General features: G+C 65.7%; 48 protein-coding genes and 4 tRNA genes (1 of these 52 cut by a window edge). 22 read left to right on the forward strand and 30 right to left on the reverse strand.

The annotated features are described in order from the left end of the window. The first annotated feature begins 161 nt into the window (after positions 1-161). A complete protein-coding gene (locus GRZ55_RS11960) occupies positions 162-1448 on the forward strand; it encodes a M23 family metallopeptidase (protein WP_169287161.1) in 1287 nt (428 codons plus the stop codon). A gap of 85 nt (positions 1449-1533) precedes the next feature. On the opposite strand, the gene GRZ55_RS11965 is transcribed toward GRZ55_RS11960, so the two are convergent. Then, positions 1534-4311: a ribonuclease E/G gene (locus GRZ55_RS11965; protein WP_169287162.1), complete on the reverse strand. Its 2778-nt coding sequence runs from the start codon at positions 4309-4311 to the stop codon at positions 1534-1536. 605 nt (positions 4312-4916) lie between these two features. Here GRZ55_RS11965 and GRZ55_RS11970 point away from each other — a divergent pair. The 3 genes from GRZ55_RS11970 to prfB all read left to right on the forward strand — a co-directional run bounded on the left by GRZ55_RS11970 (position 4917) and on the right by prfB (position 10070). Continuing rightward, entirely contained in the window at positions 4917-6185 is a 1269-nt protein-coding gene (locus tag GRZ55_RS11970; protein ID WP_169287163.1) for an N-acetylmuramoyl-L-alanine amidase, read from the forward strand. Between the two features lie 218 nt (positions 6186-6403). After that, the gene (locus GRZ55_RS11975; RefSeq protein ID WP_169287164.1) at positions 6404-8860 is read left to right on the forward strand and encodes a penicillin-binding protein 1A; all 2457 of its coding nucleotides are present in this window, start codon (positions 6404-6406) and stop codon (positions 8858-8860) included. Between the two features lie 81 nt (positions 8861-8941). Continuing rightward, positions 8942-10070, forward strand: a protein-coding gene (gene prfB / locus GRZ55_RS11980) for a peptide chain release factor 2 (protein WP_169287165.1) whose coding sequence is annotated in 2 segments (ribosomal slippage) — positions 8942-9007 and positions 9009-10070 — 1128 coding nt in all. Because the reading frame shifts where the segments join, the coding sequence is not laid out codon by codon here. Positions 10071-10119: 49 nt separating this feature from the next. Here prfB and GRZ55_RS11985 read toward each other — a convergent pair. After that, on the reverse strand, positions 10120-11271 hold the full coding sequence (locus tag GRZ55_RS11985; protein ID WP_169287166.1) for a pyridoxal phosphate-dependent aminotransferase: 1152 nt from the start codon (positions 11269-11271) through the stop codon (positions 10120-10122). Between the two features lie 134 nt (positions 11272-11405). Between GRZ55_RS11985 and GRZ55_RS11990 the strand changes: the two genes are divergently transcribed. The 7 genes from GRZ55_RS11990 to GRZ55_RS12020 all read left to right on the forward strand — a co-directional run bounded on the left by GRZ55_RS11990 (position 11406) and on the right by GRZ55_RS12020 (position 17208). After that, complete coding sequence (locus GRZ55_RS11990; RefSeq protein WP_246734700.1) at positions 11406-12803, forward strand: M48 family metalloprotease; 1398 nt, start codon at positions 11406-11408, stop codon at positions 12801-12803. Between the two features lie 32 nt (positions 12804-12835). Beyond that, a complete protein-coding gene (locus GRZ55_RS11995) occupies positions 12836-13636 on the forward strand; it encodes a DsbA family protein (RefSeq protein ID WP_169287167.1) in 801 nt (266 codons plus the stop codon). Between the two features lie 132 nt (positions 13637-13768). Beyond that, on the forward strand, positions 13769-14221 hold the full coding sequence (aroQ, locus tag GRZ55_RS12000) for a type II 3-dehydroquinate dehydratase (protein ID WP_169287168.1): 453 nt from the start codon (positions 13769-13771) through the stop codon (positions 14219-14221). A 14-nt stretch (positions 14222-14235) separates the two neighbouring features. Then, entirely contained in the window at positions 14236-14703 is a 468-nt protein-coding gene (accB, locus tag GRZ55_RS12005) for an acetyl-CoA carboxylase biotin carboxyl carrier protein (RefSeq protein ID WP_169287169.1), read from the forward strand. A 15-nt stretch (positions 14704-14718) separates the two neighbouring features. After that, positions 14719-16062: an acetyl-CoA carboxylase biotin carboxylase subunit gene (gene accC / locus GRZ55_RS12010; protein ID WP_169287170.1), complete on the forward strand. Its 1344-nt coding sequence runs from the start codon at positions 14719-14721 to the stop codon at positions 16060-16062. A gap of 19 nt (positions 16063-16081) precedes the next feature. Continuing rightward, positions 16082-16693: a leucyl/phenylalanyl-tRNA--protein transferase gene (aat, locus tag GRZ55_RS12015; protein ID WP_169287171.1), complete on the forward strand. Its 612-nt coding sequence runs from the start codon at positions 16082-16084 to the stop codon at positions 16691-16693. Between the two features lie 2 nt (positions 16694-16695). Beyond that, positions 16696-17208, forward strand: coding sequence for a histidine phosphatase family protein (locus GRZ55_RS12020; protein ID WP_169287172.1), 513 nt, complete (start codon positions 16696-16698; stop codon positions 17206-17208). A 70-nt stretch (positions 17209-17278) separates the two neighbouring features. Here the strand turns inward: GRZ55_RS12020 and GRZ55_RS12025 are convergent, their stop codons facing one another. Beyond that, positions 17279-18469 carry a PQQ-dependent sugar dehydrogenase gene (locus GRZ55_RS12025; RefSeq protein WP_169287173.1) on the reverse strand — a complete coding sequence of 397 codons (1191 nt, stop codon included), beginning with the start codon at positions 18467-18469 and terminating at the stop codon, positions 17279-17281. A gap of 165 nt (positions 18470-18634) precedes the next feature. Between GRZ55_RS12025 and GRZ55_RS23700 the strand changes: the two genes are divergently transcribed. Next, positions 18635-19213 carry a thermonuclease family protein gene (locus GRZ55_RS23700; RefSeq protein WP_169287174.1) on the forward strand — a complete coding sequence of 193 codons (579 nt, stop codon included), beginning with the start codon at positions 18635-18637 and terminating at the stop codon, positions 19211-19213. 24 nt (positions 19214-19237) lie between these two features. On the opposite strand, the gene GRZ55_RS12035 is transcribed toward GRZ55_RS23700, so the two are convergent. The 3 genes from GRZ55_RS12035 to GRZ55_RS12045 form a co-directional block, all read right to left on the reverse strand. After that, positions 19238-20551: a homoserine dehydrogenase gene (locus tag GRZ55_RS12035; protein WP_169287175.1), complete on the reverse strand. Its 1314-nt coding sequence runs from the start codon at positions 20549-20551 to the stop codon at positions 19238-19240. 35 nt (positions 20552-20586) lie between these two features. Next, a complete protein-coding gene (locus tag GRZ55_RS12040) occupies positions 20587-21804 on the reverse strand; it encodes an LL-diaminopimelate aminotransferase (RefSeq protein ID WP_169287176.1) in 1218 nt (405 codons plus the stop codon). 82 nt (positions 21805-21886) lie between these two features. After that, positions 21887-22348, reverse strand: coding sequence for a hypothetical protein (locus tag GRZ55_RS12045; protein WP_169287177.1), 462 nt, complete (start codon positions 22346-22348; stop codon positions 21887-21889). A gap of 101 nt (positions 22349-22449) precedes the next feature. Here GRZ55_RS12045 and GRZ55_RS12050 point away from each other — a divergent pair, with 101 nt between their 5' ends. From GRZ55_RS12050 to GRZ55_RS12060, 3 genes are all read left to right on the forward strand, one after another. Further along, positions 22450-24300 (forward strand): alpha/beta hydrolase, encoded by a 1851-nt coding sequence (locus GRZ55_RS12050; protein ID WP_169287178.1) that lies wholly within the window; start codon positions 22450-22452, stop codon positions 24298-24300. A 245-nt stretch (positions 24301-24545) separates the two neighbouring features. Continuing rightward, entirely contained in the window at positions 24546-25607 is a 1062-nt protein-coding gene (locus tag GRZ55_RS12055) for a YcbK family protein (protein WP_368856611.1), read from the forward strand. 77 nt (positions 25608-25684) lie between these two features. Continuing rightward, positions 25685-25760 (forward strand) — tRNA-Glu (locus GRZ55_RS12060). Positions 25761-26460: 700 nt separating this feature from the next. Here the strand turns inward: GRZ55_RS12060 and GRZ55_RS12070 are convergent. From GRZ55_RS12070 to GRZ55_RS12080, 3 genes are read right to left on the reverse strand one after another with little or no spacing between them, the layout of a single operon-like run. Then, positions 26461-27477: a DUF3618 domain-containing protein gene (locus tag GRZ55_RS12070; RefSeq protein WP_169287180.1), complete on the reverse strand. Its 1017-nt coding sequence runs from the start codon at positions 27475-27477 to the stop codon at positions 26461-26463. Then, positions 27474-27869: a phage holin family protein gene (locus GRZ55_RS12075; protein ID WP_169287181.1), complete on the reverse strand. Its 396-nt coding sequence runs from the start codon at positions 27867-27869 to the stop codon at positions 27474-27476. The genes GRZ55_RS12070 and GRZ55_RS12075 overlap by 4 nt, the downstream gene beginning before the upstream one ends. Beyond that, positions 27866-28462: a hypothetical protein gene (locus GRZ55_RS12080; RefSeq protein WP_169287182.1), complete on the reverse strand. Its 597-nt coding sequence runs from the start codon at positions 28460-28462 to the stop codon at positions 27866-27868. The genes GRZ55_RS12075 and GRZ55_RS12080 overlap by 4 nt, the downstream gene beginning before the upstream one ends. A gap of 400 nt (positions 28463-28862) precedes the next feature. On the opposite strand from GRZ55_RS12080, the gene GRZ55_RS12085 reads away from it, so the two are divergent. Next, positions 28863-30434 (forward strand): sensor histidine kinase, encoded by a 1572-nt coding sequence (locus GRZ55_RS12085; protein WP_169287183.1) that lies wholly within the window; start codon positions 28863-28865, stop codon positions 30432-30434. A gap of 27 nt (positions 30435-30461) precedes the next feature. Here the strand turns inward: GRZ55_RS12085 and GRZ55_RS12090 are convergent, their stop codons facing one another. From GRZ55_RS12090 to GRZ55_RS12100, 3 genes are all read right to left on the reverse strand, one after another. Beyond that, positions 30462-32597, reverse strand: coding sequence for a histidine kinase dimerization/phosphoacceptor domain -containing protein (locus tag GRZ55_RS12090; RefSeq protein WP_246734703.1), 2136 nt, complete (start codon positions 32595-32597; stop codon positions 30462-30464). Further along, the gene (locus GRZ55_RS12095) at positions 32594-33130 is read right to left on the reverse strand and encodes a biliverdin-producing heme oxygenase (RefSeq protein ID WP_169287185.1); all 537 of its coding nucleotides are present in this window, start codon (positions 33128-33130) and stop codon (positions 32594-32596) included. Before GRZ55_RS12095 ends, GRZ55_RS12090 begins: the two co-directional genes overlap by 4 nt. A 110-nt stretch (positions 33131-33240) precedes the next feature. Next, positions 33241-33396: a hypothetical protein gene (locus GRZ55_RS12100; RefSeq protein ID WP_169287186.1), complete on the reverse strand. Its 156-nt coding sequence runs from the start codon at positions 33394-33396 to the stop codon at positions 33241-33243. A gap of 92 nt (positions 33397-33488) precedes the next feature. On the opposite strand from GRZ55_RS12100, the gene GRZ55_RS12105 reads away from it, so the two are divergent. Further along, positions 33489-34271 (forward strand): phosphodiester glycosidase family protein, encoded by a 783-nt coding sequence (locus GRZ55_RS12105; RefSeq protein ID WP_169287187.1) that lies wholly within the window; start codon positions 33489-33491, stop codon positions 34269-34271. A gap of 15 nt (positions 34272-34286) precedes the next feature. On the opposite strand, the gene GRZ55_RS12110 is transcribed toward GRZ55_RS12105, so the two are convergent. The 11 genes from GRZ55_RS12110 to GRZ55_RS12160 form a co-directional block, all read right to left on the reverse strand. Continuing rightward, a complete protein-coding gene (locus GRZ55_RS12110) occupies positions 34287-35003 on the reverse strand; it encodes a hypothetical protein (protein WP_210257331.1) in 717 nt (238 codons plus the stop codon). Between the two features lie 95 nt (positions 35004-35098). Continuing rightward, entirely contained in the window at positions 35099-35884 is a 786-nt protein-coding gene (locus GRZ55_RS12115) for an ATP12 family chaperone protein (protein ID WP_169287188.1), read from the reverse strand. Positions 35885-35896: 12 nt separating this feature from the next. Continuing rightward, positions 35897-36817: a DMT family transporter gene (locus GRZ55_RS12120; protein WP_306785602.1), complete on the reverse strand. Its 921-nt coding sequence runs from the start codon at positions 36815-36817 to the stop codon at positions 35897-35899. Further along, complete coding sequence (locus tag GRZ55_RS12125; protein ID WP_169287189.1) at positions 36814-37800, reverse strand: RluA family pseudouridine synthase; 987 nt, start codon at positions 37798-37800, stop codon at positions 36814-36816. Before GRZ55_RS12125 ends, GRZ55_RS12120 begins: the two co-directional genes overlap by 4 nt. 76 nt (positions 37801-37876) lie before the next feature. Beyond that, positions 37877-38716 carry a protein-L-isoaspartate O-methyltransferase gene (locus tag GRZ55_RS12130; protein ID WP_169287190.1) on the reverse strand — a complete coding sequence of 280 codons (840 nt, stop codon included), beginning with the start codon at positions 38714-38716 and terminating at the stop codon, positions 37877-37879. A gap of 36 nt (positions 38717-38752) precedes the next feature. Further along, complete coding sequence (locus tag GRZ55_RS12135; RefSeq protein ID WP_169287191.1) at positions 38753-40069, reverse strand: replication-associated recombination protein A; 1317 nt, start codon at positions 40067-40069, stop codon at positions 38753-38755. Between the two features lie 7 nt (positions 40070-40076). Then, positions 40077-41537: a DegQ family serine endoprotease gene (locus tag GRZ55_RS12140; protein ID WP_169287192.1), complete on the reverse strand. Its 1461-nt coding sequence runs from the start codon at positions 41535-41537 to the stop codon at positions 40077-40079. A 135-nt stretch (positions 41538-41672) separates the two neighbouring features. Beyond that, entirely contained in the window at positions 41673-43127 is a 1455-nt protein-coding gene (tig, locus tag GRZ55_RS12145) for a trigger factor (RefSeq protein ID WP_169287193.1), read from the reverse strand. Between the two features lie 79 nt (positions 43128-43206). Then, positions 43207-43291 (reverse strand) — tRNA-Leu (locus tag GRZ55_RS12150). A gap of 117 nt (positions 43292-43408) precedes the next feature. Further along, positions 43409-43984 (reverse strand): GDYXXLXY domain-containing protein, encoded by a 576-nt coding sequence (locus GRZ55_RS12155; RefSeq protein ID WP_169287194.1) that lies wholly within the window; start codon positions 43982-43984, stop codon positions 43409-43411. Then, on the reverse strand, positions 43981-45087 hold the full coding sequence (locus tag GRZ55_RS12160) for a DUF2157 domain-containing protein (RefSeq protein ID WP_169287195.1): 1107 nt from the start codon (positions 45085-45087) through the stop codon (positions 43981-43983). The genes GRZ55_RS12155 and GRZ55_RS12160 overlap by 4 nt, the downstream gene beginning before the upstream one ends. 184 nt (positions 45088-45271) lie before the next feature. Between GRZ55_RS12160 and GRZ55_RS12165 the strand changes: the two genes are divergently transcribed. After that, positions 45272-45412 carry a DUF1127 domain-containing protein gene (locus tag GRZ55_RS12165; RefSeq protein ID WP_169287196.1) on the forward strand — a complete coding sequence of 47 codons (141 nt, stop codon included), beginning with the start codon at positions 45272-45274 and terminating at the stop codon, positions 45410-45412. A 145-nt stretch (positions 45413-45557) separates the two neighbouring features. Here GRZ55_RS12165 and GRZ55_RS12170 read toward each other — a convergent pair whose 3' ends face one another. Beyond that, positions 45558-46166, reverse strand: a complete 609-nt coding sequence (locus tag GRZ55_RS12170; RefSeq protein ID WP_169287197.1) for a hypothetical protein — start codon at positions 46164-46166, stop codon at positions 45558-45560. A gap of 84 nt (positions 46167-46250) precedes the next feature. On the opposite strand from GRZ55_RS12170, the gene trmFO reads away from it, so the two are divergent. Together trmFO and GRZ55_RS12180 are read left to right on the forward strand one after the other, a co-directional pair. Beyond that, complete coding sequence (gene trmFO / locus GRZ55_RS12175; RefSeq protein WP_169287198.1) at positions 46251-47675, forward strand: methylenetetrahydrofolate--tRNA-(uracil(54)-C(5))-methyltransferase (FADH(2)-oxidizing) TrmFO; 1425 nt, start codon at positions 46251-46253, stop codon at positions 47673-47675. Positions 47676-47739: 64 nt separating this feature from the next. Continuing rightward, complete coding sequence (locus GRZ55_RS12180) at positions 47740-48327, forward strand: hypothetical protein (protein WP_169287199.1); 588 nt, start codon at positions 47740-47742, stop codon at positions 48325-48327. A gap of 16 nt (positions 48328-48343) precedes the next feature. On the opposite strand, the gene GRZ55_RS12185 is transcribed toward GRZ55_RS12180, so the two are convergent. The 3 genes from GRZ55_RS12185 to GRZ55_RS12195 all read right to left on the reverse strand — a co-directional run bounded on the left by GRZ55_RS12185 (position 48344) and on the right by GRZ55_RS12195 (position 54838). After that, positions 48344-49258 carry a lysophospholipid acyltransferase family protein gene (locus GRZ55_RS12185; RefSeq protein ID WP_169287200.1) on the reverse strand — a complete coding sequence of 305 codons (915 nt, stop codon included), beginning with the start codon at positions 49256-49258 and terminating at the stop codon, positions 48344-48346. Between the two features lie 70 nt (positions 49259-49328). Continuing rightward, positions 49329-51311 carry a threonine--tRNA ligase gene (gene thrS, locus GRZ55_RS12190; RefSeq protein WP_169287323.1) on the reverse strand — a complete coding sequence of 661 codons (1983 nt, stop codon included), beginning with the start codon at positions 51309-51311 and terminating at the stop codon, positions 49329-49331. A 95-nt stretch (positions 51312-51406) separates the two neighbouring features. After that, positions 51407-54838 (reverse strand): indolepyruvate ferredoxin oxidoreductase family protein, encoded by a 3432-nt coding sequence (locus GRZ55_RS12195; protein ID WP_169287201.1) that lies wholly within the window; start codon positions 54836-54838, stop codon positions 51407-51409. Between the two features lie 149 nt (positions 54839-54987). Between GRZ55_RS12195 and GRZ55_RS12200 the strand changes: the two genes are divergently transcribed. After that, on the forward strand, positions 54988-55443 hold the full coding sequence (locus GRZ55_RS12200; RefSeq protein WP_169287202.1) for an Lrp/AsnC family transcriptional regulator: 456 nt from the start codon (positions 54988-54990) through the stop codon (positions 55441-55443). Between the two features lie 3 nt (positions 55444-55446). Here GRZ55_RS12200 and GRZ55_RS12205 read toward each other — a convergent pair whose 3' ends face one another. Beyond that, entirely contained in the window at positions 55447-55683 is a 237-nt protein-coding gene (locus tag GRZ55_RS12205) for a LapA family protein (protein WP_169287203.1), read from the reverse strand. 142 nt (positions 55684-55825) lie between these two features. Continuing rightward, positions 55826-55902, reverse strand: a tRNA-Asp gene (locus GRZ55_RS12210). Positions 55903-56108: 206 nt separating this feature from the next. Between GRZ55_RS12210 and GRZ55_RS12215 the strand changes: the two genes are divergently transcribed. Continuing rightward, positions 56109-56184, forward strand: a tRNA-Val gene (locus GRZ55_RS12215). A gap of 68 nt (positions 56185-56252) precedes the next feature. Here GRZ55_RS12215 and GRZ55_RS12220 read toward each other — a convergent pair. Next, positions 56253-57301: the 3' portion of a cytochrome P450 gene (locus GRZ55_RS12220; protein WP_169287204.1), read on the reverse strand. The gene runs 268 nt beyond the window's last position; only the last 1049 of its 1317 coding nucleotides appear in the window; its start codon lies beyond the right edge, outside the window — the gene reads right to left on this strand; its stop codon occupies positions 56253-56255.

Genomic DNA, 57301 nt, shown 5'->3' on the forward strand with positions numbered 1-57301 from the left:
GATTCCGATCATCATCCTGCTGCTGCTCCTGTTCCAGGACGCCGGCTCGGTACCGACTCGCAGGCCCGCGCCGCGATACCGCGAGGCCCCTCAAAAGGCTTTATTAACCCTAACCATGTGTAATCAACCCTGCCTCAGCGACGGCCGGCAGGGAGTGGGAATTGGTCACGAATACCCCGCGGAAAGGCGTTTTCGGAAAGCGCACCGAACCGCACACCATCATCATCGCGCGCGGCGACGAAATCCGCCATTTCACCATCAGGCCATGGATCGCCGCGCTCGCGGGATCGGTGATCGCCGCCATGGCGATCGGCTATCTGTCGGCCACCACCTATCTCGTCCTGCGCGACGACCTCATCGGGGCGAACGATGCGCGCCAGGCCCGCATGCAGCAGGCCTACGAGGACCGCATTTCCATGCTGCGCGCGCAGGTCGACCGCATTACCAGCCGCCAGTTGCTCGACCAGCATCTCATGGAGACAAAGCTCTCCGAACTCATCGAGCGCCAGAGCCAGCTCACGCGCCGCCAGGGTCGTCTGGGGCCGATCATCGACCGACTGGCCGGCGAGGAGCCGGACATGCCGGAAACCATGCCCGCACCGGCCGAGCGTCCGGACCAGCGAGCCGAACTGCGGTCAGGTGGCGAGCGTTTCGAGATTCGCATCCCGGGCGCCGCCCCGTTAATGACGGCCGGCAACGCCTACTGGCCAACCGCTCGCGCCAACCCGTTTGCCCTTCCGGCCGATGCGCATGAATCGGACCGGCTGTTCGTCGAGATCACCGAGTCGCTGGAAGAAATCGAAACCGAGCAGTTTCAGGGCATCGGGGCTCTGGCCACCAATGTCTGGCAGACGGTCGAGCAGGTCGCCGATGCGCTGGAGAGCATCGGCCTGAAGTCGGCGACCGGCCCCGAAAGCAACGCAACCGGTGGGCCCCTCATCCCCATCAGCGGCTCCTCGGTCTTCGACGAAAGGGTCCGCGACCTCGACCAGGCGCTCGAAAACCTCGAAGCGATCAAGCGGCTCGCGCGCACCGCGCCGATCGCCAATCCAGCGCCCGGCCATTCCATCTCCAGCAATTTCGGGCCGCGTCGCGACCCGTTCATCGGCCGGCTGGCGCATCATTCCGGCATCGATTTCCGGGCCCCGCCCGGCGCCCCGATTCTGAGCGCGGGAGCCGGCACCGTCATCAGCGCGGGCTGGAACGGCGGTTATGGCCGCATGGTCGAGATCGACCACGGAAACGGGCTCACCACAAGATATGCGCATATGAGCCGGATTTCCGTCCACGAAGGTGACAGGATCGAGCCCGGCGCGATCATCGGGAAAGTCGGTTCAACCGGCCGTTCGACGGGCCCCCACCTGCATTTCGAGGTTCGACGTGGCGGCAGTGCGGTCGACCCCCGCCCTTTCCTGCGCGCCGGGCGCAAGGTCGCCGAACTGCTCTGACTTTTTCGGTCCGGTATCTCCCCGCATGAAAAAACCCGGCGCCTGGGCGCCGGGTTTTTTGTCGTTCAGCCTACAGGTCCGGCGATCAGAAGAGGCTGCGCCGCTGCCACCAGCCGCTGCGCCGTTTCTCGGGCTCGACGGGCTCCTCCGTATCGCCTGAAACGACCACCGGCTCGGGCGGGGCCTTTTGGGCCGGCTCAGGAGCGGCTTCGGGCTCGGGCTCGGGCGCAGGCTGGACGGCGGGTTCCGGTGTCTGGTCGGCTTCCGGCGCAGGCTCGGATACGGCTTCCGCGGGTGCACCTGCATCCTGCTCGGCCTCCGGTTCGACCTTCTTGCGCCGCGGTGCGCGCTTGCGCTTGGGCTTCTCCTCGGCCTCCGGCGCGGCCTGAACCACCTCCGTGTTCGCCTCGGCAGTGACGGCTTCGGCCGGTGCGGCCTCGTCATCCGTCTTCTTGCGGCGCGAGGTGCGCTTGCGCTTGGGCTTCTCCTCGGCCTCGGGCTCGGCAAGCGCCCCTTCCGCGGCGGGAGTGGGATCGGGCAAGGCGGTTTCTTCGACGGCCCGCTGGGCGGAGAAGTCCTGCGCGGTGTCGGCCTCGCCGGTCACCTCGTGAACCGCATCCTCCCCGCTGACACCGTCATCGTCGCCCGAGGGCGAATCCTGGCCCTCGACGGCGGCCTGCGCGTCCTGATCGCGGCGGTTGCGACGCCCGCCACGACGACCCCGGCGCCGCTTGCGCGGCTTGTCGCCATCGTCCTGACCATCGGCGGAGGCCTGTTCGGCCTGCTCGGCATCGTCGCCATCATCATCGTCTTCGTCGGCCAGCGTCCCGTTGTCGAGATCGCCCGCGGCGTCAGCGACCTGCCTGGCCTCGGAAGGCTGGTCGTCGCGGTCGCGCCCGCCCCGACGGCGGCGGCGGCGACGGCGCTTGCGCGACTGGCCGTCCTCGCGATCGGCTTCGGGCTGGCTTTCGTCAGCGGCCTGAACCTCGCTCTCGACGTCGTCGTCCTCCGGCTCTTCTTCCGCGACGAATGGCTCTTCCTCGATCTCGTCCACCCAGCTCGGCGTGTCGACCACGACGCGCGTGGAGATCTCGCCCTTGTGGATCACGTAATGCTGGCCACCCACGCCGTCATCGGCCTCGATGGTGATGCTGGGGCCGAAACGGGCTTCCAGCTCGACCAGGGTGGAGCGCTTGTGGTTGAGGATGTAGAGCGCGGTCGAAGCCGGCGTGTGCACGATGATGTCGTTGCGCGCATCCTTCAGCAGATATTCCTCGATGGCGCGGATGACGAGCAGCGCGACGGAGGATTCGGAGCGGATGTGGCCGGTGCCGCCGCAATGCGGGCACGGCTGCATGGTGCTTTCCAGAACGCTGGCGCGGATGCGCTGGCGCGACATCTCCAGCAATCCGAAATGCGAGATACGGCCGACCTGGATGCGGGCGCGGTCGTTCTTCAGGCAATCCTTGAGCTTCTTCTCGACCGCGCGGTTGTTGCGGTTCTCCTCCATGTCGATGAAATCGATCACGATGAGACCGGCAAGGTCGCGCAGGCGGAGCTGGCGAGCGACCTCCTCGGCCGCCTCCAGGTTGGTCTGAAGCGCCGTGTCCTCGATCGAATGCTCCTTGGTGGAGCGTCCGGAGTTGACGTCGATGGCGACGAGCGCCTCGGTCTGGTTGATGATGATGTAGCCGCCGGATTTCAGCGTCACCTGAGGATGCAGCATCTTGTCGAGCTGGGCCTCGATGCCGTTGCGCGCGAAGATCGGCACCTTGTCGCGATAGGGCTGGACCATCTTGGCATGGCTCGGCATCAGGAGGCGCATGAAGTCCTTGGCCTCGCGATAGCCCTCCTCGCCGGCGACCATGATCGCCTCGATGTCCTTGTTGTAGAGATCGCGCACGGAACGCTTGATGAGGCTGCCTTCCTCATAAACCAGCGCCGGGGCCGAGGATTCGAGCGTCAGATTGCGCACCGTCTCCCACATGCGCATCAGATATTCGTAGTCGCGCTTGATTTCGGCCTTGGTGCGGGTCTGGCCTGCGGTGCGCAGGATGACGCCCATGCCCTGCGGCACTTCGAGATCCTTGACGATATCCTTGAGGCGCTTGCGGTCCTGGATCGCGGTGATCTTGCGCGAAATGCCGCCACCGCGCGCCGTGTTGGGCATCAGCACGGAATAGCGGCCGGCCAGCGACAGATAGGTGGTCAGCGCGGCACCCTTGTTGCCGCGCTCTTCCTTGACGACCTGCACGAGCAGGATCTGGCGGCGCTTGATGACCTCCTGGATCTTGTAGTGCTTGCGCTGCGGCTTGCGGCGCGTCTGGGCTTCTTCCAGCGCGTCCTCCGCCCCAACATTCTCGACCTCGTCGTCGTCGGAGCCGTTGCCATTGTCGTGGCCGTCGTCGTGACCATTATCGGTCTCGCCGTCATCGTCGGCGTCTTCGGAGACGGTGTCGTCACCTTCCGCCGAAGCTGCCTTTTCCGACTGATCGCGCGAGCCGCGTCCCTTGCCGCGACGGCGCTTGCGGCCGCGGCCGTTCTCGTCGTCGCCGTCATCGTCGTCGGCGGCAGCCGCTTCGGCTTCCGCGCGAAGCAGTTCCTGCCGATCGGCGACGGGGATCTGGTAGTAGTCGGGGTGGATTTCGGAAAAGGCCAGGAAGCCGTGGCGATTGCCGCCATATTCGACGAAGGCCGCCTGGAGCGACGGCTCCACCCGCGTTACGCGGGCGAGATATATATTGCCGCGAAGCTGCTTCTTGTCCTGTGATTCGAAATCGAATTCTTCAATCCGGTTGCCGCGAACGACGACGACCCGTGTTTCCTCCTGGTGGGAGGCGTCTATGAGCATTTTGTTGGGCATTATGCGTTGTCTCCCCGGCGCGGACAGACCAGGACAGGGACGCGGATACGCGTCGAGGACCTGGCGCACTGCGGGCGCCGGACAATGAAATGTCCGCAAGGGAGCGATACGTCATGGCCCGAGGGACCGCAGCCAATGTGGCGCGGAGCGGTTGGGGCTTTCGACTGACCACATGGAGATCCATGAATGCCCTTGCGAAACCAATTGAACCTGGCCCGGCCATGCCGGACCGACTGATTGCTCGGTAACCGAGCCGGCGCGAGATGCCACTCCCCGCCTCTTTCCTCATACGAAGGGTTCCGCGTCACCGGAAACGCCTTGAAGAAACTCCTGGGGATCGCTGCCCATCTAGGCCCGATCGTCATGACATCCTGGAGCTTAAGCGACTTGCGCGAAGGGTTTCCGGGTACGATCGGACCTTGCCTGCATTGCAGCGGTCCTGCCTCGCTTTTATGATTTGACGCAATGCATGGCAACCCTGAATAAGGTCACCACCGAAGTGCGCGCTTGCAAGGGGTGGCGCGGAAAGGTTCGGTTAACCAAAGCCGGGCTACCTGTTCCAGCCGGGCGGCAAGAATAAACGCATCGACGGGGTGAATGCCGGCATGTCCATGACGGGCCACAGATCCAGCACACCGACCGTGAGCGGCGCCCCGCGCGACGTTTTGCGCCGTCTTGTGCTGGTGGTCGCGGCCATGCTGACGCTTGCCGCGGTTCCTGCCGCTTCCGCCGAGGGTGGTTCGCAGCTTGTCGCACAGGAACTGAGGATTGCCGGCGACGCGACCCGAGCGCGTCTTCTGCTGCGATTCGATTCCGAGCCGACACCGCGCTGGTTCCTCCTCAGGAATCCCCATCGCCTCGTCATCGACCTGCCGGAGACCGAATTCGATATCGAATCGGATCAGGTTCAGCCGCGCGGCCTCGTCTCGCGTTTCCAGCACGGCCGACTTGGTCCGGGCACGTCGCGGATCATCATCTCGTCCGAGGGGCCCTTCACGGTCGACCATATCGAGGTGATGGAGAACAGCGATTCGCCGGGCCACCGGCTCGTGGTGGACCTGCTCGCCTCGTCCGACCGCGAATTCGAGGAAGCGCTCGCCGAGCAGATCGCCACCACCGGATCCACCCAGTCGACCCCCAAGACCGACCGGCTTGGCGGCGGCGCCGTCGACCGGGAGGGCCGTCCCTTCGTCATCGTGCTCGATCCCGGCCATGGCGGCATCGACAGCGGCGCGGCGGGCACGAAGGGCACTCAGGAAAAGATGATCACGCTGGCTTTCGCGCTCGAACTGCGCGCCGCCCTGCAGCAGCTTGACGGGTACCAGATCTTCCTGACGCGGGACCGCGACCTATTCCTCACGCTGGACGAGCGGGTGCGAATCGCGCGCCAGCACGAGGCGGATCTCTTCATCTCCATTCATGCCGATTCCTACCGGCAGAGCGGCGTGCGCGGCGCCACCGTCTACACCATCTCCGACCGCCCCTCGGATGCCGAATCGGCGGCTACCGCCATCCGCGAGAACCTTTCCGATGCCATTGCCGGGATCGAGGTGGCCGAAAGCAAGGACGACGTCGCCGACATTCTGGTCGACCTGGTGCGGCGCGAGACACAGCGCTTCTCGATGCGATTCGCCCGCACGCTCGTCGGCAAGCTGTCGCAGCAGATCGATCTCATCAACAACCCGCACCGTTTCGCGGGCTTCAAGGTGCTGCGGGCGCCCGACGTGCCCTCGGTGCTGCTGGAGCTGGGCTATCTCTCCAATCCGCAGGATGAGGAGCAGCTTCGCGACGCCGAATGGCGGGCCGGCGCGATCGACAGCGTGTTGACCGCCATCAAGGCTTTCTCACAGGGTCGCAACGGCTCCGATGGCTGATCCGGACCGCCGGTGGCGGCCGGGGCGCGTTGCAAGCCGACAACAGTTCATGGTTTAATTCGGCGTCGGAATCGGCAAAGGGTCTCGCCGCCGCAATTTGTCCATAACAGCGTTTCACGAGGTGCGTGTGAACAGCAAGCGCGGGCGGGTACCGGCGATTGCGCCTTATCCGCGAGCGGCTTATATGCCCCGACACTCGCGCATGAACTGGAGCGGGAATGCTACGTCTCATCGGATATTTCTTCGGGATCGGTACCGTGCTGGCGCTCGTCGCAGCGGCAGGCGTCGTCCTCTACATAAACGAGGTCTCGAAGGATCTGCCTGATTACGAGGTGCTCGCGAACTACGAGCCGCCCGTGACGACCCGCGTGCATGCTGCCGATGGCGCGCTGATGGCAGAGTTCGCGCGCGAAAGGCGCCTCTATCTTCCCGTGCAGGCCATTCCCGACCGCGTGAAGGCGGCGTTCCTTTCGGCCGAGGACAAGAACTTCTATACCCATCCCGGCATCGACGTGCTGAGCAACGTTCGCGCGATCGTCACCAACGTGCAGAATTTCGGTTCGGGCCGCAGGCCGGTCGGCGCCTCGACCATCACGCAGCAGGTCGCCAAGAACTTCCTGCTCGATTCGAGCGTGACCTACGACCGCAAGGTTCGGGAGATGATCCTCTCGTTCCGCATCGAGAACGCCTATTCCAAGGACCGCATCCTCGAGCTCTATCTCAACGAGATCTTCTTCGGACTTGGCGCCTACGGAATCGCCGGCGCGGCGCTCACCTATTTCGACAAATCGGTGAACGAGCTGACCCTGGCCGAGGCCGCCTATCTGGCCGCCCTTCCCCGTGGTCCGTCCAACTACCATCCCTTCCGCCACACCGACCGCGCCATCGAGCGCCGCAACTGGGTCATCGACCAGATGGTGGCAAACGGTTATGTGGAGCCCGACGAGGCGGCCAAGGCACAGGCCCTGCCGCTCGAGGTCTCCCCGCGTCGCACGGGCACCTATCTCTTCGCGGGCGAGTATTTCACCGAAGACGTCCGCCGCGAACTCATCGCCCGCTATGGCGAGGACGCGCTCTATGGCGGTGGCCTGTCCGTGCGCACCACGCTCGACCCCGACATGCAGCTCAAGGCGCGCAGCGCGCTCCATAACGGCTTCCTGCGGTACGACACGCTGCGCGGCTTCCGCGGGCCGGTGGAGACGATCGACGCCTCGGGCGACTGGGGCGTGCCGCTGGGCGAGATCCGCGGTCTCTCCGACGTCCCCGAATGGCGCCTGGCGGTGGTACTGGAAGCTTCCTCCAGCGGCCTGACGCTCGGCCTCCAGCCGGAACGCCAGGCCTCCGGCGAACTGGTCGAGGCGCGCGAGACCGTCACGGTCGCCACCGACGACATGGAATGGGCGCTGCGCCACACCGTCAACGGACAGCGCGTACGCGCCAATTCGCCGGCCGAAGTGCTTGAACCGGGCGACGTCGTCTTTGTCGAAGCCAAGGACGATGGCGAAGGCTACCAGCTGCGCCAGATTCCGCAGGTCTCGGGCGGCATGGTAGCGATGGATCCCCATACCGGTCGCGTTCTGGCCATGGTGGGCGGCTTCTCCTTCGCGCAGTCGCAGTTCAACCGCGCCACGCAGGCCTTCCGCCAGCCCGGTTCCTCCTTCAAGCCGATCCTCTATGCCGCGGCACTCGACAATGGCTACACGCCGGCCTCCGTGGTCGACGATGCGCCCATCACCATCCGCATCGGAAACCAGGTATGGGAGCCGCGCAACTATGGCGGTGGCTTCGCCGGCCCCTCGACGCTGCGCGCCGGCATCGAACGCTCGCGCAACCTGATGACGGTGCGGCTTGCAAACGACATGGGCATGAATCTCGTGGCCGAATATGCCGAGCGTTTCGGCGTCTACGACCGCATGCTGCCGGCGCTGGCCAACTCGCTCGGCTCGGGCGAGACCACGGTAATGCGCATGGTGTCGGCCTATTCGATCATGGCCAATGGTGGGCGTCACATCACGCCCTCGCTGATCGACCGCATCCAGGACCGCTACGGCAAGACCGTCTACCGGCACGACGAACGGCTCTGCCACGGCTGCAACGCCAATGGCTGGGACGGCCAGGCCCTGCCGGAGCTGATCGACGAACGCGACCAGGTGCTCGATCCGATGACGGCCTACCAGATCACCTCGATGATGGAAGGTGTCGTGCAGCGCGGTACCGCCACCACGCTTGCCGAACTCGGTCACCCGATCGCCGGCAAGACGGGCACGACCAACGACGCCCGCGACGTCTGGTTCGTCGGCTACACGCCCGATCTCGTGGTCGGCCTCTATCTCGGTTTCGATCAGCCGCGCTCGCTGGGCAATGGCGCGACCGGCGGCGGGCTTGCCGCACCGATCTTCAAGGAGTTCATGGCCGAAGTTCTGGAAGGCAAGGAACCCGTCGCCTTCCGCGTGCCGGACGGCATGAACCGCATCGCCATCAACCGGACCACCGGCATGCGCGCCGGCCAGGGCGAGGAAGGCGTGATCATGGAAACCTTCAAGCCGGGCACGGGGCCTGCCGACAGCTACTGGGTCATCGGCCTCGGTTCGCTCGAAAACGAGGAGCGCGCGAGAGAGATCTCGCCCCAGGCCAGCGATGCCATCCTGTCGGGATCCGGCGGCGGCCTTTACTGATCCGGCCTGCCTTTACACCCGGCGCGGGCCTCAATATGGTCCGCGCCGTTCTTCCAATTGCACCGATGGATTGTGACTGCCATGCGCGCAGAGACGGAAATGCTTGTCGACGAAATCAAGCAGGCCATAAGCCTGCTGAGGAGGCATCTTTGACTGGGATCAGGCACTCAAGCGGCTCGATTACCTGAACGCTGAAGCCGAGAATCCCGACCTCTGGAACGATCCCGCCGAAGCCCAGAAGCTGATGCGCGAGCGCCAGTCGCTGGAAGACAATGTCAAGGCGATCCGCGGGCTCGAACAGGCGCTTGACGACAATGTCGGCCTGATCGAGCTCGGCGAGGAGGAAGGCGACCAGTCCGTGGTCGCCGAAGCCGAGACGGCCATCCGCTCGCTCAAGGGCGAGATCGCGCAGCGCCAGATCCAGACGCTCCTTTCGGGCGAGGCCGATTCCAACGACAGCTATTTGGAAGTCCACGCCGGTGCCGGCGGCACGGAGAGCCAGGACTGGGCCAACATGCTCTTGCGCATGTACACGCGCTGGGCCGAGAAGCGCGGCATGAAGGTCGAGGTCCTGGAGCTCCACGATGGCGAAGAAGCCGGCATCAAGTCGGCCACGATCCACATTAAGGGCCATAATGCCTATGGATGGCTGAAGACGGAATCGGGCGTGCACCGACTGGTGCGCATCTCGCCCTTCGATTCCAATGCGCGCCGTCACACGTCTTTTGCCAGCGTCTGGGTCTATCCCGTCATCGACGATTCGATCGAGATCGACGTGTCGGAAGCCGACGTGCGCATCGACACCTACCGTGCCTCGGGCGCGGGCGGCCAGCACGTCAACACGACCGATTCGGCCGTGCGCATCACGCATATCCCGTCAGGCATAGTGGTGGCCTGCCAGCAGGAGCGCTCGCAGCACAAGAACCGTGCCAAGGCCTGGGACATGCTGCGCGCGCGGCTCTACGAGGCCGAACTGCAGCGCCGCGAGGAAGCCGCCAACGCGACCGCCTCGTCGAAGACCGACATCGGCTGGGGCCACCAGATCCGCTCCTACGTGCTGCAGCCCTACCAGCTCGTGAAGGACCTGCGCACGGGCGTCGAGAACACCAGCCCGCAAAACGTGCTGGACGGCGATCTCGACGGCTTCATGGAGGCCTCGCTGTCGCAGAAGATCGAGGGCGCGGCCGAGCCGGTCGCCGATCTGGACTAGAAAAGACGAATCGAAGCCGGGACTTGTCCCGGCTTCTTCGCATTCCGATTCACGCTTTCAGCCATTCCTTCAGACGCGCCAGCGCTGTCTCGACGTCCTGCGGCGATCCCGCGTAGGAAAAGCGCATGTAGCGCGCGCCGTCGAAGGGATCGAAGTCGCGCCCAGGCGTCGCCGCGACACCTGCCTCGGCGAGCATCCGCCAGGCGAACTCCATGCTGTCGTTGCTGTGGGCCGACACGTCGCAATAGGCGTAGAAGGCGCCGTCCATGGGCGCAGCCAGCGGCAGGCCAAGGCGTGGCAGGCGATCCATCAGCAGCGCCCGGTTCGCCTCGTAGCGTCCGCGCACCGCCGACAGCTCCTCGTCGGCCGAAAAGGCGGCGACCGCCGCGCGTTGCGACAGTTCCGGCGCCGAGATGTAGAGGCTCTGCTGCAGCCTCTCGACCTGGCGCACCAGCCATTCGGGCAACACCATCCAGCCGACGCGCCAGCCGGTCATGCAGTAATATTTGGAGAAAGAATTGATGACCACGACATCCTGCCCGAAGGACAGCGCGCTGACATCGGGCGCCACATAGTTCAGCCGGTGGTAAATCTCGTCGGAGATGACCGCGATGCCGTTTTCGCGCGCCGTCTCCACAAGTTCGCGCAGATCGTCGGCGGGGATCGTGGCGCCGGTCGGATTGGCGGGACTGGCGAAAAGCACCCCCTTGAGCGGCTTCTGGGCATGGGCGGCGAGCAGATGAGCGGCCGTCAGGTGCCCCTCGCCCGGATGGCCGATCTCGACGACGTCGAGCCCGAGCGCGCTCAGGATGTTGCGGTAGGCGGGATAGCCGGGAACGGTGATCGCCACCCGGTCGCCGGCCTCGAACATGCCGAGAAAGGCCAGATTGAAGCCGGCCGACGAGCCGGTCGTCACCGCGATGCGCGAAACGGGGACCTCCAGACCGTAATGCGTTGCATAGTGGCCCGCGATTGCCTGGCGCAGTTCGAGAATGCCGAGCGCGTCGGTATAGCCAATGCTGCCTGCGGCCAGCGCCACTTCGGCCGCGCGGCGCACGGGAACGGGTGCCGCATCGCCAGGCTGGCCGACCGCCATGGAGACGATGTCCCGGCCCGCCGCGCGCAGCCGGTTGGCTTCGGCAAGCACATCCATGGCGTGGAACGGTTCGACCGCGCCGCGCCGCGAGAGAAAAGCTGTCATGAATGCTCCGGTGGACCTGCCGCGGGGCCCCGCCCCGCCGCACAAATGCCCGATTGCTATGGGGATCACAAGTTACTGAAAGGCTCCGCCGCGCACTTTTCAAGTGCTGGGCCGTCAGATACGAGGTGCGTGTCATGACGAAAGCGAAAACCGGGACGAGCATGATCGAGGGGCTGCTGCGCCGCGCCGGCCTTGCCTGCCTCGCGGCCAGCCTCTGCCTGCTCCCGGCCCCAGCCGAGGCGCAGCAGCGTTCCATTCCGGTGGTGCGCGATACCGAGATCGAAGCCCTGGTCCGCGACTATACGCGCCCGATCCTCGAGGCCGCCGGGCTGACGCGCTCGGGCGTCGAGATCATCCTCGTCAACAACAATTCATTCAATGCCTTCGTCGCCGGGCGGCGCATGTTCATCCACACCGGCGCGCTGGCGGCCGCCGAGACACCCAACGAGATCATCGGCGTCATCGCGCATGAGGCGGGACACCTGGCCGGCGGCCATCAGGAGCGTCTGCGCGAGCAGCTCTCGCGCGCCGAGACGATGGCCGTGGTCGCGGCTCTGCTGGGCATGGGCGCGGGCGTCGCGGGGGCTGCCACCGGATCGGGCGGACTTGCCCAGGCGGGCGCGGGCATCGCGATCGGCGGCGGCGAGATGGCGCGGCGCGGCTTCCTCTCCTACCAGCGCAGCGAAGAGACGACCGCCGACCGGTCGGCCATCACCTATCTGGAGCGCACCGGCCAGTCGGGGCGCGGCATGCTGCGCACCTTCGAGCGCTTCTCGGGAGCGCTGGCCCTTTCGGGGGCACGTGTCGATCCCTACCAGCAGAGCCATCCCGCCCCACGCGAGCGCATCGTCGCCCTTCAGGATCTCGTGCGCGCAAGCCGCTACTACGAGCGTACGGATCCGCCGGAGCTGCAGCTGCGCCACGACATGGCGCGTGCCAAGATTGCCGCCTACACGATGGGCCATGGTGCGGTCCAGCGCATGTTCCGCGACAATATCCGCAGCCTGCCGGCGGCTTATGGCGACGCGATCCAGACCTATCTGTACGGCAATCCCGCGCAGGCCATCTCCAAGATCGACGCGCTGATCGCCCAGCAGCCCGGCAATCCCTATTTCCACGAGCTTCGGGGCCAGGCGCTCATCCGCGCCAACAGGCCGACGGAGGCGATCGATTCGCTGTCGCGCGCGGTGCAGAACGTGCGCGGCAACAGCGGGCTGATGCGGGTCGGGCTGGGCCAGGCCCTGGTTGCCATCGGCACGCCTGACGCGCTTGCCCGCGCGGTGCGCGAATTGCGGGCGGGCCTCGATGCGGCGCCGGAATTCGCCAGCGGCTGGGAATCGCTTGCCCAGGCCTATGGCATGCAGGGCGAGGTGGCGCAGGCCGAGCTTGCCACCGCCGAGAGCCACTTCCATCGCGGCGCCATTCGCGACGCGAAAATCTTCGCCGCCCGCGCCCAGCAGCGACTGGCGAACGGCTCGCCCGGCTGGGTCAGGGCACAGGACATCATCAACTTCCGCGAACCGGGCCGCTGACGGCGTCGGAGCGGCAATCAGGGTACAAATACATGGGCAAGGCAATTGCGGTCGGCGTCGTGGGGCTGGTCATCTCCGCCATCATGCTGGGCATGGGCTTCATGGCGGGCAGAGGCGACACCGCCGCGGTCGGCCCGGCGCCGATGGCGCTGGAGCGCAGCGGCCAGATCGATCGCGAGGGCGTCGAGGCGATCGTCTACGACTTTCTCATCAACAATCCCGAAGTCATGCTCGACGTCCAGTCCGCGCTGGAGGCGCGCGAGCAGGAGAACCGCACGACCGCTGCCCGTAACGCCATTTCCCAGCTGAGCGGCGACATCTTCAACGCGTCTCTCGACGGTGTCATCGGCAACCCTGAGGGCGACGTGACGATCGTGGAATTCTTCGATTACAATTGCGGTTTCTGCAAACGCGCGATGGAAGACATGGACGCGGTCATCGCCGCCGATCCCAATGTGCGCTTCGTGCTCAAGGAATTTCCGATCCTCGGACCGGATTCTCAGGCCGCTCATGTCGTGTCCAAGGCTTTCAACTCGCTTCATCCGGAGAACTACGCCGATTTCCACCGCCAGCTGATGAGCATCGACGGGCGCGCCAACGAAGCCGCCGCGATCCGCGTCGCGCTCCAGAACGGAGCCGATGAGGCCGAGCTGCGCCAGGCCATGCAGGACCCCTCGCTCGGCGACGCTTTCGAGCGCACCTACACGCTGGCCAACCGGCTTTCGATTACCGGCACCCCCTCCTATGTGATCGGCGAAGACGTCGTGTTTGGCGCCCAGGGCGCGAGCGTCCTGTTCGATCGGGTCGAGGAGGCGCGCTCCGCCACCCAGTAGCGGCCAAGGGGGTCGTTTCCAGTGAATTGCGGCCCTCGAACAGCCGTCAGGCAGGTGCCAAGCCATTGCGTTGCGCGCCATGCAGACTATAGAGGGTGCTGCACGACACGGCCCCGGCCCTGGATATATTGAATGGCAAAACCGGTCTACGTCCTGAACGGCCCCAACCTGAACATGCTCGGCAAGCGTGAGCCGCAGACCTATGGGAACACGACGCTGGACGGTATCGAGCAGCTCTGCCGGCGCGCCGGCGAGAAAATCGGCCTGACGATCGATTTCCGCCAGACCAACCATGAGGGTGTTCTGGTGGACTGGGTTCAGGAAGCGGGCGAGAAATCCGCCGGCATCGTCATCAATCCGGGTGCCTATGGCCACACGTCGATTGCCCTCCACGACGCCATTCGCGCCGTCGCGCCGCTCAAGGTCGTGGAAGTGCACATCTCCAACATCCATGCGCGCGAGACCTTCCGCCACAGATCGATGATCGCGCCGGCCGCCGCCGGCATGATCTGCGGTCTCGGTCCGCAGGGCTACGCCATGGCGCTGCAAGCATTTTCGGCCTCGGACGAGGCGCAGGAGCGATAGGGACAGACCTACCCATGACAAGCAAGAAACCCGCCGTCGACCAGCAGCTCATCCGCGACCTCGCGCATATTCTCGACGAGACCAACCTGACCGAGATCGAGGTCGAGCAGGATGCGATGCGCATCCGCGTGTCGCGGCAGTCTTCCGGCGGACCCGTCCACTACGCCCCGCCACCTGCAGCGGCGCCCGCCAGCGCGTCCGTTCAGCCGGCAGCCGCCGCCGAGACGGCTGCCGCTTCCGACAGGGCGCGCAACACCGTGCCCTCGCCGATGGTGGGCACGGCCTACCTGGCCCCGTCTCCCGATGCCAAGCCGTTCATCGAGGTGGGCCAGAGCGTCAAGGAAGGCCAGACGCTGCTCATCATCGAAGCGATGAAGACGATGAACCAGATCCCCTCCCCGCGCTCCGGCACCGTGACCGCGATCCTGTGCGAGGACGCCCAGCCCGTCGAATTCGGCGAGCCGCTGGTGGTCATCGAATAGGGATCGGGGCAATCGATGTTTCAGAAAATCCTCATTGCCAATCGCGGTGAAATCGCGCTGCGCGTCCTGCGCGCCGCACGCGAGCTCGGCATCAAGACGGTGGCCGTGCATTCGACCGCCGATGCCGAGGCCATGCATGTCAGGCTCGCCGACGAGAGCGTCTGCATCGGCCCCCCCGCCTCGCGCGACAGCTATCTCAACATCCACCAGATCGTGGCGGCCTGCGAGATCACCGGCGCCGACGCCATCCATCCGGGCTACGGTTTCCTGTCGGAGAACGCCAAGTTCGCCGAAATCCTGGAAGCCCACGACATCACCTTCATCGGTCCGCGCGCCCAGCACATCCGTATCATGGGCGATAAGATCGAGGCCAAGAAGACGGCCAAGCGCCTCGGCATCCCCGTGGTGCCGGGGTCGGAAGGCGCCGTTACCGAGGAAAGCGAGGCGCTGAAGATCGCCGCGGAGATCGGGTATCCCGTCATCGTGAAGGCGGCAGCCGGCGGCGGCGGTCGCGGCATGAAGGTGGCCCGCTCCGAAGAGGAGATGCGCGTCGCGCTCGGCACGGCACGTTCCGAAGCCGGCGCTGCCTTCGGTGACGACGCGGTCTATATCGAGAAATACCTGTCCAAGCCGCGCCACATCGAGATCCAGGTGATGGGCGACGGCGAGGGCCAGGCCATTCATCTCGGCGAGCGCGACTGCTCGCTGCAGCGGCGCCACCAGAAGGTGTGGGAAGAGGCCTTCTCGCCCGCCCTCAACGCCTCCGAGCGCCAGCGCATCGGCGAGATCTGTTCCAAGGCGGTTGCCGATCTCGGCTATTCGGGCGCCGGCACGATCGAGTTCCTCTACGAGGATGGCGAGTTCTACTTCATCGAGATGAACACGCGCCTGCAGGTCGAGCATCCGGTGACCGAAGCGATCACCGGCATCGACCTCGTGCATGAACAGATCCGCATCGCGTCGGGCGGCGGCCTTTCGGTGCGCCAGCAAGATGTCAGCTTCGAGGGCCATGCCATCGAGTGTCGCATCAATGCCGAGGACCCGCGTACCTTCACGCCTTCGCCCGGGACCGTGACGCATTTCCACACGCCCGGCGGGCTGGGCATCCGCGTCGATTCGGCGGTCTATTCGGGCTACAAGATCCCGCCCTATTACGACAGCCTGATCGGCAAGCTGATCGTGCACGGGCGCAATCGGGTCGAATGCATGATGCGCCTGCGCCGCGCGCTCGACGAATTCGTTGTCGACGGCATCAACACGACGCTGCCCCTGTTCCGCGAACTCGTCGGCAACATTGACATCGCCAATGGCGATTACGACATCCACTGGCTGGAGAAACATCTCGCAGCCAAGGGCTGAAGTCCTGACGGAACAACACATGTCGCGACCGCTCGCGCCCGGACAGCGGATACCGCCTGACCTCCTGCTTCGCGCCTACGCGACGGGCGTGTTTCCCATGGCCGAGAGCCAGGACGATACGGAGGTATTCTGGGTGCGCCCGGAAGAACGCGGCATCATCCCGCTCGATCGCTTCCATGTGCCGAAGAGCCTCGCCAAGAAGATCAGGCAGCGACCCTTCGACATCCGCTTCGACAGCGATTTCGCCGGCGTCATCGAGGGCTGCGCCGAGACGCGCTTGGGCCGGACAAGCACATGGATCAACCAGCCGATCCGCCAGGCCTACCGGGCGCTCTTCGAACGTGGCAATTGCCACACGGTCGAAGCCTGGCAGGACGGACGTCTCGTGGGCGGGCTCTATGGGGTCACGCTGGGCCGGGCCTTCTTCGGCGAAAGCATGTTCGCGCGCGAGCGCGACGCCTCCAAGATCTGCCTGGCGCATCTCGTCGAGCGCCTGAAGGAGCGCGGATTCATCCTTCTCGACACGCAGTTCACCACCGATCATCTCAAACGCTTCGGAGCCATCGACGTGCCGCGCGCGCGCTACGAGACGCTTCTGGAGGAGGCGCTGCAAGGTGCCGCGGAGTTCTGACAATGGCCAGCCGCCTTCTCCTGATGCGCCACGCCAAGGCGCGCTGGCCGAGCCCGGGTTCGGACGATTTCGACCGTCCACTGACCGATATCGGCATCCAGGAAGCCCGCTCCATGGCCGATATGATCGAGGCGGCGGGCCTGCGTCCCGATCTGGTGCTCTGCTCGGGCGCAAGACGCTGCCGCGAGACCTGGCAGCAACTGTCCAACTCGATCGAGGTGGAGGCGGTCGAGTATGACGATGCGCTTTATTCGAACGATGCGGCTGGCTATCTCGACCATGTACGCCTGCACGGCGCGGCGGGCACCCTGCTTGTCATCGGCCACAACCCGATGACGGAGGAACTGGCGATGGCGCTGACCTCGGACCGCACCGGGGCGGCGCCCTCGGCACTGGCGGGCGGGTTTCCGACCGCGGCCCTGGCGGTGATCGAGACGGCAGGGGCGCTTTCGGAGCTCAGGCCCTCGGGCGCACGGCTCGAGGCCTTCATCACGCCGCGCGAACACGCCGACTGACGTCCAGACGCGAAAGCCCCGCCGGGCGACCTGCACCGGCGGGGTTTGTGGCTGTCATTTCCGCAATTGGTCAGTCTGAGGCGGGCACCAGACGCACCAGCGGCGCGTTGGAATCGTCGATCAGCACATAAAGATAGCCATTGTCCGGACCCACGGCGACGTCACGGATGCGCCAGCCTTCGCCATCCAGCAACCGCTCCTCCATCTCCACTTCCATGCCGTTGACGCTGAAGTGGCCGAGATACTGGTGCGCGAGATTGCCCATGAACATGTTGCCCTGCCAGCCCTCGAAGGCATCGCCATCATAGAAGGTCAGGCCCGAGGGCGGGAAGCCTTCCGGATGATCCGACTCCCACCAGTAGACAGGATCGACGGTGTCGGCGACTTCCGGCGGGGTCGGCGCGAATCGCTCACCCGTGCGGTAGTCCACGCCCCAGGTCGCGATCGGCCAGCCGAAATTGCCGCCGCCCTGGATGACGTTGATCTCGTCGCCATTGTTCTCGCCGTGCTCGTTCTGCCAGAGCTCGCCCGTCTCTGGATGGAACGCCAGGCCCTGCGGGTTGCGGTGGCCGTAGGACCAGATCGTGTCGCGGGCTTCCTCGACGTCCACGAAGGGATTGTCCTCCGGCACCGACCCGTCAGCCTCCAGGCGATGGATCTTGCCGAGGTCGCCGGTCAGATCCTGCGCATAGTGCTGCGGCCCGAAATCCTTGGACTGGCGGTCGCCGACGGAGAAATAGACACGGTTGTCGCTATCGAAGGCGATGCGGGAGCCATAGTGGCCCTGGCCGGCATCGTCGAAAGGCTCTGCCACGAACAGTTCTTCCAGATCGCTCAGTTCGAGGGCATCAATGTCGAGGCGGGCGCGGCCGATATAGGTCGAGCTCTGACCATCGTCATTGATGCCCGACCAGGCCATGTAGAGCCAGTTCTCGTCGGCGAAATCGGGGTAGAGCGCGATGTCGAGCAGGCCGCCCTGCCCTTGCGCATGAATGTCGGGCAACCCCGAAATCTCCTCGACCTCACCGCTGTCGCGGTCGACCAGCTTGAGACGTCCAGGCCGCTCGCTGACCAGCAGGCGCCCGTCTTCCGGCACGAAGGCCATGCCCCAGGCATTGTCAAAGCCCTCGGCCACGGTCTCGATCTCGTAGGCCGATTCTTCCTGCGCGTGCGCACCGGGAACGGCGAAGGCGACGGCCAGCGCGAGAGCACTTGCGGTGAGGGTGAAATCGGCGCGGATGCGGCGCGTGCGTGCGAGCATGATCTTCTCCTGTTGCGATGGGATGTCCCTTGGGCAACCCATCCGTGTCGCCCCGGTTCCGCAAAAAGCGCGTAGCCCGATCACGTCCGCTTGAATCGATCGCCTTAACCGGTCCGCAATTGAACGAAGGCTAAGGAGTCGCAGCGATGCGATTCGGAGGCGGGGTTGGCGAGATTCGGAAAGGCAGGCAGCAAGCCGCGCGGCTCACGAAAGCCGACGCAGCGGCGTAGCCCTCCGCGGCGGTTCCGCTACGGGCTGCAACAGATTTCGCGCGATTTCGGAATCGTCGCGGCGGCAGCCTTCATCGGTTTCGGCCTGGCCTATTCCTGGCAGCCGCAGTCGGAACGCGCCGGCCTGCCGCAAACCGACAGTCATCTGGTGGCCTATGCGCCGGCGCGCGATTTCCCGATCTGCGGCTCGGGCCAACGGGTCAATTGCGTGGTCGACGGCGACACTTTCTGGTTCGACGGGGAACGAGTCCGGATCGCCGATATCGACGCACCGGAAATCTCGCGCCCCGAATGCAGCCGCGAGGCCGAACTCGGGCGTCGGTCCACCCAGCGCCTGCAGGCACTGCTCAATGAGGGCCCGTTCGAACTGCGCCGCCAAGGCAGCCGCGACCGCGACGTCTACGGACGGCTGCTGCGCACCGTGCACCGCGACGGCGGCTCGCTGGGGGATGTGCTCGTGAACGAAGGTCTTGCCCGGCACTGGCGCGGGCGCTCCGAGCGGTGGTGCGGCTAGGACGACAAAAGCCCGCCCGTCGCGTCAGGCGGCGCGTTCGATGCGGATAACCTGCGGCTTGTCGATCAGGTGTCCGTCGCCGGTGATCTTCTCGACCGCCTTGCGCACCGAGGCCTCCATGGTCTCATGCGTGACCAGGATCACCGTCTTCACATCGGGCGTGTTCTGGCCATTGGCGTGCTGGACGATGGATTCCAGCGAAATGTTGTTTTCCGCCATGCGCTTGGCGACAGCCGCGAAGACGCCGGCGCGGTCGCGCACCGACAGGCGGATGAAATAGCCCCCCTCGTGGCTGCGCATGCGCGCACGCTTGTAGGGCGCCAGTTCGCGCACCGGCCGTCCGAAGACCGGACCGTGCTGGAAGCCCGGCCGGCTCTTGGCGATGTCGGCCAGATCGCCGATTACGGACGAGGCGGTCGCGTCGCCGCCCGCCCCCGGTCCCGAAAGCAGCAACTCGCCCAGCGTGTCGGTCTCGATCGCCACCGCATTCGTAACGCCATGAACCTGCGCGATCACCGATGACATCGGCACCATGGTCGGGTGGACACGCTGCTCAATGCCGGTCTCGGTGCGCAGCGCCACGCCGAGCAGCTTGATGCGGTAGCCGAGTTCGCCCGCCGCCTTGATGTCTGCCTGGGTGATGTTGGAGATGCCTTCCAGATAGATGTCGTCGGGCGAGATCTTGGTGCCGAAGGCGAGGCTCGTCAGAATGGCGAGCTTGTGGGCGGTGTCCTGGCCCTCGATATCGAAGGTCGGGTCCGCCTCGGCATAGCCCAGCCGCTGGGCGTCCGCCAGGCACTCGGCGAAATCCATCTTCTCGGCTTCCATGCGGGTGAGGATGTAGTTGCAGGTGCCGTTGAGGATGCCGTAGACGCGGCTGATCGTATTGGCCGCCATCGCCTCGCGCATGGTCTTGATGATCGGGATGCCGCCGGCCACCGCCGCCTCGTAATTGAGGAGCACGCCCTTCTTCTCGGCGATCTCCGCCAGCGCCAGACCCTGGCTGGCGAGCAGCGCCTTGTTGGCAGTCACCACGTGACGGCCGGCCTTGAGCGCCGCCTTCACGCAGGCCATGGCGGGGCCGTTATCGCCGCCGATCAGCTCGACCAGCACGTCGATCCCGGCTTTCTCGGCCATCTCGGCGGCGTCGTCGTACCATTCGATGCCGGACAGATCGATGCCGCGGTCGCGGCTCCTGTCGCGCGCGCTGACGGCGGTGACGACGATCGGACGCCCGCATTGCCGGGTGAGTTCGTCCGACTTGGCGGCGAGAATTCGGACGACGGATGAGCCGACCGTACCAAGGCCGGCAACGCCGACGCGCAACGCTTCACTCATGTTCCGGGATGCCCCCTGTCCGTAGCTTCTCGGCCTCAGCGCCGCGCGCCGAGCGCCACGACGTTGTCGGGCTTCGACTGCGTGTCGGCGAGGAACCGCTTGATGTTGCGCGCCGCCTGGCGGATGCGGTGCTCGTTCTCGACCAGCGCCACGCGCACGAAATCATCGCCGTGTTCGCCGAAACCGATGCCCGGCGCAACCGCCACATGGGCCTTTTCCACCAGGAGCTTGGAGAATTCGAGCGAGCCGATTTCCCTGAACTGATCGGGGATCGGCGCCCAGGCAAACATCGTGGCTGCAGGTGCCGGGATCTGCCAGCCGGCGCGGCCGAAGGCTTCGACCATGACATCGCGGCGGCGATGATAGATCGACCTTACCTCTGCGATGTCTGTGCCATCGCCGTTCAGCGCGGCGGTGGCGGCGACCTGGATCGGCGTGAAGGCACCGTAGTCGAGATAGGACTTCACCCGCGCAAGCGCCGCAATCAGCCGCTCGTTGCCGACCGCAAAGCCCATCCGCCAGCCTGGCATCGAAAAGGTCTTCGACATGGACGTGAACTCGACGGCGATGTCGATGGCGCCGGGCACCTGAAGGATCGAGGGCGGCGGCTCGCTGCCGAAATAGATCTCGGCATAGGCGAGATCGGACAGGATGATGATGTCGTTGCGGCGCGCATAGGCGACCACGTCCTTGTAGAAATCCAGCGAGGCGACATAGGCCGTCGGATTGGACGGGTAGTTCATGATCAGCGCGAGCGGCTTTGGGATCGAATGGCGCACGGCACGCTCAAGCGCGGGGATGAAGCCGTCATCGGGCTCCACCTGCATGGACCGGATGACGCCCCCCGACATGATGAAGCCGAAGGCATGGATCGGATAGGTCGGGTTGGGACACAGGATGACGTCGCCCGGCGCGGTGATCGCCTGGGCCATGTTGGCGAAGCCTTCCTTGGAGCCCAGCGTGGCGACCACCTGACAGTCGGCATCGAGCTTCACGCCGAACCGGCGCTCGTAATAGCGCGCCTGCGCACGACGCAGACCGGGGATGCCGCGCGAGGAAGAATAACGGTGCGTGCGCGGGTCGCGCACCACGTCCACCAGCTTGTCCACGATGGCCTGGGGCGTGGGAAGGTCGGGATTGCCCATGCCGAGATCGATGATATCGGCGCCTTCGGCGCGCGCGGCGGCCTTCAGCCGGTTGACCTGCTCGAAAACGTATGGCGGCAGCCTGCGAACCTTGTGAAACTCTTCCATGGCGCTTTTCCCGAGGCAAGCGCCGCTCCTGGCCGACGGCGCGCCCGCGCTATACACCCATTCGCGGAGTCGGTCGATAGGCCTAGCGGCCCTCGATCCGGCGCAGCGTGTCGCGCTCGCGTTGGCGGGCATCGCGACGCATCTGCTGGGGGTCCGGCGCCGCGCGGGCCGGAGCATCCGCCCCCCGGTTGAGGCGCTGGCGGGCGGACTCCAGCTCGCTGGTCTTCTCCCGTCGCTCCGCCTCCGTCAGTTGATCGTTGGCGGTCGGCGGCCGGATATTGAGGTTCGGGTAGCCGCCCCGCGTCGTCGGACGCGGCGGCAAGGTCTCGGCTCCGTAGGCTGGCGGCGCGTCGGTCGGCCGAGGCAGCCCCTCCGGGCCGGCATCCGCCAGCGTGCCTTGTGCAGGGGCGCTGGAGGCGGGCGCGCTTTCCGCCGTGGCGGGCAGCGTGTCTTCAAGACGCATGGTGGTGCAGCCCGATGCGAGCCAAAGGGCTGGCATGAGCGCGATCAATGCATATGTCGGACTGGAGAATAATGATGGCATGCGGCAATTCCGATCGGCCGGCTCGAGTAGCGCTGGTTCAACCGCAATGAAGCTGCCATGATATTGTGTCAACACGTGGCTCGCCGGGAGGAAGCAGTCAGATGTCCAAGACGAGTGACCATGACAAGGTCGAAAAGCCTTCCGCGGGAAAGCAGGAGGCCGTCATCAGCCAGGTCGAGGAATACATCGTCAAGGATCCCGAACGCTTTGCGCTGAACCTCGCGCGGATGATCGAGGAAGCCGGCAAGGCCGCGGCGGCATGGGCCAAGCCGCGCGAAAAGGGCGAGGTGCGCGACACCGTCGCCGAGCCGATGGCCGACATGGTCAAGACCTTCTCCAAGCTCACCGAATACTGGCTGTCGGACCCCTCGCGCGCGCTCGAAGCCCAGACAAGACTTTATTCCGGCTACATGGACGTGTGGGCGCGCGCGGTGAAGCGCGCCAGCGGCGAAGAGATCGCGGAAGAACAGCCGCAGGGCAAGCCCGACAAGCGCTTCCAGGACCCCGAATGGAGCCGCAACGCCTTTTTCGACTTCCTGCGCCAGACCTATGCGGTCACGTCGAAATGGGCGAGCGACCTTGTCGAGCACGCCGATGGGCTGGACGAGCACACGCGCCACAAGGCGCGTTTCTACGTGAAGCAGGTCTCCGACGCCGTTTCGCCCTCCAACTTCCTGCTCACCAATCCCGAACTCTTCCGCGAGACGGTGGCGAGCAGCGGCGAGAACCTGGTGCGCGGCATGCGCATGCTGGCCGAGGACATCTCGGCCGGCAAGGGCGACCTCAAGCTGCGTCAGTCGGACGTGTCGAGCTTCGAGGTCGGCCGCAACATCGCTACCACGCCCGGCAAGGTCATCGCCCGCAGCGAGCTGGCCGAGATCATCCAGTACGAGCCCTCGACCGAGAAGGTGCTGAAGCGCCCGCTCCTGATCTGTCCGCCCTGGATCAACAAATTCTACATCCTCGATCTCAACGAGCAGAAATCCTTCATCCGCTGGGCGGTTTCGCAGGGCCAGACGGTGTTCGTGATCTCTTGGATCAACCCCGATGAACGCCACGGTCGCAAGGACTGGGAAGCCTATATCCGCGAGGGGCTGCAGTTCGGGCTGGACGTTGTGGAGACGGCGACGGGCGAGCGAGAGGTCAACGCGATCGGCTATTGCGTCGGCGGCACGCTGCTGGCGGCCGCGCTGGCGCTGATGGCTCAGGAAGGCGACGACCGCATCAAGTCGGCAACGCTCTTCACCACCCAGGTCGACTTCACCTATGCCGGCGACCTGAAGGTCTTCGTCGACGAGGAGCAGATCGCGGCCCTGGAAAACGCCATGAACGAGCGCGGCTATCTCGACGGCAACAAGATGGCCACCGCCTTCAACATGCTTCGCTCGGGCGATCTCATCTGGCCGTATATCGTCAACAACTACGTGCGCGGGCGCGACCCGATGCCCTTCGACCTGCTCTACTGGAATTCCGATTCGACCCGCATGACGGCGGCCAATCATTCCTTCTACCTGCGCAATTGCTACATGGACAACACACTGTCGGCCGGGCGCATGGAACTGGCGGGGCGAAAGATCTCGCTCGCCGACGTGAAGATACCGATCTACAACCTGTCGGCACGCGAGGACCATATCGCGCCGGCGCGTTCGGCCTTTCTCGGCAGCCATTTCTTCGGCGGCAAGGTCGATTTCGTCATGGCGGGTTCCGGCCACATCGCGGGCGTCGTCAACCCGCCCTCCTCCGGCAAGTACCAATACTGGACCGGCGGCAAGCCGGAGGGCGACTTCGACGCCTGGGTGGGCAAGGCCAAGGAACATCCGGGTTCGTGGTGGCCGCACTGGCAGGCCTGGATCGAGAAGCAGGACAAGCGCCGCGTCGAGGCGCGCAAGGTTGGCGCAAGCACACCCGTGCTATGCGATGCTCCGGGCGAATATGTGCGCGCCCGGGTCTGATCCGTTGCTCGGCTTCGAGGTGCTCCACATTGCTACCATGAAGTCGCCTCATTTGGTTAATAGCCGTTGAGTTGCGGTTTGCGGCAAGATTGTTTACGTCTTGTCGCGGGTCAGGGGACGATATTCGCGCGGGGGACGATTTCCGCGCAGTTGACCACAGCTACCGAAGGGGATGCGTTTTGTCAGGAGAGGGTTCGCGCCGTACCGGCGTCCGAACAATTGCCGCCACAACCGCGCTTTTGAGTGTGCTTCTGGCATCCTGCGCTTCGACGGGAGACGGTGATTCGCTGTTCGGGTTCAACCCCACGGCAACGGGTCCCGCAAGTTCGACCGACTTCTCTCGCCCCACCATCAATTCCGCAGCTTCCGCTGCGCCCGTCTTCGACTTCGACGAGGACGATCCCTCCCTCCCCGACGCGATGACCGATCTGCCGCCGACGCGCGAGCGTGTTGCCGCCCAGGACGTGGCAGCAGCCGGGACAGATGGCGCGCCAGCCGATGCGCAGGAAACCGCAGAGGCCGCGCCGGCCGCCGCCGAGGAGACCCAGCCAGACGCGCAGCCGCAGGTCGCAGCCGCCGCCGACGAACGGTTTGCGGACGCAGTCGAAACGCCCGCCGCCCCTGCCGCCCCGGCGAGCCAACCCGAGGGACGCGGCTTCCTCTCCGCCTTCTTCTCGCCCCAGCCCTCCGACGCCGGCGAGCGCGCCGCCGCCGCTTCCTCCCGCCCGACGGCGCAGACGCAGTCGCGCCCGCAGGTCGTCGCTGCTGCCCCCGCCAATCCCGGCGCCGGCGCCTCCTCGCGCCCCGCGCCGATGAGCGGCGAGGCGCTGCCCGGCGTGCGCCAGGGCTCGCTCTTCGGCATCAGCCAGCGTTCCAGCGTCGACGATGACGGCGCGGCCAACCCGCCCGGCAGCTACCGGGTCGCTTCCGCGGCCCCCGGTCTCGCACGGCTCGCGCCGAACGGCCTCCTGACCCAGACCGAGCGCGTCGACGTCAACTGCCTTCAGCCGGCCCTGGTGCGCAAGCTCAACCAGATCGAGAATCATTTCGGCCGCCGCGTGGTGGTCACCTCCGGCTATCGCAGCCCGCCGGCCAACCGGCGCGCGCGCGGGGCCAGCAATTCGCTGCACATGTATTGTGCGGCAGCCGACATCCAGATCGAGGGCGTCAGCAAGACGCAACTGGCCGATTACGTGCGCAACATGCCGGGTCGTGGTGGGGTGGGTACCTATTGCCACACCGAATCCGTGCATGTGGACATCGGCCCCGAGCGCGACTGGAACTGGCGCTGCCGCCGCCGCAACTAGGCGGTTTCATTTTTCCTCGAAATCGTCCTTACATGGCTTGCCGTCTCCCGCGGGGATCACTATAACCCGCCTCGCACGCGCCCATCGTCTAGCGGTCTAGGACGCCGCCCTTTCACGGCGGAAACACGGGTTCGAGTCCCGTTGGGCGTGCCATGCATTTCAGGCGTCTCGGTCGCCTGCCCTGCCCCGATCATTCAGAGTATCCAGATCGATGCCCCGTTGCGCATCCGATCCTTCTTCTCCAGGGCCGGGAACCTTCGGCACCCTGTATGGTTGCGACTGTGAAACGGGCGGCCGCCGCTTTGGCAAAGGCCGTGCCACGGTACCTGAATCATGAGTCACTTCTCCGACCGGGATGCCAATGGATCGGCGCTTCGCAGCCAGATCTCCAAGGCATCCTTTCGTTCCTCCCTCCAGTCGTCGTCACTGTTCCGACCGCTCGAGGAGACCCCCGACCGGCTACGCGATCTTCTGCGCGAGCTGGAGGAAGTCGAAAGCCAAAACCGGCGTTCGTGAGAGAATCGGTCCCTGCTGCTTCAAGCAGCGAGTTCGGGGCGGGTTGGGAGCGTCGCTCGTCTATCTGATCCGGCCGCGCGGTGCTTCGCTGCGGAGCGAGAAGGCTTTTCTTCCCATCGCCACCATCCAAACCTAGCCAGTTCGATCGCGTGAAACCGCAAGGGACGCCTCGGCGCATCGACAGCCCGGCGCAGAGACAGGCCGGCGCAGATTGCGCGAGATGGATACGTGAAGGATGCCGCGATCCGGACATGCGGGAGAGCGGGTCGGCTTCTGCCGTGAACGACCTGTTGTCGCCCGTGGGGGCGAGGCCGGGCTGGCCCGGCCTCGCCATTCATCAGCCGCGACCGGGCGTCGGCTTGTAGCCGTCGGTCTTGCGATCGACCGAGCGCTCGGCATCGTCCACCGCGCGATGGACGGATTCCTTGGTCTTGGATCCCGCCGCCGCAGCAACGTCGGCAACTTTTCCCGCCACCGGCTTCTCGCCAGGCATCAGGCCCTGGCGATCGGCCTCGTCACGCGCCGCGCCATAGGCCTCGCCCGCAATATCCTTGGCCTTCTCGACGCCGCCCGACATTGCGGATTTGGCCTCCTTGCGGAGATCCTGGGCGGTCTGGCCGAAGGCGTCCTGCTCGGGACGCGTCACCGGCACCATGGCGCCGATGGCGGCACCGACCGCCAGGCCCAGGGCGCCCACCACCAAGGGCTCGCGCTCGATGGCTTCCAGGAACGAGGACTTCACGCGCTCGCCCATATCGGCACCGGCATGGGCGGCACTTGCCACCTGCTCACCAACTCCTTCGCCCAGATCGTGCAGGGAGCGGCTGACCGCATCGGAGGCCGATCCCATCGCATCGCCGGCGGTTGCGGTGGCGGAGGCAGCGGCGTCGCCGACCCGATGCGCGGCGGAAGCGGCTGCCCCCTTGGCCCGGGCGGCACTGTCGCCGATCGCGGAGCCCTGGGAACCCTTGGCCGTATCGCCGCTGGGACGATCCATATGCGGCCCGGTCCCGGCAGCCGCAGCGGACGACGGCGGCGGCATGGAAACGCCCTGCCCGGTGCGGGGCGGCACGGCGCCGGCCCGGGGACCAGGATTGGCATGGCCGGGGCCAGACCCCATCATCAGCCACGCCAGACCGCCCCCGACGAGGGCGAGGGCCAGCGGATTGTCGCGGACCTGATGCTTCAGATTGGCGACGAGCTGGTTGACGTCGCCCTCCTTGAAGTAGTCGACGACCTCATCCATCAACTGGCCGGGAGACATCTTGGCCTTCAGGTGATCCGCGGTATCGGCGATGTCCGCACGCACACGTTCGGCATCGCGTTCGAGTGTCGAGGTGGATTTCTCGTTCATCGGGTCTGCTCCTTGGCAAGCTGGGCATCCTTGCTCAGCTGGTCGGCGGTGCGCGAAGGCGCCAGTTCGGAAGGCGACATGTTGGAGGTTCCCCGCTTCACCAGCAGGGCACCGATGATGGCAATGACGATACCGACCGCCAGCGAGGCCCAGCCCACGCCGAGACCGAGCTCGGCAAGGCCGACGACCAGTGCCTGAAGCAGGATCAGCAGAGCCGCCAGCAGAAGCACCGCCCCTGCGACGATCTCCATGGCTCCGGCGCCTGCACGGTGCGCGCTTTCGCGAAGTTCGCTGCGCAACAGGCTGCTTTCCGTGCGTACCAGGGTCGACAGCTGCTGCACGAGATCCGAGATCAGCTGGGCTATCGATCGATTGTCCTTGTCGGGCGTCATCGCTTGTTCCCTCCCTGCGTGGACGATGGTGTCGCCGCCGATGCCGATGGCTGGCTCGCCGGCCGTTCGGACGCGCTTGGCGACGCGCCGCTAGCCGGGGAACCGGCAGCCGGGGCCGGTCCCGCGACGGCAAAGCGGCTGAGGGCGAAGCCCGCGAGCAGGGAGCCGGCGACAAAGCCCACCGGATTCTGGCGGCCGAACTGGCGCACGCTGTCGAGCAATTCCGTGGTCGACTTGCCGTGCAGCGAGCGCGACAGGGTTTCCAGGCCCGAGGCGGCATGCGTCACCATCTCGGCGGCGGGGCCGGAATGGCCCTTCCTCAGTTCCGCGCTGGCGGCGCTGAGGGCGTCGGCGAAGACGTCCATGTGGTCGGCAGTCGCGTCCTTTACCTTTTCGGCCTGCTCCTCGGCGAAGTGCCGCACCTCCTCGCCTACCGCTTCGGCCTCCCTGGAAGCGGAAGCGGCGGCCTGTCGTGCCGCGCCGGAAGCGGTGTCGGCCTCCGTGCGCAGACGGTTCTTTGCCGCTTCCTCGTCCTGTTTCCTGGGAACCGGGTTGCGAGTGGTGCCTCCACCCGACGGATCATTGCTGTTCATCCTATTCTCTCCTGCAAGATGCTGAACTCACGCGATTGCCTGGCCTCGTCCCGGGCTTCAGGAGCCAAGAGGGGAACGTGGGACCGTTTTCCTCGTCGCCGTCCTTCGCGCCTAACAAGCTCGATCCCCGGACGTTCCGAACGGTTTCGCGCCGCGGCCGATTTGCGCGACCATCGCTGCACTCGCCGTGAGCGACCGATGACAGCGGCGGCGTTTCACCGACTTCGCGGCGCGCCGTTGCGGTCCTGACGCATCCGTGAGTGAACAGGCTGACAAAAGGGCGGCCGGTCACCCTGTCGAGGTTGCAACCCGGCGCGATTGCCAATAGCAGTGTGCCGCAACGTCAAAGATCATGGCCGGGTCCACCCGGCCGACCGCAGGAAATCATCAAGGGCCCGGCTTGGCAGCCTCGACCGAACAGCGGAGAACCCCTCGCGCCCTCACCTACACGGTGGGGCTGATGGGTGTGATCGTGGCGCTGTTCGCCATCATGCTGGGCGTCATCGTCGAGCGGGAATGGTCTGATGCCAGCGCGCGTGCCGACGCACGCGCCGAGGCCGCCGCCCAGGTCGTGGCGACCAATGCGCTGTGGATCAACGAACTCTCCCGTCAGGCGCTCGCCCGCGTGGACGAGGTCCTCGGCAACGACATCGAGGCCAATGCATTCCTGGCCTCCAGCCTCGTCATCGACGCGGTCGACGATCTGCCAGGCACCGTTTTCGCCTATGTCATCGCGGCCGACGGGCGGACGCTCTTTTCCACCGATCCCGACATCCAGGAGATCGATATCACCGACCGACCCTATTTTTCCGAGCCGGCGGCCGGCGCGGACTGGTATCTGTCGAACCTCATGGTCAGCCGGTTGAGCGGCGACCAGATCTTCGTCTTCAGCCGGCGCCTCGAGCGCAACGGCCAATTCGCCGGCGTCGCGGTGATCTCCTTCAGCGCCGATATCCTGGCCGATGCCTGGGCCTCGCTGGATCTCGACCGCAACTCGGCGGTGGTGCTGTTTCGCAATGACGGCCGGCTGATCGCGCGCTATCCGATGATCGAGATCAACGACGAACTTCCCGACCGGGAATTCTACGCGGAATATCTGTCGGGCTCCGAGAGCGGCACGGTCAGGACGGTCTCGCCGCTCGATGGGGTCGAGCGGGTGATCAGCTACCGGGGCGTTCCGGGCAGCAACATCGTCGCCGCCTCCGCGATTGACCTGGAGACCGCACTCGCGCCGGCGTGGCGGGGGATCATGCTGATCCTGGTCCTGTCCATGCCCGCGATCGCGTCGCTGGCTTTCGCGCTGTGGTGGATCGCCAGCCTCATCAATCGCGACCAGCGGACCAAGCGGCAGCTCATCGAAACCGTCGAGCACAACCAGATGCTCGTCCGCGACACCCATCACCGCGTGAAGAACAATCTCCAGGCGATCATGTCGATGATCCGGATGCATCGCCTGCCCGCCGACATCAAGATGGACCTGCAGGCACGCATCGCCGCCATGTCGGCCGTTCACGAGCATCTCTACCGCCTCGACCGCTTCGTCGAGGTCGATGCGGCCGAGTTGCTGCCGGCACTGGTCCGGCGGCTTCTGGCGGGCGATACACGGCAGATCGAGGTGAATTACGATGTCGACAACATCCTGATCGACCACGACCATGCGACCTCGCTGGCGCTGGTGGTCTGCGAGGTCGTCACCAACACGCTGAAATACGCATTCGAGCGCAACCGAACCGGAACGATCCGGCTCTCCTTGAAGCCCCTGCCGGAGGGCGGCGCCCGCCTGGTCATCACCGATGATGGGCGAGGCTTCGATCCCGAGGCCCACACGCAGGGGCTCGGCATGAAGCTCATATCGGCGATGATGCGCCAGCTCGGTGGCTCGTCCAGCTACTGCATGGAGGGCGGCGCCGTCTTCGAAGCCTATATCGGCCCCGAAAGCCTCGTCGGCCCGCACGAAGTCCCTGACGACTGATACCGCGAAAATCGACCGAGGCCGATCTCAGTTCGGACGGTCGATCGGGGCAACCAGCACGGCGTTGGTGCCGGGTCGGTTATCCAGGTAGTCGAGCGTGCCGCCCAGCTGCGACACAAGCACCTCGATCATTCGACTGCCGAAGCCGCGGCCCGTCGACTTGCGGCCGCCACCCTGGTCAATGACACAAAGCCGCATGCCATCGTCATCGTCGGCCAGCACGACGCGCAGCGGGCCAGCCGCACCGCCATAGGCGTATTTGTTGGCGTTGATCACGAGTTCCGTCAGGATCAGTCCGAGCGAGACGGCGCGGTCGGTCTTGATCATGATCGGTTCGAGATCGCGCACCACGGACGCGTTCCATTCGGGCCCCAGCGAGGTGAGGAGGTCGTCCAGCAGCTCGTCGACATAGCGGGCGGCATCCACGATCTCGAGCTGGTCGGAACTGTAGAGCCGGCGGTGGACAAGCGACACGGCGGCGATGCGCCGCCTCGCCTCGGCGATCGCCGCCGAGACCTCGTCGTTGCCCGCCCCGCTCGCCTGCAGCGCCAGGAAGCTCGAGACGAGCTGAAGGCTGTTCTGGACGCGGTGGTTGACCTCGCGCAGGAGGAAATCTTTCTCGCGCAGGAGAATGTCCTTCTGGTCCAGCGTGTCCAGCAGCTGCCGGTTCAGGTCCTGGATGCGCCGGTTCTGCCAGACATTCGTCACCGTATGGCGCAGGCGCCCGGCGGCCTCGATCTCGGGCATGGTCCAGCGGCGCGAGCGCCCGCGCACGATCTCGCTCCAGGCGTCGAAACTCGCCCGCGGCGTCAAGATGTCGGTCGCGGACGCGGTCGCCTTGTGCGGGTTGCCCGCCCATTTGACGACCTCGACCTTCTCGGCACGGAACCACATGACGACCCAGGGCTCGCTGGCCGAGAGCGTGATCGCAAGAAGCCCGGCGGCCAGGGCGGCGTCGGCGTGCGGCATACCGATGTCACGCGCCAGCCGCGAGGAGGAAAAGACCGGGTGCCCATGATCGAGGATGGAGCCGGCGATGGCGCGGACCGTCTGTTCTGTCGGGCATTCGCCGCCCGACACGAAATCCCTGCCGCGCAGGACCGCAACGCCATCGGCGTCCAGCATCCGCATGATCTCGCCCAGATGGTTCGAAATCGCTTCGTCGAGCGTGCCCTCGCGCGAGAGCAGCGCCACGATGTCGTCCTCGAAAGTGCGCAGCCGCACGCGCTCGCGATAGGTGTCGGTTTCCTCGCGCGCCTTGATCTGGCGCGCAAGCGCGCCTGCCAGCACCCTGCACGCGATGCGCACGCCCGCCGGCATCAGGCGCGGCTTTGCATTGTGGCAGGCGATGAGCCCCCACAGGCCGCCATCGCGCACGATGGACACCGAGGCCGAGGCTCCGACGCCCATGTTCTTCATGTATTGCAGGTGGATCGGTGAAACACTGCGCAACACCGAATCGCTCATATCGAGACTAGCGCCATCGTCCTCCAGCGCCGGTTGCAGCGGCGCGGGACGATAGGTGATGTCCGGAATGCACCGTACCAGATTGCGAACATAAAGCTCGCGCGCCTGGCGCGGAATGTCGGTGGCGGGGAAGTGATGGTTCAGGAAGGAATGATCGTCTTCCCGCTTGTCCTCGGCCAGGACAACGCCGGCACCGTCTTCCAGGAAGCGGTAGATCATCACGCGATCGAAGCCGCACAGGAGCCGGAATTCGACGGCAGCCACCTCGCAAAGCTGCTTGATCGATCCCGCCCGCTCGAACGCGATCGAAGCGCGCTCGAGCTGGTGCAGCCGGTCGGCGGTCTCGTCCTGCGCCGGCGCGTGCTCCACCTCGACGATGAGGACATCCTCTGAGCGCGAGAATGACAGGTCGACGGGCCGGTCGGAATGGGGCAGAGACACGGAGAAGGCAACTTCCTGCGGAACGGCCGCACCGGGGGCCGCGACTTGCTGCCAGGTTTCGCCGAAAAGCTCGGCCGCAAGCCGCCCTATCGTATCGCTGACACCCAGGAAGAGCCCGGTGTCGCCGGCCTGGTGACGCACGATCCCGGAATCGAGGTCGACGACCAGCATCGCCCCGTGTGGCTGTATGGCACCCGGCAGGTGTATCGGCTCGCGGTCGCATGCCGTCAGGTCGAGGGATTCAGGCTGATTCAATTCGCGTCTCCGCATAGCACGTATTCTGCATGCCGAAACGCGGTCACGGCCCCGCGGCAGGCCATCTCAAGCGCGTGCGAATCCCTGCCGATCTCGGCGTCGGCGGCGCTCAGGAAGCGGTTCCACATGAGGCCGGATTGCGAACCATAAGGATGAAGAAAGGCGAATTCTGGCCGCTCCTCCGCATTTTGCCGCAACCTCTTGAGGATGACATTGCCACCGAGAGTCGCGCCTTCAACGACGTAGAGCATACCCAGCCCCTCGGCCACGCATGACGGTTCGGGGAAGTCGATCCAGATCCAGCCCTCGGCGTGAGGGGCGAGCAGATCGCCGCGCGTCCGCCGCGCCATTTCCAGCGCCTGGATATGGCCGAGCGACCGTCCCAGCACGATGTCGGCCGGCAAGTGAAAGGAGGCATAGCGGCGGATTGTCCGCGCACGACTCGAAGCATCACTCAGCAAAGCAATGGCGTCGAAGCGTTCTTCAAGGCGCTGATGGAGCTGTCGGGTGGCAGCGCGTAGATCGTCGATCATTCGTTCCCTGTGGCGACCCGAATAAGCCCGCCGACTCTTCCGGTAACGCCGAGATTCCTAGCAGCGCAGAGCTTGCGCCGCCAGACCGCTGCATTGGATTAATGAACTGGTCAGTAGATGACGAAAAGAAGGACGCCCAGCACCAACAAGGCCGCAAGCGACGCTATGAGAATCTTGGCGATCCGGCCCTCTCCCACGACACGGCCCTGGCGTGCCTCGGTCTTGTCCAGTTTCGGTGCTGGGTTGCCCTTGTCGTGATGTGCCATGTATGCGTCCTTTCCCAAGCTGCCGTGTTTTCAATTCGCGGCACGCGGAAATGTTCCGCAATGCGGCACACGTCGCCCGAACGAGGATATGCATGGCCGGCCGACATGGAATGATATGGCGACTGTCTGGCGCGCTTCTGCTGGCGCTGGCTGCCGCTTCGCCGAGCAGGGGCGAGACCCACTGCCGACAGATCGAATTCGAGGAAAACAGCTACGCGGTCTGCAGCCTGGACCCGAGGCAGACCAGCATCGAATTGCATTGGCGCAACGGAGAGGGCGCCCCCCACCGCAGCTTTTCGGCGCTGGCCGGTGCGCTTGCCGATGAAGGTGCGGAACTCTCCTTCGCCATGAATGGCGGCATGTTCCAGACAGACTTCACCCCGGTGGGGCTGCATGTCGAGCGGGGCGTGGAGCTTCGCCCGCTCAACCGCTATGACCCTCCCGCCGAACTTCGCCCGGTTCCCAATTTCTACAAGAAGCCCAACGGCGTCTTTTTCGTCACGCCGACCGGCGCCGGCGTGGTGACGTCGGAACAATACCGCAGCCAGTCGCCAGAAGTGCTTCATGCCACTCAGTCGGGGCCGATGCTGGTCATCGAGGGCGACCTCCACCCTGCCCTCATCGAAGGCTCGCGCGACCGCACCTGGCGGACGGGCGTGGGCGTCTCGGACGATGGTCTCGTCCATTTCGCCATCAGCCTTGCCCACGTCAATTTTCACGATTTCGCCCGGCTGTTCCGGGATGGGTTGGCCAGCGACAACGCGCTCTTTCTCGATGGTGGCCGCGGCACCGGCCTTTATGCGCCCGAGCTCGGCCGCAACGATTTCTCCTGGCACGGGGGTTTTGGCCCGATCATCGGCGCCGTGCAGCGCTGAGCCGCAGTTGCCGGTTCAGTGACGGACTTCGTCGCCGACGCGCTCCACAATCGCCTGGGAGTCGACATGGGTGGCGAAGGCGCGGCGAATCTCCTGCCAGTGGAAGCGCACCGAATTGAGGACAATCTCCTCGTCGAGCCGCTTCAGCTCGTCTGCGATCGGCGCCCATTTCAGGACGCTTTTCGGGCTTTCGGTGAAGGCGGCTTCCTTGTCTCCGATGGCCAGCCAGTGGGTGCGGGCGATCCGGTCCCGCAGCTGGCGCGCATGGGCGCGGAAATCCGGCCCGGCGTCTCCCGGCAGACCCGCGCGCCCCAGTATCTCGTCCACCAGAGCGACCATCATCGCCGCCACCCTGTCGGCTTCGCGCGGATGGTTCTGGGCAACGCGCGACCCCGAATAAGCCGCGAGATCACCCACGCAATCGAGCCAGATCTGCCATTTGGCGCGATTGATGCCGACCACGAAGACATCGTCGTCGAAGAGTTCCGGATAGCGCATGCCCATGCGGGTGCGCAGGTAGCCGTAGAGCGAGGTCTGCGCCATGTAGCTGGCGCGCGACTCGATGAAATGCGCCAGCGCCTCCGGCGTGTCGATGGGGCCCATCCGCGCCGCATCGCCGAGCCCGAAATAGCTGCGCAACATCGAGAAGAGTTCACGCGGTCGCAACGCGTCGAGCGAAAAGCGCGCGCCTGAATTCTGTTGGCGTCTGACGATCCGGGGCGTGCGTGTCATCAAGTGATGGCCTCCTCCCGGCCGTCCTTCAGCTGGCGGCAATCCTGCGTCAGCCAGCATGCGCTTGGCAAGACGAATCGCCTCCTACCTTCGCACTAGAGAGCCTCGAGCAGACGTGCCGCACCGACCATGTCGCGATGCTTCGAGGCCCGCAGCGCCATGGCCTCGGCATCCTCGCCCCACTGCTCGATGGTCCAGTCCTCGTCGACATGGGCGGCGGTCCACGCTTCCTCAACCGTGAGTTCGCCCATATCGACCGCAAGCGCGATCAGGGCGGAGCCCGTCAGGGACGTGATGACATGCAACGCGGCGAGGCGAAAAGGTTCGCGGCGTGCATTCAGGTGGACGCCGATGGCGGCGATCGACTCGCGTGGCTGGTCGACATGCATGACGCCCTCGGCCAGAACCATACGCGCCGACAGTACCGATCTCGCCCAGTCCACCACCCGATCCCAGCATTCCGCCTGGCGCGCCAGGAGGCCTTCCGGACCATCGGCGCGGTAGCAGACGAGATCGCACGAGGCGTAGCGCAGAATGTCCTCCAGAACGGCCTGCGGGTCCTGCGCGACGCCGTCCAGTGCCGTGTTGGCGAGCCGCAGCACCGGCATGCCGGGTATGTCGAGCAGTTCGCCCTGGGCGGCGAATTCAGCGGCGACGAGCGCCGCGGCGGCCTCGGTCGGCAGCGCAAGGAAAGCGCGGCCCGGCGTGCGGACGGGCTTGCCGTCGAGAAGCACGCGGAAGCCGTCGTCGGCCTCGGCCATCTCGACCTGGCTGTAGAAGCGCTTGGGCCGCGGCTGGCGCATCTGGGCGCGGGCGCGTTCCATCGGGTTTTCGTGCGACACGAATTGCCCTGCTTCGAGATCATTGAGAAGTTCGCGCATGAGATGGTGCCCCTAGCCTGGCTGGACGCGTCTGGCTGGACGGTTGACGAGCAGAAGTCCGGCGGCAATCAGCCCCAGCGCGATGAATATGTTCATCGACAGCGGCTCGTTCAACAGGAGGCCGCCCAGTATGACCCCGTGCACGGGGCTGAGGAAGGTGAAGGAGGTCAGCCCCGAGGCCGGGTAGCGTCGCACCAGCCAGAACCACAGGAGATAGGTGAAGGAGACGATGAAGACCGCCTGCAGAAGCAGCGAGCCCGTGGACAGGAGGCCAGGATCGCGCAGGACCGGACCACCCAGCGGGATCAGCGGGATCACCATCAGTCCGGACACCACGAGCTGGTAGAGAAGCGTCTTTTCAGGCCTTGCGGTGGCCAGCCGCGTGGCCTTGATGACGATGGTGGTCGCCCCCCACAGCATGCCCGCGCCCAGGCAGATCAGGTCGCCGGTCAATGCGGAAGCATCCGGCAGGCTCAGCTCGTCGGAAAAGACGAGCGCGACGCCTGCAAAGGCGAGCGCCACGCCCACGAGCCGGATCGGTGTGATCTTCTCGCCGAGAAAGAAGTGAGCGCCGAGCAGCACCCAGAACGGCATGGTGTTGATCATCAGCGTCCCACGCGCGGCGGTGGTGAGATCGAGGCCGATGAAGATGAGCGCGAATTCCGCGCCGAAGAGCAGGCCCACGATCGTGCCAGAGATCAGCGTCCCATCCTTCTCGAACAGCCTGATGCCCCGGAAATGGCACCAGGCGAAGACGATGAGGGCGGCCATCGCGGAACGCGCGAAGGTCAGGAAGATCGGGCTGTAGCCTTCGGTCGAGACCTTGATGAGAACCTGGTTGAAGCCCCATGCGAAGGTCAGCACGAGCATCATGCCGACGGCCAGCGTATCGATCTGGTCTCGCTTTTCGAAGACCGACAGGGGCTGGTTCAACCGTCGTCCTCCGCCGCCGCCTCGTCGAAGCCGAGGAGGTTCCAGCTCTGGCGCATATGCGGTGGCAGCGGCGCAGAGACGTTAATCGAGCCCTTGTCGGGATGCGGGATCACGATCCGGCGCGCGTGGAGGTGAAGCCTGTTCTGGAGGCCGCCGGGGAAATCCCAGTTCTGGTCGGCCTCGAAATATTTCGGGTCGCCGATGATCGGGCAGCCGATATAGGCGGCATGCACGCGCAGCTGGTGGGTACGGCCCGTATAGGGTTCCATTTCCAGCCAGGAGAGATTCTGACCCGCCTGCTCCACGACACGGTAGAAGGAGACGGCATGGTCGGCTCCTTTCTCGCCGTGATTGGCGACCCGCATGCGGTCGCCGTCCGGGGTCGGCTCCTTGATGAGCCAGGTGGAGATCTTGCCCTCGCGCTGCTTGGGCACGCCCTTGACCAGTGCCCAGTAGGTCTTCTTCGTCTCGCGCTTCTTGAAGGATTCGGCGAGCTTCATGGCCGCCAGCCGCGAACGGGCAACGACGAGCACGCCGGACGTATCGCGGTCGAGCCGGTGGACGAGCCGCGGCTTCTCACCCTTCTTGTTGCGCCAGGCCTCAAGCATGGAATCGACCGAGCGCACCACACCCGAGCCGCCCTGGACGGCAAGGCCCGAGGGCTTGTCGAAGACCAGCACCTTGTCATCCTCGTAAAGCAGAATGCGCGACAGGACGTCGCCATCCTCGACGCCGCGCATCGTGCGCGCGGTGACCGGCGCGCCCGATTTGCGATCGACCGCCAGCGGAGGGATGCGCATGAGCTGGCCGGCCTGAACGCGGGTGTCGGACTTTGCGCGGCCGCCATCCAGCCGGATCTGGCCGGAGCGCAGCAGCTTCTGGAGCGGACCAAAACCGAGGCCGGGATAATGCTGCTTGAACCATCGGTCCAGCCGCATCCCGTCCTCGTCGGGTTCAATCTTGATCTGTTCGACGCCTGCCATGGGACTTCCGCATGTTGATGGGCGGGCAATAGCACCCACGGCAGCGCGTTGCGAGACGAAATGGCGGATTTTGCCACTATTCGGCCGGCGACGAGGAAAACCAGAAATCATGGTAGATCGCCGTGGCGGTGTCGTCGGGCGGGCGGTCGCGGGAGAGCCAGAGCGAGCGCGTGGCAGCCGCGTCGTGCCGGCTCGGTGCGCGCAGGGCGATCTGGTCGTCAGACGCGCCGATGCAAGGGATGAACCAGGCGGGAGAGAAGATGTCGACGGCAAAACCCGTCGCGCGGCGCGTGACGAGCAGCGCCAGCCCCACATCGGCCGTCGGCCGCCATGGAAAAACGAGCCGGCCGCCGGGATTCAGCGCTTCCAGCCAGGCGAGCGGCGGCGCGACGACCCCGGCATTGACGTAGATGATGCCGGCTTGGGGCATGTCCGAGGTCACCGCATCTCCTGCCCTGACCTCGGCGTTGTCGATGGCTGCGAGGTTTTGGCTTGCCGCCTGCGCCAGATGCGGCTCGATCTCGTAGGCGAAGACCTTGCCGCCGGGCGAAACGAGCCTGGCGAGGATCGCCGTGTAGTAGCCCATTCCCGCCCCGACATGCACCACCGTCTCGCCCGGTTGCGGGCGCACCTTGCCAATCCAGGCGGCGTGAAGGGTCGGCTGGCCGTTGTTGATGCCCTTGGCGACATCGAGGGCCACGAGGACGTCGCGGTAGAGATCGGCGGGCTCGGTCGACCGATGGAAGGCTGCAAGACCGGGATCGATCAGTAACCAGGGTGGCGGCGGCAGATAATCCTCGCGCGGCGTGGCCAGCACGGCTTCCTCGAAGCGCGGGTCGTCCCACGCCGCCATCTCGGCCATCCGGCGGGCGAAGGCGCGGCGTGCCTCCTCCAGCGCTGCGGGTTCATCTGGCATGGCGTTGCTCCTCCGCTTCGCGTGCGGCCGGCGGCGTCAGTTCCCTCCCCGCTCCCGCCTCAGCTTTGCCCAATAATCGATCCGCTTGCGGATCTCGCGCTCGAAACCGCGTTCGGGCGGATCGTAGAAGGTCCTGCGGCCCATGGCTTCCGGAAAATAGTCCTGGCCTGAGAAGGCATCGGGAGCGTCGTGATCATATTCGTAGCCGCCACCATAGCCTTCCGACTTCATCAGCTTGGTCGGCGCGTTGAGGATGTGTTTTGGCGGAAGGAGCGACCCATGTTCCTTGGCGGCGCGCATCGCGGCCTTGAAGGCGACATAGACCGCGTTCGATTTCGGCGCCGTCGCCAGATAGACGCAGGCCTCGGCCAGCGCCAGCTCGCCCTCGGGCGAGCCCAGATAATCATAGGCGTCCTTGGCGGCGTTGGCGATGACCAGCGCCTGGGGGTCGGCCAGGCCGATATCCTCCGATGCCATGCGCACCAGCCGTCGCCCGAGAAAGAGCGGGTCCTCGCCAGCGTCGAACATACGCGCCAGATAGTAGAGCGCGGCATCCGGGTCGGAGCCACGCACCGCCTTGTGCAGGGCGGAGATGAGGTTGTAGTGCCCGTCCTGGCCCTTGTCGTAGACCGGCGCACGGCGCTGGACGATGCGCTGCAGGCCCTCGGCATCGAATGTCTCGCCCGCAGAAGCCGAGCGCCACACCTCCTCGGCCAGCGTCAGCGCGGCTCGTCCGTCACCATCGGCCATGCGCACCAGAACCGCGCGCGCCTCCTCGTCGAGCGGCAGCGCCCTGCCCTCGGTCTCCTCGGCGCGGTCGAGCAGCTTGCGGATCGCCGCCTCGTCGAGGGATGCGAAGGTCAGCACACGGGCGCGCGACAGCAGCGCGGCATTGAGCTCGAAGGACGGGTTCTCCGTGGTCGCGCCAACAAGGATGACGGTGCCGTCCTCCATCACCGGCAGGAAGGAATCCTGCTGGGCGCGGTTGAAACGGTGGATCTCGTCGACGAAAAGCAGCGTCTGGCGCCCCTGGGAACGGCGCAGCCTTGCTGCCTCGAAGACCTTCTTGAGATCGGCGACCCCGGAGAAGATCGCCGAAATCTGTTCGAAGGCGAGTTCGGTCTCGCCCGCCAGCAGTCGCGCGACCGTCGTCTTGCCGGTGCCGGGCGGACCCCAGAAGATCATCGACCCCAGCGAGCCCGAGGCAATCATGCGCGTCAGCGCGCCCTCCGCTCCCGTCAGCCGTTCCTGCCCCACCACTTCGGCCAGCGAGCGCGGGCGAAGCCTGTCGGCCAGCGGACGCCCCTTTTCGGGGCGGGCCGGCGTGTCGTCGGATTGGAACAGATCTGCCATCGCGCGGTCAGTAGAGCATGCGCTGGCGGATCAGCCGGCCATCGCGCTCGACGGTGAACATCCACTGGCGTGTCGGCTGGCCCGCCACCTGACGCAGCGCCTCGGCGGAATCGATCCGGAAGCCGTTGACCTCGCGCACGATGTCGCGCGGGCGCAGACCGAGTTCCGCGGCCGGCGAGTTGCGCGCGACATCGACGACCGCGACACCGGTCATGTCGGTCCGCAGCCGCAGACGCTGCGCGAGCCTCGGCGAGAGTTCGGCCACGCGGGCGCCCGAGAAGGGGCTGCGTCCGTCGATCGTCACCTCCGCGCCGCCATCGGGCGCACGCGCCAGTTCGAAGGCGACCTCCTTGCGCTCGCCGCGCGACAAAACGCCCAGCCGCGCCGACGCGCCAATCGGCTGGGTGGCAAGGCGATAGCCCAGCGCATCGGGATGCTCGATCATCGCCCCGTTCATGGACAAAACGACGTCGCCGGACCGAAGTCCCGCGCCGTGGGCAGGACCGCCGTCCACCACGCTGGTGACCAGCGCGCCCAGCGGCCGGTCGAGGCCCAACGCCTCGGCCTCCTGCGGGCCGACCTGCTGGAAACTCGCGCCGACATAGGGGCGCTCGAAATAGTCGTCGCCGCGCAGGGCGGCTTCGAGCACGGCGCGCGCCATGTTGGAGGGGATGGCGAAACCGATGCCGACAGAACCGCCTGTCTGGCTGTAGATCGCGGTGTTGATGCCGATGACTTCACCATTCATCGCCACCAGCGCACCGCCGGAATTACCGGGATTGATCGCCGCATCGGTCTGGATGAAAAAGCCGAAATCGGTGACGCCGATATGCGAGCGGGCCAGGCCCGAGACGATGCCGCTGGTCGTGGTCTGGCCGACGCCGAACGGATTGCCAATGGCGAGCACCAGGTCGCCCACCTCCAGCGCGTCGGAATCCCCCAGTTCCACGATCGGGAACGGGCCGTCGGCTTCAAGCTTCAGCACCGCCAGATCGAGCGATTCGTCGGTGAGCAGGATCTCGGTCTGGTATTCGCGCCCGTCATGCAGCGCGACGCGCACTTCGTCGGCATTGCGGATGACGTGGTGGTTGGTGATGACGACGCCGCTTTGCTCGACCAGCACACCCGAACCGAGCGAGGATTCGACCCGCGGCGGCATCTGGCGGCCGAAAAAGAACTGTTCGAAAAACGGATCGCCCGCGAAAGGCGAGCGCTGCTGCATCTGCTGGGTCGCGTAGACATTCACCACCGCAGGCGCCGTCTGGCGCACCAGCGGCGCGAAGGAAAGCTGCATCTGGCTGGCGCTGAAGGGCACGCGGCGCGATTCCGCCTGTTCTGGCGTACCGCGCAGGAGCCCTTCCAGCAGCGGACCGAGCGGCCCCTGCTCGGCAATCGCATTCACCGGCCCCAACACGAGAGCCACCGCCAGCGCCAGGCGAGGCGCCACAAACCGGAATGACCGTTCCATTCAAGATTCCCTCAAGCCGAACCGGCGCCAATCTGCGCTGCGATTGTGCAAATTGAAAGGCCGCCGGATCATGCTCCCGACATGACAAAAGGCCCCGCAGGGCCTTTTGAGTAAGCGTATGGAAAGTGCCGGGGATCAGGCCTCGGCCGTATCCTCGGCATCATCCTTCTTGGCGGCCTTCTTCTTGGCCGGTGCCTTCTTCTTGGCGGCCTTCTTGTCGTCGGAAGCCTCGGCCTTGGTCTCGGCCTCGTCCTCATCGTCGGCCATCAGCTCGTCGCGGGTGACCTTCTGGTCGGTCACCTTGACCTCGTTCATCAGGTGATCGACGACCTTTTCCTCGAAGAGCGGCGCGCGGATGCTGGCGAGCGCCCCCGGATTGCTGCGGAAGTGCTCATAGACCTGCTGCTGCTGGTTCTGCGGGTAGCGGCGGATGGTCTCGACAAGCGCGCGCTGCATCTCGTCGTCGGTGACCTGCACGCCAGCCTTCTCGCCGATCTCGGCGAGAACCAGCCCGAGGCGCACGCGACGCTCCGCCAGGCGCTGATACTCGGTGCGGGCCTCTTCCTCGGTCGTGTCTTCGTCCTCGAAGCTGCGGCCGGCCTGGTCGAGATCGCGGGTGACCTGCGTCCAGATGTTCTGGAACTCGGCTTCGACCAGCTTGGAGGGGGCCTCGAACTTGTAGGCCTCGTCCAGCGCGTCGAGCAGTTGGCGCTTGGCTTTCTGTCGGGTGACCGAGCCGAACTGGTTCTCGATCTGGCCACGCACGATCTCGCGCAGCTTGTCAGCCGATTCCACGCCGAGCGTCTGTGCAAGCTCGTCATTGATCTCGAGTTCGCCGGGAGCGGCGACTTCCTTGACCTTGACGTCGAAGACAGCCTCGCGGCCCGCCAGATGCGTGGCGGCATACTCCTCCGGGAAGGTGACCTTGACCTGGCGGTCCTCGCCGGCCGAGGCGCCGATCAGCTGGTCCTCGAAGCCTTCGATGAACTGGTAGGAACCCAGCACAAGGTGCGAGTCCTCGGCGGCGCCGCCGTCGAACGGCTCGCCGTCGATCTTGCCGAGATAGTCGATGGTGACGCGGTCGCCCTTGGCGGCCTTGCCCTTCTTGGTCTCGTAGCTGCGCGCGGAATCGGCGATGCGGTTGACCTGCTCGTCGACGTCGGCGTCCGGCACGTCAAAAACCTGACGGGTGACCTCGATTCCGGAAAGATCCTTGAGCTCGATCGCCGGGATGACCTCGTAGTCGAGCGAGAACTCGAAATCGGCCTTCCCCTCGAGAACCTTCTCGGCTTCCTTCTCGTCCTCGGTCATCTGGATATCGGGCTGCATGGCCGGCTTCTCGCCGCGCTCCTCGATGATCGACCGGGTCGAATCGGTGATGATCTCGTTGACGACTTCGGCCATGAAGGACCGGCCGTACATCTTGCGCAGATGCTGGACGGGAACCTTGCCCGGGCGGAAGCCATTCAGCTTCACCTTGTCCTTGGCCTCGTAAAGGCGGGTCTGGAGGCGTGCTTCCAGATCGCTGGCCGGCACGGTCACCTTGATCTGGCGCTTCAGCCCGGAGTTCACCGTTTCGGTTACCTGCATCTTCAAACCTTTTCTTGCCACGGCGCCGATGAACCATGCTCGGTTCGGCGCGAGAAACTTCTGCCGCGGGGGTGGTCGATGGTGCGGGTGAAAGGACTTGAACCTTCACGACTTGCGTCACAGGAACCTAAATCCTGCGTGTCTACCAATTCCACCACACCCGCTTCTCGGGCCATCGGGCCCATGAAAGCGGCGGTTCTATATCACCAGCATGCCGGCGATCAAAGCCTTTGTGCCTGTTGAGCCGCTTTTTTTGGCGAAATGCGGGCGCCCGGCCGCCATCAGTACCACGGTTCGGCGTAGAGGAGGCGATCCCCGTCGTGAAGCGAACGGATCTGGGCGGCTCCGGAGGACGCAACGGCAGCCCTGATGACGAAGTCGCGTTCGAGGATGCCGCGCTCGATTTCCAGTCCCTCGCCTTCCGGGACGTAGTAGCGCTCGATGCCGTATTCCACGAAACTCGGACCGAAACGCGACCAGTAGCTGATGCGGCCCCGCAGGTCGACCTCGCCCGGCTGGCGCTCCGCCGCCGGCGGCGCATCCAGGCGCGCCATGACCGGCTGGTGGAAGCCGTCCGCATCCGGTGCCAGACGCACGAAGACATCGCGCGGCCCGGTCTCCATCGCCTCGGATTCCGGCTCGTCGAAGAGTTCCGGCTGCAGCAGCGAGATGGTGTAGGAGAGGATGACGTAGTCCCCGCGCAGAAGGTCGCGCGGATCGACCGGCTCGACCTTCAGCACGATCTCCGTGCCGTCGCGCAGGATGGCTGCCCTTCCCGCGATCATGGTGACAAGGATGCCGATCTGGATGGCGGCAACGGCCAGTGCGCCGAGAATGAGATAACGTCCCCTTGTCATGCGGCGACCTCCCCTCCGTCGCGCGGCCCGGCCAGGCGCCGTTCGAGCCGCCGCACCACCCAGGCCAGCAGGGCGAGACCGAGCCCGGCCAGCAGGAGCACGCCCGCCGTGCCGAGCATGGTGCCCAGCAGGACCAGATAGACATAGCACAGTTCGACCGCGAAGGCCGCATAGGCGAGCCACCGCAGGCCGCGATTGTCGCGGCCGGCAACCAGCAGCGCGCCTGCCACTCCCGCAAGTGTCAGGAGCACGAGCAGGAAATGCAGCCCGTCATCGGCATAGAGAACATGCAGCATCGCCATTCCCGACAGGAAGTGGACCAGCCCATGCAGCGAAGGTTTGCCGCCGAGCCCGAGCCTGGCGGCCATGGGCAGGGAGGTACGCTCTGCCGCAAACAGCGTGCCGGCCAGAACCAGCACCAGCATCGGCACCAGCGCCGTCTCGGTGTTGAAATAGGCGATCCAGGAAAAGAAGACCAATACCAGCGACAGCAGATGGCGGGCGGGATGGCTGCCGGTCCACAACGACACCGCCCACAGCCCCGCCGCCAGCAGGAGCCAGAGATAGGGGATGGCGTCCGTGCGCACGAAAAGATCCGCCGTCATCAACAGCCAGACCCCGGACAGAAGCACGGCGCCGATCGTCAACGGGCTGCAACGCAGGAGGATGGCGGCCAAGACCGTTCCCGCGAGCCAGGTCAGGATCGCGTCGGCCTCGTCACCCGACATGTGGTACATCTGCGCGACCAGCGCGATCGACCCGCCAAAGGCAATCGCGGCGACCAGCCAGGCCGCTTCGCCGAAAACTGCGTGATCGCGCAGCTTCAGCACCGATCCGCCGACATAGCCGACCAGGATGAGGGCCATCAGCAGCCCGACCCGGACCAGCCTGGGTATGGCCTCCCAGTTGGCTGCGACGAGAAGCAGAACGGCCGCGCCGACCAGTATCCCGCCCATCATCGCAAAGATGGCCGGAAAGCTGATCCGGCTGCGCGCATGCGCCTCGATGTCGAGCGCCAGCCTTTCGGCCGTGCCGGCATCGATCAGACCGTCGGCGGTCCAGCGCGCGATCTCGTTCTTCACACGTTCGGCGTAGCTCGCCATCCCCGTTCATCCCACCCCTTCGCCCGGTCCGAGCGGCCCCCGCGGCCTCACCACTTTTCCGCCATTGTGCATTGCACAAAACGCAATGGTGCTATGCAAACTCAAATCTACCGGAAACCCCGCTGCGCGCCTATCTTCCAGTCATCACGAACGACGAAAAACACGTACGAAACGAGCAAGAACAATGAACCTGATCCGCAATTATCGCAACTGGCGCCGCTACCGCGAGACCGTGACCGAGCTGAGCCGCCTGTCCAACCGCGAACTGAACGACCTCGGCATCAACCGCGGCGACATTCCCTTCGTCGCCCGCAAGTCGGTCTAATTCCTCTTCGACGAGGCCTACCTCCTCCCAGGCCCCGTCGATCAAGATCGGCGACTACCTCCTCCCAGTCGCCGATCATCGAAACGACACCCGCCGGACCTCCTCCCCCGGCGGGTGTTGTGATTCAAGGGCCTGCCCAGGCGCCTCAGCTGCCGCCGAGAAATCCCTCGCCCAGCCATTGAGACATCGGCTTTATCTGCGGTGCCGCGCCGCCCGGCCCATACCAGCCATCAACAGACCAGCGCTCGCCCGTACCCGTCTCGCGGATGACCGCCGTGGCGTGGAAATAGCGGCCGTCGACGATTGCGCCGCGGGTGACGTTCGTTTCCACCACGTGATGACGCAACAGGCCGATTTCGGCGAGATAGAGAAGCAGCGAACGCGTGTTGGTCGAGACGTCGATGCAGTCCATCTGCCCGACCTGGCCGGTCTGCGCGATGTTCGACCTGGCTTCGTCGCGCACGCCGATCACCTCGGTGGAGCGCTCCTCGAAATGCTGGACGGCCCGCGCGATCGCGGCGCGCTCCTGTGCGGGGCCTGGACTTCCGGCCTCCATGATCCGTGTCAGCGTGGCCCGATCGGCCGCGCCCATGTCGAGCCTTGTGGTGTTGCGGCAGTCGAACCCGTGGCAGACATGGATGCGCGCGGCATCGACCCGCGCGATTTCGCCGTGGAAATTCGACGAGGCGGACGTGCAGGCGGCGACGCCGAAGACGAGCAACGGCAGCAGAAGTGACGGAGACCCCAGACCCATGACATTCCCTTACGCCACGCCCGCACATGCCACAAGCGGCGCCCCCGCATTGCAAAGCCATGCCGCCCGTTCTATCTCCGCGCCATGAGCATCAAACCCGTTCACGTCATCGGCGGCGGTCTCGCCGGTTCGGAAGCTGCCTGGCAGATCGCCGAGGCCGGCGTCCCCGTCATCCTGCACGAAATGCGCCCCGTGCGCGGCACCGAGGTGCACAAGAGCGACGGCCTGGCCGAACTTGTCTGCTCCAATTCCTTCCGCTCCGACGACGCCGAGACAAACGCGGTCGGCCTGCTCCACGCCGAGATGCGGCTGGCCCGTTCGCTGATCATGTCGAGCGGCGACGCCAACCAGGTGCCGGCTGGCGGCGCGCTTGCCGTCGACCGCGAAGCGTTTTCCGCCGCCGTCACGGCGCGCCTGGAAAGCCATCCGCTGGTTTCGATCACGCGCGAAGAAGTCGCCGGCCTGCCGCCCGCAAGCTGGGATCAGGCGATCATCGCTACCGGACCCCTGACGGCGCCTTCGCTGGCGCAGGCCATCGCCGAGGCGACCGGCGCAGAAGCGCTAGCTTTCTTCGACGCCATCGCCCCCATCGTGCATTTCGACACGATCGACATGAACGTCGCGTGGTTCCAGTCGCGTTACGACAAGGTCGGGCCCGGCGGCACGGGCAAGGACTACATCAACTGCCCGATGGACAAGGCGCAGTACGAGGCCTTCATCCAGGCGCTGATCGACGGCGACAAGACGGCCTTCCGCGAATTCGAGGGCACGCCCTATTTCGACGGATGCCTGCCGATCGAGATCATGGCCGAACGCGGACCCGAGACGCTGCGCCACGGCCCGATGAAGCCCATGGGGCTGACCAATGCGCATAATCCGTCAGTGAAGGCTTACGCCGTGGTGCAACTGCGGCAGGACAATGCATTGGGCACGCTCTACAATATGGTGGGGTTCCAGACGAAGCTCAAATATGGCGAGCAGGTGCGCATCTTCCGCAGCATTCCGGGGCTGGAGAATGCCGAGTTCGCGCGATTGGGCGGACTGCACCGCAACACCTACATCAACTCGCCACAACTGCTCGACGGCTCTCTGCAGCTCAAGGGTCGCGCCGGCCTGCGCTTTGCCGGGCAGATCACGGGCTGCGAGGGCTATGTGGAGAGCGCGGCCATCGGCCTGCTTGCGGGACGGTTCGCGGCCGCCGAGCGCCTTGGGCAGGCCCTCCCCCTGCCGCCGGCGACCACCGCCTTTGGCGCGCTGCTCGGCCACATTACCGGCGGTCACCTGTCGTCTGAGGACGAGCCCGGCAAACGCTCCTTTCAGCCGATGAACATCAATTTCGGCCTGTTTCCCCCGCTCGAACCCGGCACGCAGATCAAGCCGGCGGACTGGGAAGGCCGCTTCCGCGGCAAGGATAAATCGCAGGCCAAGAAGAAGGCCGTCTCCGCCCGCGCGCTGGCCGACTGCCGCGCCTGGATCGGGACGGATCGGCCCGCGCAGGCCGCCGAATAGGCCGCCTGACCTTTACCCAGCGTCATCTTCGCCTTAGGGTTGCCGTACAACCTGGGAGGCAATCTTGCTCGATCGAATGACAACCGGCGTCGCCATCGCCGGCATCATCTTCCTTGGCGCCTGCACCTCGACCGTCGGCCAGCTGCAGGAAATGGGTGACCGCAACTACATGCGATATGCGGTCGGCAAGCCCTACCAGGAGGTGGCAAGCCTCAACCCGATGACCTTCGAAAGCCTGACCACTGGCGGCAATACGGCCTATGGCCCGATCATCGGCGCCTACCGGCTGGAGAACGGCGACCGCGTCTACCGCCACGCCGCCAACATCCAGTCATCGGAATCGACCGTCGATGTCGGGATCATCATGCAGAGAAGCGAGGTCGAGACGCGCCACCGGCTGGCTTATTTCCGCGTCGGCGCGGACGGGCTCGTATCGGACTGGGCGACGGGCACCTTGCCCGGGGAGCACATCGGCTGCACGGCCTATGCCGCCGGCATCTTCCAGCGTTGCAGCTCCGAGATGGAAATCCGCCAGAGCATGGCGGTCTACGATTCGCTGGTCCAGACCTCGGGCGGGCAGCCGCTGTCGTCCTGGGGCGCGAATGTCGGCGAGATCGAGCCGGGCAGCGCCGAGATGATCAGCTCCAACTGAGCAGCTATCCCAGCGTTTAGCCAGGAGCGCTGCCGCGGTCGATACGGCGCGGCGCGGGCCAGCGCGGCGGCAGCCAGCGGCGCGCGGCGGTCAGCCTCTCGCCGGTGTCGAGCGCAAAAACGGCCTGCCGCAGATGCCCGATCAGTTCGTTGCGATCGCGGAAGGCCGCGAGTTCCTCCTGCTCCATGATGCGTCCGATATGCATGTCGATGGTCTTTCCGGAGAGTTTCGCGAATTCGTGGATGAGAAGCGAGGTGCGCACGGTCGGTGACAGCCGGCTTGCGAGATGAAACAGCGCGCCGTTCTGGCCCCTGAAATGGACGGGCAGGACCGCAGCCTTGCCTTCCTGGATCAGTCGCGCGGGAAAGAGCTTCCAGGGCAGATCCTCGGCAGGTCCGAAGCCGCGTGGCGCGGTGGCGACGCCGCCCGCCGGGAACACGACGATCGTGACCCCTTCGCGCAGGAGTTTGAGCGCCTCGTGGCGCACGGCCATGTTGCGCTTGATGGCGTCCCGCGTTTCGGAAAAATCGACCGGCAGGGCGTAGTCCGCCATCTCGCTCACCCGCAGGAGATCGGCGTGGATCATCACCCGGAACGGCCGCCCGAGCGATTCGGCGAGCGAGAGGACGGCGATGCCGTCGCCGATGCCGAAGGGGTGGTTGGCCACGATGACAAGGGGATCGCCGGGTGCAGGGACCGCGCAGGCACCGGTCCGGCGCACCTTCAGGTCGATCAGTTCCAGCATGCGGGCGAAGACCCGCTCGCCCGTGGGGAAGATTTCGCTGCGCCACTGCTCGTAGAGCCCGGCAAAGCGGTCGCGGCCGGCCAGCGCCTCGACGCCGCGGATAAAGGCGCGCACGGCAGGCGGCTGGCTGTCATTGGCATAGGACAGTTCGGGGAACCGTCGCCTGGTCTTGAAGGGAACGAGCATGGTCCAGCCATGCCCGAGTCGGATGACAGGCTGATGAAGCCGGCGGCGGAGGCCGCCGCCGGCCGCACCGTCACTCGGCGGCGAATTCGAGTTCGCGGCGCACGACGTCTGGTGGCGTCGCCTCCTCCACCAAGGCGGCAATGGCCTCGTCGAGCGTCATGGAGACCTGGTCGCGCGAGCCCAGACGACGGATGTTGACGGAGCCTTCCTCCGCCTCGCGGCGGCCGCACACGATGATGACCGGCACCTTGGTCAGCGAGTGTTCGCGGACCTTGTAGTTGATCTTCTCGTTGCGCAGATCGGTCTCGACGACCAGACCCGCGCGCTTCAGCTTTGCGGCGACCTTGCTGGCGTAGCCGTCAGCCTCCTCGGAGATGGTAGCGACGACCACCTGCAGCGGGGCGAACCACAGCGGGAAATGGCCCGAGAAATTCTCCATCAGGATGCCGAGGAAGCGCTCCATGGAGCCGCAGATGGCGCGGTGGATCATCACCGGTTGCTTCTTCTCGGAATCCTTGCCGATGTAGAACGCGCCGAAGCGTTCCGGCAGGTTGAAGTCGACCTGCGTCGTACCGCACTGCCATTCGCGCCCGATGGCATCACGCAGCGTGTATTCGAATTTGGGGCCGTAGAACGTGCCCTCGCCTTCGTTGATGCCGATCTTGATGCGGTTGTCGTCGCGCGCCATCTTTTCCAGCGACCGCCGCAGGATGTTTTCCGCGTGGTCCCACATCGCATCGGTGCCGACCCGCTTTTCGGGACGCGTGGCGAGCTTGACCACGACCTCGTCGAACCCGAAATCCTTGTAGACCGACATCATGAGGTCGTTGATCTTGAGGATCTCGGCCTCCAGCTGGTCTTCCGTGCAGAAGACATGCGCATCGTCCTGCGTGAAGCCGCGCACGCGCATCAGCCCATGCAGCGAGCCGGAGGGCTCGTAGCGATGCACTGCGCCGAATTCGGCAAGGCGGACGGGCAGTTCGCGGTAGGACTTGAGGCCATGCTTGAAGAGCTGCACATGGCCGGGGCAGTTCATCGGCTTCAGCGCGAAGACGCGTTTGTCCTCGGCGTCCTCGCCGGCCGACTGCACGGCGAACATGTTTTCCTTGTACCAGCCCCAGTGACCGGATGTCTCCCACAGGCCGTGATCGAGCACCTGGGGCGCATTGACCTCCTCATAGTCGCCGTCGAGCCGGCGGCGCATGTAGGAGGTCAGCGTCTGGAACATGCGCCAGCCCTTGGCGTGCCAGAAGACCACGCCCGGCCCCTCCTCCTGGAAGTGGAACAGGTCCATCTCGCGGCCGAGCCGGCGGTGGTCGCGCTTCTCGGCTTCTTCCAGCATGTGGAGATACTGGTCGAGCTGGGCCTGTTCGGCCCAGGCCGTGCCGTAGATACGCGTCAGCATCGGGTTGTTGGAATCGCCGCGCCAATAGGCGCCGGCCACTCGCATCAGCTTGAAGGCGTTGCCGACCTGGCCGGTGGCGGCCATGTGCGGGCCGCGGCAGAGATCGAACCACTCGCCCTGGCGGTAGATCTTGAGGTCCTGATCTTCGGGAATGGCGTCGATCAGCTCGACCTTGTATGTCTCGCCCTTGTCCTCGAAGACCTTCCTGGCATCGTCCCGCGACCACACTTCCTTGGTGAAGGGCGCGTTGCGGCCGATGATCTCGCGCATCTTCTTCTCGATGACCGGCAGGTCCTCGGGCGTGAAGGGTTTTTCGCGGGCGAAATCGTAATAGAAGCCGTTTTCGATGACCGGGCCGATGGTGACCTGGGTGCCCGGCCACAATTCCTGCACGGCCTCCGCCATCACATGGGCGGCGTCGTGGCGGATCAGTTCGAGCGCGCGCGGATCGTCGCGCAGCACTATCTCGATCCCGCCCGAGCGCTCCAGCGGATCGCCGAGATCGCGCAAGGTGCCGTCGAGCGCGTAGGCGACAGCCTTCTTGGCGAGCGATTTGGAGATCGAGGCGGCGAGTTCGGCACCGGTGGTGGCGGCGTCATAGTCGCGAACGGAGCCGTCGGGAAATGTGAGGGAAACCTGGGACATGATCTTTCTCCTATCCAGTCCCGCCTACGAGCGCGGGTGGTGTTCGACGGCGCTGCATCTAGCTGCTTTGGCCGTCGAGGTAAAGACGAGGTCGCCGGTCAGCCGAGTTTCGCGATGGCCTCCTCCATCTCGCCGCGTACGCGCTCGGCCGCCTCTTCCTTGACCGGGCCGTAGCCGCGGATCTGCATGGGGCCTGCGCAAATGGCCGCGATCGCGTCAGCGTTTGCCGGCGTCAGCCTCTCCAGGCAGGTTTCCAACACGTCCTCGTACCAGCCGATCAGGGCGCGCTCCATCTTTCGCTCGGCGGTGTAGCCGAAGGGATCGAAGGCCGTGCCGCGCAAGCGCTTCAACCGGGCGAGAAGGCCGAAAGGCGCGCGTATCCAGGGACCGAAAGCGCGCTTCAGCGGCCGGCCCCTGGCATCCGTTCCCGTATTCAGCATGGGCGGGGCTAGATGATGGACGAGGCGGAAGCCCTCCTCGAACTCTTCACCCAGCCGCGCCTCGAAGCCGGTCTGTGTGTGGAGCCGCGCGACCTCATACTCGTCCTTGTAGGCCATCAGCTTGAACAGCGAGCGGGCCACGGCTTCGCTGATGTTTTCCGATCCGACCGATGCCTCCGCCGCGCGGACGCGGTCGACCGACCGGCGATAGCGCTCGGCCCAGGCCGCATCCTGGTAGTCGGCCAGGAAGGCCGCGCGCCGCGTGACGATCTCGTCCAGCGTGCGCGCCTTGGGGACTTCCGGCTCCAGCATGGCGCGCAGGCGCTCGGGATGGGTGGCGGCCACGCGACCCAGCAGGAAGGCGCGGTGGTTGGCCTCGATGGCGACGCCGTTGAGCTCGATCGCTTGGCGCAGCGATGCCAGCCCCACCGGGACCAGCCCCTTCTGCCAGGCAAAGCCCAGCATCATGACGTTGGCGAAGACCGCGTCGCCCATCAGCTTTTCAGACAGGCGGTTGGCATCGAAGGCCGACACGTTTTCTCTACCCGCGGCCTTCTCGATGTCGGCCAGCCGGTCGGCGGTCCTCAAGCTCGCATCGCGGACGCGCACGATATCGCCGGTGGGCATTTCGGCGAGGTTCACGGCCGCCTTCATGCCCGGCCGATAGGCAGAAGAGGCCTTTGGCGAGGACGAGACAACGATGTCGCAACCGATCAGCGCGTCGGCCGCGCCCTGGTCGATGCGGACCTGGTTGATGTGCTCGGGCGCGGGTGCCAGGCGGACATAGGAGAGGACCGGGCCGAATTTCTGCGCAAAGCCCGTGAAATCCAGCACCGTGGCGCCCTTGGCCTCCAGATGGGCTGCCATGGTCACGAGCTGGCCGACCGTGATGACGCCGGTGCCGCCGACGCCGGTGATCAGCAGATCGTAGCTTTCCCTGATTTCCGGCCTCTCCGGCTCGGGAAGATCGGCGGCAAGGGCTGCCAGGTCGAACTCCACGCCCGTCTTCTTTTTGCGCGTCACGCCTTCCACCGTGACGAAGCTCGGGCAGAAGCCGTCGAGGCAGGAGAAATCCTTGTTGCAGGTGGACTGGTTGATGCGGCGCTTGGTGCCGAATTCGGTCTCGACGGGTTCCACCGACAGGCAGTTGGACGCCACCGAGCAGTCGCCGCAGCCTTCGCAGACGAGTTCGTTGATGACCACGAAACGTTTCGGGTCCTCCGCCGTGCCGCGCTTGCGGCGCCGACGCTTTTCCGTCGCGCAGGCCTGCTCGTAGATCAAGACGCTGACGCCTGGCACCTCGCGCAATTCGCGCTGCAGCGCGTCCATCTCGCGGCGATGATGGACGGTGGTGCCGGCCGGGAAATCCTGCTGGGCGAATTTTTCGGGGTGATCGGAGACCAGCGCGATGCGCTCCACCCCTTCCGAGCGGCAGATGTGGGCGATGGCATGCACGCTGACCGGCCCGTCGACCGGCTGGCCGCCCGTCATGGCGACGGCGTCGTTGTAGAGGATCTTGTAGGTGATGTTGGCTTTTGCCGCGATCGCCTGGCGGATTGCCATCGAGCCGGAATGATACCAGGTGCCCTCGCCCAGATTCTGGAACACGTGGTTCCTGCCGGTGAAGATCGAGGAGGCCGCCCAATTCACTCCCTCGCCACCCATCTGGATCAGCGAGGTGGTCTCGCGGTCCATCCAGCTCGCCATGAAATGGCAACCGATGCCGGCCAGCGCCTTCGAGCCTTCCGGCACGCGGGTCGAGGTGTTGTGCGGGCAGCCGGAGCAGAAATAGGGCGTACGGGTGGCGCCCGATACCTGGATGGAGACCGGATCATTGGAAAGGATGCGCTCGGCCCGCTCGACAAAGCCCTGGCCCGGGAAGATGCCGTCGAGGCGCCGGGCCACGATCGCCACCAGCTGGCGTGGCGAGAGCTCGCCGGTCCACGGCACCAGCCGCTCGCCCTTCTCGTCGCGCTTGCCCACCATGCGTTCGGGCTTGTCGCCCGGCCAGTCGTAGAAATATTCCTTGAACTGGCTCTCGATGATGCCGCGCTTCTCCTCGATCACCAGCACCTCGCGCTTGCCGCGCACGAAACGAAGCGCATCGCGGCGCGCCAGCGGCCAGACCATGCCGACCTTGTAGATATCGATGCCGAGTTCGCGGCATTCCTTCTCGCCGATGCCGAGCAGCCTCAGCGCCTCCATCAGGTCGAGATGGCCCTTGCCGGTCGTGACGATGCCGAAGCGGGCATTGTCGACATTGTAGATGTGGCGGTCGATCGGGTTGGCGTCGGCGAAGGCGAAGACGGCATGCTTCTTGTCCTCCATCCGCTCCTCGATCTGCGGACCGGGGAGGTCCGGCCAGCGATAATGGAGCCCGCCGGGCGGCGGCGTGAAGTCGGGCGCCTCGAAAACGCGGTCGGGCCGCAATTCGACGGAGGCGGCCGATTCGACCGTCTCCGACACCGCCTTGAAGCCGACCCACATGCCCGAAAAGCGCGACAGCGCGTAGCCATATTCGCCGAACTCCAGATACTCGGCCACGGTTGCGGGGTTCAGCGTCGGCATGAACCAGGCCATGAAGGCCACGTCCGACTGGTGCGGCATTGACGACGACACGCAGCCATGGTCGTCGCCGGCCACCACCAGCACGCCGCCATGTGGCGAGGATCCGTAGGCATTTCCATGCTTGAGCGCGTCGCCGGCGCGGTCGACGCCAGGGCCCTTGCCGTACCACATGGAAAAGACGCCCTGGACCGTACGCTCGGGATTGGTCTCGACCTGTTGAGAACCGAGCACGGCGGTGGCGGCCAGATCCTCGTTGACGGCCGGCAGGAACTCGATGCGATTATCCGCGATCAGCTTCTTGGCACGCCACAGTTCGAGATCGACGCCGCCCAGCGGCGAGCCGCGATAGCCCGACACGAAGCCGGCCGTCTCCAGCCCCGCCGCGCGATCGCGGCGCGCCTGGTCGACGAGGACGCGCACCAGCGCCTGCGTGCCAGTCATGAAGACGCGGCCCGAGGCGCGGTCGTAGCGGTCCTCCAGCCGGTAGCGGGCGGAATCGCGAATGGGCTCGTGTCGGGTCATGGCAGGCCTCCCTGATGCAGCCGGGATTCTACCTTAGCCGGGGCGGAATATCCTGCCACAATCGCCTCCACGGCGGCGACCCGCGGCAGGGTCTTTCGCAGACGGGCGCTTCGGCGCATAATCCTGCCAAAGGCAACGGGAAGCCCATGATGATCGAAGACCAGGACCGTCGCATCCTGCGCGCCCTGCAGGAAGATGGACGCATTTCCAACCAGGATCTGGCCGAACGCGTCGGCATGTCGGCCTCGGCCTGCTGGCGGCGGGTGCGCGCCCTGGAGGAGGCCGGCATCCTCCAGGGCTACACGGCAAGGATTGATCCGCCGGCGGCAGGGCTCACTTTCCACGCCGTGCTGCATGTGACGCTGACGCGCCACGAGGAGGCCCATGTCGAGACCTTCATCCGCGAGGTGGGCGCGCGGCCGGAGGTGATCGAGTGCTTTGCCACCACCGGCGAGGCAGATTACCATTTGCGCGTGCTCTGCGCCGATCTCGACGCCTACAACCAGCTCTTGGAGGGCTTTCTGTTCCGCCTGCCGGGCATAGCGACGGTGCGCACCAATCTCGTCTTGAAGGAGATCAAGCGCGCCGCCGGCCTGCCGCTCTGAGGCTCAGTGATGCGGGCCGGGCGCGCGGTGCCGGGCGCCGGCGATCGAGCGTCTGATGACCCACATCAGGCCGCTGCCGGTCAGCATGCCGAGCAGATAGATGGCGATGATGACGACGGCCAGCGGGGCGCGCAGCGAAAAGCCCAGAAAGGCGACGGTGACGGTTTCAAGATTCTGCAGGGCAAGCAGCGCCAGAATGACCACCAGCAACGCCACGATACCGGAATAGACCCACCGCATGTCCCGCTCCTCCATCTGTCGACCGGCGCGCAGTCCAGCACGTCCGGGGCGAGCCTGACAAGGGCGCGTCGCGCGCACGGCGCCGCGACAGGGCGTTGCGTGCCCGCCCGGCAGAAAGATCGTCTTGAATGGAGGAGAAAAATGGCGCGAGTGACGGGGCTCGAACCCGCGACCTCCGGCGTGACAGGCCGGCACTCTAACCGACTGAGCTACACCCGCGCTCCAGCGTCGCGCCGAAGCGCACCGCCTTGATGGAGGGGGAATTAAGCACTTCTCCCCCCCCTGTCAAGCAGGGTTGGATGCCTTTCGGCGGCGAAATTCCCGACTGCCGCTATTCGGCGTCCTGCCCCGCGAAAACGGGGACCATGGCTTTCGTTTTCCCTTGCCCCGACCGCGCATCGCGCTTAAACGGTTCCGCTGGACAAGGGCGATTAGCTCAGTTGGTAGAGCGCTTCGTTTACACCGAAGATGTCGGCAGTTCGAGCCTGTCATCGCCCACCACTTTCCCTGCCTGCTTCAGCCGCCCCTTCCCGATCTTGCGCCGGGCCGCGATGGCGGCAACGCGCCGCTCACGAGACGGCGAAGCGGATCGAATAATTGTCGAGCAGTCCCGGCAGTTCTTGCTCGGGCGACAATTCGTGGGAAACGAGTCGGAAGCGGCGGCGCGCCAGAAGAGCTGCCAGCACATGGCTGCAGATCATCGGCACGAAGTCGCTGGCGGGGCAAACGCCCGGTCCGCGGCTGAACGGCACCAGGGGAAAACGTGCTGCTGGATCGCCCTCGGCCCAGATGCGGGGCACGAAACGGTGCGCGAAGTCGAGCTGCGTCTCGTCGCGGTGAAAATAGGGCGCGAAGATGGTGATGCCCGTGCCTTTGGGAAGATGGCCATTCTCCCATTCCGTATCCCGGGTGGTCTCGCGCAGGATGCCGGGTGTGGTCGGCCAGAGCCGCAACGATTCGAGCAGGGCGCCGCGCAGGCGGGGCAAGCGCGAGGGCGCGGTGGCGGCATCCGCCTCTTCCATGGCCAGTTCCCGCTCCTCGTCGTGGGTGGAGAGAAGGGCCAGCGCGCGGAAGGTCGCCATGCCGCCGGGGTCGAAGGCAAAGAGCCATTGTGCCACCTGGTGCGATGGCGCCATCTCCGGCGTGGTGGGCATGGCCGCGATCCGCGCCGCCAGCGTGCCCGGCTCGGCGCGCTCGAGATGCCGGTTCAGTCGATCATGGAAGCGGTCCCGCAGTCTCTCTGCTCGGGATCTGAGGAAGGCCCAGTTGCCCCGCGCACGCAGGTCGGCCAGCATGTCGGTGAGTTCGTGGTCCTCGCGCGCCTCGACGCCCAGAATCACGCGCCGAACAAGCCGGTACCAGGAGCGGAAGAAGCGATCCCAGTCGAGCTCGCCATTCCTGTCGGCATCCCGAAGGAGAAGCTCGACCTCCTCTTCCACCATTTCGGTGAAGCCCGGGGCCAGCGAATGCATCGGCGTTGCGGTTTCAAGCGCCGTCTCGTTGAACCGACGGCGCACGGCCCGCTTGGCCCCGTGCGAGGCGAGCGCGACCTTGGGCTCGAAATGCGCAAGCGCCGCGCGCTTTTCGCTGCTGGCGGCCGCAAAGGGCTCGGGCGTGC

It is taken from the genome of Chelativorans sp. ZYF759, assembly GCF_012911015.1.
Lineage (GTDB): Bacteria > Pseudomonadota > Alphaproteobacteria > Rhizobiales > Rhizobiaceae > ZYF759.

Coding starts and splice junctions, on each gene's coding strand:
- GRZ55_RS12080 (WP_169287182.1), bottom strand. CDS start 28,462: ATGAACAGCAATGATCCGTCGGGTGGAGGCACCACTCGCAACCCGGTT.
- GRZ55_RS12135 (WP_169287191.1), bottom strand. CDS start 40,069: ATGGCAGATCTGTTCCAATCCGACGACACGCCGGCCCGCCCCGAAAAG.
- trmFO (WP_169287198.1), top strand. CDS start 46,251: ATGAGCATCAAACCCGTTCACGTCATCGGCGGCGGTCTCGCCGGTTCG.
- GRZ55_RS12075 (WP_169287181.1), bottom strand. CDS start 27,869: ATGACGCCCGACAAGGACAATCGATCGATAGCCCAGCTGATCTCGGAT.
- GRZ55_RS12115 (WP_169287188.1), bottom strand. CDS start 35,884: ATGCGCGAACTTCTCAATGATCTCGAAGCAGGGCAATTCGTGTCGCAC.
- GRZ55_RS11970 (WP_169287163.1), top strand. CDS start 4,917: ATGTCCATGACGGGCCACAGATCCAGCACACCGACCGTGAGCGGCGCC.
- GRZ55_RS12050 (WP_169287178.1), top strand. CDS start 22,450: ATGTCCAAGACGAGTGACCATGACAAGGTCGAAAAGCCTTCCGCGGGA.
- GRZ55_RS12125 (WP_169287189.1), bottom strand. CDS start 37,800: ATGGCAGGCGTCGAACAGATCAAGATTGAACCCGACGAGGACGGGATG.
- GRZ55_RS11990 (WP_246734700.1), top strand. CDS start 11,406: ATGACGAAAGCGAAAACCGGGACGAGCATGATCGAGGGGCTGCTGCGC.
- GRZ55_RS11965 (WP_169287162.1), bottom strand. CDS start 4,311: ATGCCCAACAAAATGCTCATAGACGCCTCCCACCAGGAGGAAACACGG.
- GRZ55_RS12020 (WP_169287172.1), top strand. CDS start 16,696: ATGGCCAGCCGCCTTCTCCTGATGCGCCACGCCAAGGCGCGCTGGCCG.
- accC (WP_169287170.1), top strand. CDS start 14,719: ATGTTTCAGAAAATCCTCATTGCCAATCGCGGTGAAATCGCGCTGCGC.
- GRZ55_RS12170 (WP_169287197.1), bottom strand. CDS start 46,166: ATGGGTCTGGGGTCTCCGTCACTTCTGCTGCCGTTGCTCGTCTTCGGC.
- GRZ55_RS12165 (WP_169287196.1), top strand. CDS start 45,272: ATGAACCTGATCCGCAATTATCGCAACTGGCGCCGCTACCGCGAGACC.
- GRZ55_RS11975 (WP_169287164.1), top strand. CDS start 6,404: ATGCTACGTCTCATCGGATATTTCTTCGGGATCGGTACCGTGCTGGCG.
- GRZ55_RS12160 (WP_169287195.1), bottom strand. CDS start 45,087: ATGGCGAGCTACGCCGAACGTGTGAAGAACGAGATCGCGCGCTGGACC.
- GRZ55_RS12140 (WP_169287192.1), bottom strand. CDS start 41,537: ATGGAACGGTCATTCCGGTTTGTGGCGCCTCGCCTGGCGCTGGCGGTG.
- GRZ55_RS12205 (WP_169287203.1), bottom strand. CDS start 55,683: ATGCGGTGGGTCTATTCCGGTATCGTGGCGTTGCTGGTGGTCATTCTG.
- GRZ55_RS12100 (WP_169287186.1), bottom strand. CDS start 33,396: ATGGCACATCACGACAAGGGCAACCCAGCACCGAAACTGGACAAGACC.
- accB (WP_169287169.1), top strand. CDS start 14,236: ATGACAAGCAAGAAACCCGCCGTCGACCAGCAGCTCATCCGCGACCTC.
- GRZ55_RS11985 (WP_169287166.1), bottom strand. CDS start 11,271: ATGACAGCTTTTCTCTCGCGGCGCGGCGCGGTCGAACCGTTCCACGCC.
- GRZ55_RS12045 (WP_169287177.1), bottom strand. CDS start 22,348: ATGCCATCATTATTCTCCAGTCCGACATATGCATTGATCGCGCTCATG.
- GRZ55_RS12035 (WP_169287175.1), bottom strand. CDS start 20,551: ATGAGTGAAGCGTTGCGCGTCGGCGTTGCCGGCCTTGGTACGGTCGGC.
- GRZ55_RS12110 (WP_210257331.1), bottom strand. CDS start 35,003: ATGACACGCACGCCCCGGATCGTCAGACGCCAACAGAATTCAGGCGCG.
- GRZ55_RS12200 (WP_169287202.1), top strand. CDS start 54,988: ATGATCGAAGACCAGGACCGTCGCATCCTGCGCGCCCTGCAGGAAGAT.
- aat (WP_169287171.1), top strand. CDS start 16,082: ATGTCGCGACCGCTCGCGCCCGGACAGCGGATACCGCCTGACCTCCTG.
- GRZ55_RS12130 (WP_169287190.1), bottom strand. CDS start 38,716: ATGCCAGATGAACCCGCAGCGCTGGAGGAGGCACGCCGCGCCTTCGCC.
- GRZ55_RS12185 (WP_169287200.1), bottom strand. CDS start 49,258: ATGCTCGTTCCCTTCAAGACCAGGCGACGGTTCCCCGAACTGTCCTAT.
- GRZ55_RS12025 (WP_169287173.1), bottom strand. CDS start 18,469: ATGCTCGCACGCACGCGCCGCATCCGCGCCGATTTCACCCTCACCGCA.
- GRZ55_RS12095 (WP_169287185.1), bottom strand. CDS start 33,130: ATGATCGACGATCTACGCGCTGCCACCCGACAGCTCCATCAGCGCCTT.
- GRZ55_RS11995 (WP_169287167.1), top strand. CDS start 12,836: ATGGGCAAGGCAATTGCGGTCGGCGTCGTGGGGCTGGTCATCTCCGCC.
- GRZ55_RS12195 (WP_169287201.1), bottom strand. CDS start 54,838: ATGACCCGACACGAGCCCATTCGCGATTCCGCCCGCTACCGGCTGGAG.
- tig (WP_169287193.1), bottom strand. CDS start 43,127: ATGCAGGTAACCGAAACGGTGAACTCCGGGCTGAAGCGCCAGATCAAG.
- GRZ55_RS12070 (WP_169287180.1), bottom strand. CDS start 27,477: ATGAACGAGAAATCCACCTCGACACTCGAACGCGATGCCGAACGTGTG.
- aroQ (WP_169287168.1), top strand. CDS start 13,769: ATGGCAAAACCGGTCTACGTCCTGAACGGCCCCAACCTGAACATGCTC.
- GRZ55_RS12105 (WP_169287187.1), top strand. CDS start 33,489: ATGGCCGGCCGACATGGAATGATATGGCGACTGTCTGGCGCGCTTCTG.
- GRZ55_RS12040 (WP_169287176.1), bottom strand. CDS start 21,804: ATGGAAGAGTTTCACAAGGTTCGCAGGCTGCCGCCATACGTTTTCGAG.
- GRZ55_RS12155 (WP_169287194.1), bottom strand. CDS start 43,984: ATGACAAGGGGACGTTATCTCATTCTCGGCGCACTGGCCGTTGCCGCC.